This is a genomic window from Rhizobium sp. Leaf321, assembly GCF_001423215.1.
In the GTDB taxonomy this organism is placed as follows: domain Bacteria; phylum Pseudomonadota; class Alphaproteobacteria; order Rhizobiales; family Rhizobiaceae; genus Neorhizobium; species Neorhizobium soli.
This window is the reverse complement of sequence record NZ_LMOF01000006.1, coordinates 964,862-1,020,888: the sequence shown is the minus strand read 5'-3', so window position 1 is coordinate 1,020,888 and position 56,027 is coordinate 964,862. Positions and strand designations below refer to the sequence as shown.

Annotated in this window: 58 protein-coding genes and 1 pseudogene (1 of these 59 cut by a window edge); 10 read left to right on the top strand and 49 right to left on the bottom strand. The window is 63.0% G+C overall.

Going from position 1 to position 56,027, the window contains the following annotated elements:
• Positions 1-66: 66 nt before the first annotated feature.
• Positions 67-264, top strand: a complete 198-nt coding sequence (locus tag ASF70_RS11255; protein ID WP_062579729.1) for a hypothetical protein — start codon at positions 67-69, stop codon at positions 262-264.
• Positions 265-291: 27 nt separating this feature from the next.
• On the opposite strand, the gene ASF70_RS11250 is transcribed toward ASF70_RS11255, so the two are convergent.
• The 21 genes from ASF70_RS11250 to ASF70_RS11145 all read right to left on the bottom strand — a co-directional run bounded on the left by ASF70_RS11250 (position 292) and on the right by ASF70_RS11145 (position 24,097).
• Positions 292-3,252: a bifunctional [glutamine synthetase] adenylyltransferase/[glutamine synthetase]-adenylyl-L-tyrosine phosphorylase gene (locus ASF70_RS11250; RefSeq protein WP_062579726.1), complete on the bottom strand. Its 2,961-nt coding sequence runs from the start codon at positions 3,250-3,252 to the stop codon at positions 292-294.
• 25 nt (positions 3,253-3,277) lie between these two features.
• Complete coding sequence (locus ASF70_RS11245; protein WP_062580222.1) at positions 3,278-4,669, bottom strand: ATP-binding protein; 1,392 nt, start codon at positions 4,667-4,669, stop codon at positions 3,278-3,280.
• Between the two features lie 39 nt (positions 4,670-4,708).
• A complete protein-coding gene (locus tag ASF70_RS11240) occupies positions 4,709-5,467 on the bottom strand; it encodes a response regulator transcription factor (RefSeq protein WP_274604797.1) in 759 nt (252 codons plus the stop codon).
• 100 nt (positions 5,468-5,567) lie between these two features.
• On the bottom strand, positions 5,568-7,181 hold the full coding sequence (locus tag ASF70_RS11235) for a Do family serine endopeptidase (protein WP_062579724.1): 1,614 nt from the start codon (positions 7,179-7,181) through the stop codon (positions 5,568-5,570).
• A gap of 157 nt (positions 7,182-7,338) precedes the next feature.
• A complete protein-coding gene (locus tag ASF70_RS11230; protein WP_062579720.1) occupies positions 7,339-7,791 on the bottom strand; it encodes a cytochrome c-type biogenesis protein in 453 nt (150 codons plus the stop codon).
• Positions 7,792-7,961: 170 nt separating this feature from the next.
• Positions 7,962-9,959 (bottom strand): heme lyase CcmF/NrfE family subunit, encoded by a 1,998-nt coding sequence (locus ASF70_RS11225; protein WP_062579718.1) that lies wholly within the window; start codon positions 9,957-9,959, stop codon positions 7,962-7,964.
• The gene (gene ccmE / locus ASF70_RS11220; RefSeq protein ID WP_062579716.1) at positions 9,956-10,507 is read right to left on the bottom strand and encodes a cytochrome c maturation protein CcmE; all 552 of its coding nucleotides are present in this window, start codon (positions 10,505-10,507) and stop codon (positions 9,956-9,958) included. The genes ASF70_RS11225 and ccmE overlap by 4 nt, the downstream gene beginning before the upstream one ends.
• Positions 10,504-11,700, bottom strand: a complete 1,197-nt coding sequence (gene ccmI, locus ASF70_RS11215) for a c-type cytochrome biogenesis protein CcmI (protein ID WP_062580220.1) — start codon at positions 11,698-11,700, stop codon at positions 10,504-10,506. The genes ccmE and ccmI overlap by 4 nt, the downstream gene beginning before the upstream one ends.
• 179 nt (positions 11,701-11,879) lie before the next feature.
• Entirely contained in the window at positions 11,880-12,311 is a 432-nt protein-coding gene (locus tag ASF70_RS11210; RefSeq protein ID WP_062580218.1) for a hypothetical protein, read from the bottom strand.
• A gap of 281 nt (positions 12,312-12,592) precedes the next feature.
• Positions 12,593-14,017 (bottom strand): HAMP domain-containing sensor histidine kinase, encoded by a 1,425-nt coding sequence (locus ASF70_RS11205; RefSeq protein WP_062453437.1) that lies wholly within the window; start codon positions 14,015-14,017, stop codon positions 12,593-12,595.
• The gene (locus ASF70_RS11200; protein WP_062453438.1) at positions 14,007-14,678 is read right to left on the bottom strand and encodes a response regulator transcription factor; all 672 of its coding nucleotides are present in this window, start codon (positions 14,676-14,678) and stop codon (positions 14,007-14,009) included. The genes ASF70_RS11205 and ASF70_RS11200 overlap by 11 nt, the downstream gene beginning before the upstream one ends.
• Positions 14,679-14,750: 72 nt before the next feature.
• Positions 14,751-15,014 (bottom strand): hypothetical protein, encoded by a 264-nt coding sequence (locus ASF70_RS11195; RefSeq protein ID WP_062579714.1) that lies wholly within the window; start codon positions 15,012-15,014, stop codon positions 14,751-14,753.
• A 160-nt stretch (positions 15,015-15,174) separates the two neighbouring features.
• Positions 15,175-15,396: a hypothetical protein gene (locus ASF70_RS11190; protein WP_062453440.1), complete on the bottom strand. Its 222-nt coding sequence runs from the start codon at positions 15,394-15,396 to the stop codon at positions 15,175-15,177.
• A 64-nt stretch (positions 15,397-15,460) separates the two neighbouring features.
• Complete coding sequence (locus ASF70_RS11185) at positions 15,461-19,258, bottom strand: glycoside hydrolase/phage tail family protein (RefSeq protein WP_062579711.1); 3,798 nt, start codon at positions 19,256-19,258, stop codon at positions 15,461-15,463.
• A gap of 1,301 nt (positions 19,259-20,559) precedes the next feature.
• Positions 20,560-21,003, bottom strand: a complete 444-nt coding sequence (locus tag ASF70_RS11175) for an NlpC/P60 family protein (protein ID WP_062579706.1) — start codon at positions 21,001-21,003, stop codon at positions 20,560-20,562.
• Positions 21,000-21,875: a DUF2163 domain-containing protein gene (locus tag ASF70_RS11170; RefSeq protein WP_062579704.1), complete on the bottom strand. Its 876-nt coding sequence runs from the start codon at positions 21,873-21,875 to the stop codon at positions 21,000-21,002. The genes ASF70_RS11175 and ASF70_RS11170 overlap by 4 nt, the downstream gene beginning before the upstream one ends.
• On the bottom strand, positions 21,872-22,510 hold the full coding sequence (locus ASF70_RS11165; RefSeq protein ID WP_062579703.1) for a DUF2460 domain-containing protein: 639 nt from the start codon (positions 22,508-22,510) through the stop codon (positions 21,872-21,874). The genes ASF70_RS11170 and ASF70_RS11165 overlap by 4 nt, the downstream gene beginning before the upstream one ends.
• A gap of 9 nt (positions 22,511-22,519) precedes the next feature.
• Positions 22,520-23,056: a phage tail tape measure protein gene (locus tag ASF70_RS11160; RefSeq protein WP_062579701.1), complete on the bottom strand. Its 537-nt coding sequence runs from the start codon at positions 23,054-23,056 to the stop codon at positions 22,520-22,522.
• 44 nt (positions 23,057-23,100) lie between these two features.
• Positions 23,101-23,319 carry a rcc01693 family protein gene (locus tag ASF70_RS11155; protein ID WP_062579700.1) on the bottom strand — a complete coding sequence of 73 codons (219 nt, stop codon included), beginning with the start codon at positions 23,317-23,319 and terminating at the stop codon, positions 23,101-23,103.
• Positions 23,319-23,663 (bottom strand): gene transfer agent family protein, encoded by a 345-nt coding sequence (locus ASF70_RS11150; protein WP_082471889.1) that lies wholly within the window; start codon positions 23,661-23,663, stop codon positions 23,319-23,321. The genes ASF70_RS11155 and ASF70_RS11150 overlap by 1 nt, the downstream gene beginning before the upstream one ends.
• Positions 23,664-23,689: 26 nt before the next feature.
• Complete coding sequence (locus ASF70_RS11145) at positions 23,690-24,097, bottom strand: phage major tail protein, TP901-1 family (protein WP_062453448.1); 408 nt, start codon at positions 24,095-24,097, stop codon at positions 23,690-23,692.
• Between the two features lie 83 nt (positions 24,098-24,180).
• Between ASF70_RS11145 and ASF70_RS11140 the strand changes: the two genes are divergently transcribed.
• Positions 24,181-25,434 (top strand): MFS transporter, encoded by a 1,254-nt coding sequence (locus tag ASF70_RS11140; protein WP_244474010.1) that lies wholly within the window; start codon positions 24,181-24,183, stop codon positions 25,432-25,434.
• Here the strand turns inward: ASF70_RS11140 and ASF70_RS11135 are convergent.
• From ASF70_RS11135 to ASF70_RS11090, 10 genes are all read right to left on the bottom strand, one after another.
• Positions 25,413-25,814, bottom strand: a complete 402-nt coding sequence (locus ASF70_RS11135) for a DUF3168 domain-containing protein (protein ID WP_082471866.1) — start codon at positions 25,812-25,814, stop codon at positions 25,413-25,415. The genes ASF70_RS11140 and ASF70_RS11135 overlap by 22 nt on opposite strands.
• The gene (locus tag ASF70_RS11130) at positions 25,811-26,146 is read right to left on the bottom strand and encodes a phage head closure protein (RefSeq protein ID WP_062453451.1); all 336 of its coding nucleotides are present in this window, start codon (positions 26,144-26,146) and stop codon (positions 25,811-25,813) included. The genes ASF70_RS11135 and ASF70_RS11130 overlap by 4 nt, the downstream gene beginning before the upstream one ends.
• Complete coding sequence (locus ASF70_RS11125) at positions 26,143-26,712, bottom strand: head-tail connector protein (protein ID WP_062579691.1); 570 nt, start codon at positions 26,710-26,712, stop codon at positions 26,143-26,145. The genes ASF70_RS11130 and ASF70_RS11125 overlap by 4 nt, the downstream gene beginning before the upstream one ends.
• 119 nt (positions 26,713-26,831) lie before the next feature.
• Positions 26,832-28,115, bottom strand: coding sequence for a phage major capsid protein (locus ASF70_RS11120; protein ID WP_162237974.1), 1,284 nt, complete (start codon positions 28,113-28,115; stop codon positions 26,832-26,834).
• Between the two features lie 16 nt (positions 28,116-28,131).
• Positions 28,132-28,725 (bottom strand): HK97 family phage prohead protease, encoded by a 594-nt coding sequence (locus tag ASF70_RS11115; RefSeq protein WP_062579689.1) that lies wholly within the window; start codon positions 28,723-28,725, stop codon positions 28,132-28,134.
• A 93-nt stretch (positions 28,726-28,818) separates the two neighbouring features.
• On the bottom strand, positions 28,819-29,145 hold the full coding sequence (locus tag ASF70_RS11110) for a DUF6107 family protein (RefSeq protein ID WP_062579687.1): 327 nt from the start codon (positions 29,143-29,145) through the stop codon (positions 28,819-28,821).
• 318 nt (positions 29,146-29,463) lie between these two features.
• A complete protein-coding gene (locus ASF70_RS11105) occupies positions 29,464-29,661 on the bottom strand; it encodes a type II toxin-antitoxin system RelE/ParE family toxin (RefSeq protein WP_062579686.1) in 198 nt (65 codons plus the stop codon).
• Complete coding sequence (locus ASF70_RS11100) at positions 29,661-29,948, bottom strand: ribbon-helix-helix protein, CopG family (protein ID WP_062580215.1); 288 nt, start codon at positions 29,946-29,948, stop codon at positions 29,661-29,663. Before ASF70_RS11100 ends, ASF70_RS11105 begins: the two co-directional genes overlap by 1 nt.
• Positions 29,949-30,008: 60 nt before the next feature.
• Complete coding sequence (locus tag ASF70_RS11095) at positions 30,009-31,178, bottom strand: phage portal protein (protein WP_062580213.1); 1,170 nt, start codon at positions 31,176-31,178, stop codon at positions 30,009-30,011.
• 46 nt (positions 31,179-31,224) lie between these two features.
• Positions 31,225-31,860, bottom strand: a complete 636-nt coding sequence (locus tag ASF70_RS11090; RefSeq protein ID WP_062579684.1) for a hypothetical protein — start codon at positions 31,858-31,860, stop codon at positions 31,225-31,227.
• Positions 31,861-31,953: 93 nt separating this feature from the next.
• Between ASF70_RS11090 and ASF70_RS11085 the strand changes: the two genes are divergently transcribed.
• Positions 31,954-32,154 (top strand): hypothetical protein, encoded by a 201-nt coding sequence (locus tag ASF70_RS11085; protein ID WP_062453459.1) that lies wholly within the window; start codon positions 31,954-31,956, stop codon positions 32,152-32,154.
• Between the two features lie 109 nt (positions 32,155-32,263).
• On the opposite strand, the gene ASF70_RS11080 is transcribed toward ASF70_RS11085, so the two are convergent.
• The 4 genes from ASF70_RS11080 to ASF70_RS11065 form a co-directional block, all read right to left on the bottom strand.
• Complete coding sequence (locus tag ASF70_RS11080; RefSeq protein ID WP_156461812.1) at positions 32,264-33,601, bottom strand: terminase family protein; 1,338 nt, start codon at positions 33,599-33,601, stop codon at positions 32,264-32,266.
• An 88-nt stretch (positions 33,602-33,689) separates the two neighbouring features.
• Positions 33,690-34,328 (bottom strand): hypothetical protein, encoded by a 639-nt coding sequence (locus ASF70_RS11075; RefSeq protein WP_062579682.1) that lies wholly within the window; start codon positions 34,326-34,328, stop codon positions 33,690-33,692.
• A gap of 248 nt (positions 34,329-34,576) precedes the next feature.
• Positions 34,577-36,037, bottom strand: a complete 1,461-nt coding sequence (locus ASF70_RS11070; protein WP_062579679.1) for a protein adenylyltransferase SelO — start codon at positions 36,035-36,037, stop codon at positions 34,577-34,579.
• Between the two features lie 107 nt (positions 36,038-36,144).
• On the bottom strand, positions 36,145-37,542 hold the full coding sequence (locus ASF70_RS11065) for an MFS transporter (RefSeq protein ID WP_156461811.1): 1,398 nt from the start codon (positions 37,540-37,542) through the stop codon (positions 36,145-36,147).
• A 181-nt stretch (positions 37,543-37,723) separates the two neighbouring features.
• Here ASF70_RS11065 and ASF70_RS11060 point away from each other — a divergent pair, with 181 nt between their 5' ends.
• Positions 37,724-38,353: an outer membrane protein gene (locus tag ASF70_RS11060; RefSeq protein WP_062453463.1), complete on the top strand. Its 630-nt coding sequence runs from the start codon at positions 37,724-37,726 to the stop codon at positions 38,351-38,353.
• A gap of 271 nt (positions 38,354-38,624) precedes the next feature.
• Entirely contained in the window at positions 38,625-40,544 is a 1,920-nt protein-coding gene (locus ASF70_RS11055) for a diguanylate cyclase (protein ID WP_082471864.1), read from the top strand.
• 24 nt (positions 40,545-40,568) lie between these two features.
• On the opposite strand, the gene ASF70_RS11050 is transcribed toward ASF70_RS11055, so the two are convergent.
• The 10 genes from ASF70_RS11050 to ASF70_RS11005 all read right to left on the bottom strand — a co-directional run bounded on the left by ASF70_RS11050 (position 40,569) and on the right by ASF70_RS11005 (position 48,201).
• Positions 40,569-41,795, bottom strand: a complete 1,227-nt coding sequence (locus tag ASF70_RS11050; protein WP_062579674.1) for a nickel/cobalt efflux transporter — start codon at positions 41,793-41,795, stop codon at positions 40,569-40,571.
• 26 nt (positions 41,796-41,821) lie between these two features.
• A complete protein-coding gene (locus tag ASF70_RS11045) occupies positions 41,822-42,103 on the bottom strand; it encodes a metal-sensing transcriptional repressor (RefSeq protein ID WP_062453466.1) in 282 nt (93 codons plus the stop codon).
• 113 nt (positions 42,104-42,216) lie between these two features.
• A complete protein-coding gene (locus tag ASF70_RS11040) occupies positions 42,217-42,417 on the bottom strand; it encodes a hypothetical protein (RefSeq protein WP_062453467.1) in 201 nt (66 codons plus the stop codon).
• Between the two features lie 402 nt (positions 42,418-42,819).
• Positions 42,820-43,155 carry a hypothetical protein gene (locus ASF70_RS11035; RefSeq protein ID WP_062453468.1) on the bottom strand — a complete coding sequence of 112 codons (336 nt, stop codon included), beginning with the start codon at positions 43,153-43,155 and terminating at the stop codon, positions 42,820-42,822.
• 88 nt (positions 43,156-43,243) lie between these two features.
• The gene (locus ASF70_RS11030; protein ID WP_062453469.1) at positions 43,244-43,441 is read right to left on the bottom strand and encodes a hypothetical protein; all 198 of its coding nucleotides are present in this window, start codon (positions 43,439-43,441) and stop codon (positions 43,244-43,246) included.
• Between the two features lie 84 nt (positions 43,442-43,525).
• The gene (locus ASF70_RS11025; protein WP_062579672.1) at positions 43,526-44,491 is read right to left on the bottom strand and encodes a magnesium and cobalt transport protein CorA; all 966 of its coding nucleotides are present in this window, start codon (positions 44,489-44,491) and stop codon (positions 43,526-43,528) included.
• A 44-nt stretch (positions 44,492-44,535) separates the two neighbouring features.
• Positions 44,536-44,736, bottom strand: coding sequence for a heavy-metal-associated domain-containing protein (locus ASF70_RS11020; protein WP_062453471.1), 201 nt, complete (start codon positions 44,734-44,736; stop codon positions 44,536-44,538).
• A 15-nt stretch (positions 44,737-44,751) separates the two neighbouring features.
• The gene (gene cueR / locus ASF70_RS11015; RefSeq protein WP_062453472.1) at positions 44,752-45,162 is read right to left on the bottom strand and encodes a Cu(I)-responsive transcriptional regulator; all 411 of its coding nucleotides are present in this window, start codon (positions 45,160-45,162) and stop codon (positions 44,752-44,754) included.
• Complete coding sequence (locus ASF70_RS11010; RefSeq protein WP_062579670.1) at positions 45,159-47,633, bottom strand: heavy metal translocating P-type ATPase; 2,475 nt, start codon at positions 47,631-47,633, stop codon at positions 45,159-45,161. Before ASF70_RS11010 ends, cueR begins: the two co-directional genes overlap by 4 nt.
• 100 nt (positions 47,634-47,733) lie before the next feature.
• Entirely contained in the window at positions 47,734-48,201 is a 468-nt protein-coding gene (locus tag ASF70_RS11005; protein WP_062454773.1) for a YcgN family cysteine cluster protein, read from the bottom strand.
• 189 nt (positions 48,202-48,390) lie between these two features.
• On the opposite strand from ASF70_RS11005, the pseudogene ASF70_RS11000 reads away from it, so the two are divergent.
• Positions 48,391-50,541, top strand: a pseudogene (locus tag ASF70_RS11000) (transglycosylase domain-containing protein); the annotation flags it as partial.
• A gap of 228 nt (positions 50,542-50,769) precedes the next feature.
• On the opposite strand, the gene ASF70_RS10995 reads toward ASF70_RS11000, so the two are convergent.
• Positions 50,770-51,090: a HigA family addiction module antitoxin gene (locus ASF70_RS10995; RefSeq protein WP_062579668.1), complete on the bottom strand. Its 321-nt coding sequence runs from the start codon at positions 51,088-51,090 to the stop codon at positions 50,770-50,772.
• 196 nt (positions 51,091-51,286) lie between these two features.
• Between ASF70_RS10995 and ASF70_RS10990 the strand changes: the two genes are divergently transcribed.
• On the top strand, positions 51,287-51,871 hold the full coding sequence (locus tag ASF70_RS10990) for a DUF1214 domain-containing protein (protein WP_062579666.1): 585 nt from the start codon (positions 51,287-51,289) through the stop codon (positions 51,869-51,871).
• Positions 51,868-52,449 (top strand): DUF1254 domain-containing protein, encoded by a 582-nt coding sequence (locus ASF70_RS10985; RefSeq protein WP_062580208.1) that lies wholly within the window; start codon positions 51,868-51,870, stop codon positions 52,447-52,449. Before ASF70_RS10990 ends, ASF70_RS10985 begins: the two co-directional genes overlap by 4 nt.
• A gap of 17 nt (positions 52,450-52,466) precedes the next feature.
• Here ASF70_RS10985 and ASF70_RS23960 read toward each other — a convergent pair whose 3' ends face one another.
• Positions 52,467-52,640: a hypothetical protein gene (locus tag ASF70_RS23960; protein ID WP_156461810.1), complete on the bottom strand. Its 174-nt coding sequence runs from the start codon at positions 52,638-52,640 to the stop codon at positions 52,467-52,469.
• A gap of 655 nt (positions 52,641-53,295) precedes the next feature.
• Here ASF70_RS23960 and ASF70_RS10980 point away from each other — a divergent pair.
• Complete coding sequence (locus ASF70_RS10980) at positions 53,296-54,387, top strand: DUF2336 domain-containing protein (RefSeq protein WP_200943537.1); 1,092 nt, start codon at positions 53,296-53,298, stop codon at positions 54,385-54,387.
• A gap of 3 nt (positions 54,388-54,390) precedes the next feature.
• On the opposite strand, the gene ASF70_RS10975 is transcribed toward ASF70_RS10980, so the two are convergent.
• Positions 54,391-54,741 (bottom strand): DUF1491 family protein, encoded by a 351-nt coding sequence (locus tag ASF70_RS10975; RefSeq protein WP_062579664.1) that lies wholly within the window; start codon positions 54,739-54,741, stop codon positions 54,391-54,393.
• Positions 54,742-54,887: 146 nt separating this feature from the next.
• On the opposite strand from ASF70_RS10975, the gene ASF70_RS24330 reads away from it, so the two are divergent.
• Positions 54,888-55,049, top strand: a complete 162-nt coding sequence (locus ASF70_RS24330) for a Thivi_2564 family membrane protein (protein ID WP_092662461.1) — start codon at positions 54,888-54,890, stop codon at positions 55,047-55,049.
• A 31-nt stretch (positions 55,050-55,080) separates the two neighbouring features.
• Here ASF70_RS24330 and ASF70_RS10970 read toward each other — a convergent pair whose 3' ends face one another.
• A protein-coding gene (locus ASF70_RS10970) for a peptidoglycan-binding protein (RefSeq protein WP_062579662.1) crosses the window boundary here: on the bottom strand, positions 55,081-56,027 show its 3' portion. Its footprint extends 235 nt past the window's final position; only the last 947 of its 1,182 coding nucleotides appear in the window; its start codon lies off the right edge, out of view — the gene reads right to left on this strand; the stop codon is at positions 55,081-55,083.

Sequence of the window (56,027 nt, the reverse complement as noted above, 5' to 3'; positions counted from 1 at the left end):
CTCAGATTGCATTTGACTCGCCCTCACACATTTTCGACCGTCTTCATCTGTTGAAGGAGATCACCTGTGAGCAGCGCTGCAGACGCCCCTATCTCCACGCTCGAAGAGATTGCTGACGACACGCGGGCGGCGCTTGCGATGATCAACGTCAAGCTGGATTCGAAGCCGGATCAGGGTTGGATCATCGATCTCGTCTGTGTGATCTTCGGGCTGGTACTGGCAGCAATCGCTGCTACCGCCGGGATATTCACTCTGATCAGATGATCATCGGTCAAAACCGGCAGACGGGGCTCAGGCTCTCACCACCTTCTCGAAAACCTTCCGCACCGCCTTGGATAGCCGCTTTACCTCGCCCTCGAGCGTTGCGAGGTCCGGGCAGTCTCCAGCCCGGCAGATGCGCTCCACGAGACCGGATGGCGCATCCTTCGGCTCGAATGGGCCGTCAACGCAGAGCCTGATGATCTGCGACAGTTCACTGAACAATCTGATTGCATCGAGGCAGGTATCGAGGTCGCCGGGCGTAATCATTTCCTCGCCAAGGCGTTTCAGCAACTCGCCGGTTGTCGAACCGTAGGTCGGGACGACAATGCCCTTCGCCGGTGCGATTAGCCGCAGGTATTGGGCCAAGAACTCTAGATCGATCAGTCCCCCTGGAATCAGCTTGAAATCCCAGATATCGCGGGGCGGCTTTTCCTTTCCAATCAGGACCCGCATCTCGGAGACTTCCCTGGCGATCTTGGCGATATCGGGCCGTGCCGCCAGGACGTCGTCGATCACGTCCCTGACCTCGTCCTGAAGGCTTGCGTCACCGCAGACGAGACGTGCACGCGTCAGCGCCATATGCTCCCAGGTCCAGGCCTCCTCGCGCTGATATTTTCCGAAGGCACCGATGCGGGTGGCGACCGGGCCCTTGTTGCCGGAGGGCCGCAGCCGCAAATCCACCTCGAAGATCACGCCTTCCGCCATCGGCGCCGAAAGTGCTGCCACCAGCCGCTGCGTCAGGCGCGTGAAATAGCGTTGCGCATCGAGCGGCCGTGGGCCGTCGCTTTCCGCGACCGCGCTGTCATAATCGTAGAGAAGGATGAGATCGACATCAGAGCCGGCGGTCAGCTCGAACGAACCGAGCTTGCCCATGCCGAGGACGGCCAGCCGACCGCCCGGATAGGCACCATGCGACGCCTCGATTTCGGCTGTCACCGCAATCAGCGCTGCCTCGATCAGAAGATCGGCGAGATGGGTGAAGGCGCGACCCGCCTCCTCTCCGGAAATCGACCCGGTCAGCAGCCGGATCCCGATCAGGAAACGGTGCTCGGCGGCAAAGATCCGCAGCCGGTCCAGCCGATCCTCGTAGTGCCGCGAGCTTGCCAGAAACGCCGTCAGCCGCGAGGCGAGAAAGTCGCGGGTGGGGATCTCCGCCATCAGCCCGGGATCCAGCATGCCGTCGAACACATGCGGTTTGGAGGCGACGATATCGGCCAGCCGCGGCGCGGAGGCCATGATCGTCACGATCAGCGAGAGAAGAAGCGGGTTGTTGCCGATCAGCGAGAACAGCTGGATGCCGGCCGGCAGACCTTTGAGGAAACTGTCGAACCGCAGCAGGGCCTCGTCGGCGCGGCGGCTTTCGCCGATCGCCTTCAAGAGCGCCGGCATCATCTCCGTCAGCCGCTCGCGGGCTTCCGATGACTGCGTGGCCCGGTAGCGACCGGAATGCCATGTCCGGATCACCCGGCTCATGTCTGCCGGACGCTCGAACCCGAGCCGGCCAAGCGTCTCCAATGTATCGGGATCGTCCTTTTGGCCGGTGAAGACGAGATTGCCTTCGTAATTTCCGCCCTGCGAAGAAAGCTTCTCCTCCTGCTCGAACAGCCGCGAATAGCGCTTTTCGACGGTCCTCAGAATGGCTTCGAGCCTGGTCGAAAAGGCCGCAACGGTGTCGAAACCGAGCATGAAGGCAATGCGCTTCAGCTCCGCCTCGGTGGTCGGCAGCCGGTGCGTCTGCTCGTCATGCACCATCTGGATGCGGTGTTCCACATCGCGCAGGAACCAGTAGGCATCCGCCAACGCGGCCGCGATCTCGGGCCTGATCCATTTCGCCTCGGCCAGCGCCTTCAGCGCCGCTTCGGTCTCGCGCGTGCGCAAGGCCGGCATGCGGCCGCCGGCGATCAGCTGCTGGGTCTGCGCAAAGAACTCGATCTCGCGAATGCCGCCGCGGCCAAGCTTGATGTCGTGGCCTTTGACGGCAATCGCACCATGGCCCTTGTGCACATGGATCTGCCGCTTGATCGAGTGGATATCGGCAATCGCCGCATAGTCGAGATATTTGCGAAACACGAAGGGCGTCAGCAGCTTCAGAAAGCCCTCGCCCGCCACGATATCGCCCGCCACCGGTCGCGCCTTGATGAAGGCTGCCCGTTCCCAGTTCTGGCCCCTGCCTTCGTAATAGATCAGTGCCGCATCCATTGAGACGGCAAGCGGCGTCGAACCGGGATCGGGCCTCAGCCGCAGATCGGTGCGGAACACATAGCCGTCTGCCGTGCGCTCCTGCAGAATGCGGATCAACCGCCGCATCATCCGCCCATAGGTTTCCGAGGCATCGAGCGGGTCGGCAAGAATGCCGGCGTCGGGATCATAGAAGACGACGATGTCGATATCGGAAGAGTAGTTCAGCTCGCGGCCACCGAGCTTGCCCATCCCGAGCACGATCAGGCCCGATCCGCGGCTCGGCTCCGCTGGATCGACGAGCCGGAGCTTGCCACTCTCATGGGCTGCCAGAAGCAGATGATCGATCGCCGCCGCCGTAGAAGCCTGCGCAAACTCGCTCAGCCAGCGCGTCGTATCCCGTGCCGAGAAGATGCGGGCAAGATCTGCGAGCGCCAGCAGAAAGCCGAACGCGCGTTTGGCACTGCGCAGCGCCGTCATCACCTCGTTCTCGGACGGGATCCTTGCATCCACCGGTCGCCAGGCGTCTCGCGCTGCGTCAACCAGCGCGGCCAGCGCATCCTCGACCTGCCCGTCGATCGCACCGGCCAGAAGCTTAGGCCTGATCGAAGCCACATCGCGGAGAAACGGTGACAGCGAGAACGCTGCGACAAAAAAGGCCTTGAGCCGCCCATCGGCCTTGACGAGTTCAGCCACGGAAGGCTCGGTCTTGCCGATCTCCTTCAACAGGGAAAGCGCAAGCTTGGCCTCCGCCTGGTTCAGCGGCCGGATCACACCAGCCGCTACGTCGTCGAGCCGGTTTCCGGTCTCCATTCTTTTCCTCCCGCGCTCCGCCAGCCTAGCCCTTGACCACCGGAAACACCATGGTCACCGTCAAGCCGGGAGCCTCAGTGCTCGCCTCGTCGGTCGCGGAGAGCTCCAGCCTTCCGCCATGCAGCCCCATCACTGCCTCGACCAGAGACAGGCCGAGACCCGTTCCGGGCTTGGAACGACTGGCATCCAGCCGGAAGAACCGCTTCGTCACCTCTTCGCGCTTGTCCGCTGGCACGCCCGGACCGTTGTCGCACACGGAAAGCCGGATCAGCCCCGCCGCCGACGAGAGCTTCACCCGGATCTCGGGAACACCGCCGGCTTCGGCGGCATATTTGATCGCATTGTCCAGCAGGTTGAAGATCGCCTGGCCGATCAGTTCGCGGTTGCCGTTCACGGAAAGGCCGGGCTCGATCTCCGTCACCAGCGCCAGTCCCACCTCGTCTGCCACCGGTTCGTAAAGCTCGGCACAGTCGGCAGAGGCGGCAGAAAGATCGACCTCAGACATTTCCGCTGCCATCGAGCCCGCCTCGACACGCGAGATCATCAAAAGCGCGTTGAAGGTGCGGATCAGTTGGTCGCTTTCGCCGATGATCCCCTCCAGCGCATGACGACGCACGTCCTCGCGGTCTTCGGAAAGCGCATCGGCCGCCTTGTTGCGCAGCCGTGTCAGCGGCGTCTTCAGATCGTGGGCGATGTTATCGGAAACCTGCCGCAGTCCCTCGTTGAGTTTCTCGATGCGGCCGAGCATGGCGTTGAGCGATTCCGACAGCCTGTCGAACTCGTCGCCGGAGCGGCCAACCGGCAGCCGCTGCGACAGGTCGCCCGCCATGATCTTCTGGCTTGCGGCCGACATCCGGTCGATGCGTTTCAGCGCATTGCGGCCGATGCCGAACCAGATCACGAGAGCACCGAGCCCCATGATCGCCAGCGCCACCATCAGCGCCTGGCGCACGATATAGCGGAAACGGCTGGGATCTCCGAGATCGCGGCCGATCATGATCCGAAGACCGTTGTCGAAGCGCAGCACGTTGGCGATCGCAAGATGCCGCCGCGCGCCCTGGTTCTCGGAGTATGGGGTGTAGCCGAACGGCATGTCCGTCCAGCCTTCCTTGTCGAGAACGCCCGGCTGCACGGAGGCGACATTGCCGGCCAGAATATCGCCGCTCGGGCCCGCAATCACATAGAGATTGGCGCCCGGCTGGCGGGCGCGACGCTCCATGATGCGCAGCAGAAGGTTGATACCGCCGCGATCATAGGCGCGCTGAATGTCCTGGATTTCCTCCTGAATCGTCTGGCGCGTCTGCTGCACCAGCGTCTTTTCGGAAAGCGCTGTAACGTAGAACACCAGAAACGCGGCGCAGAGTGCAAACAGCAGGATGTAGAGTGCCGAAAGCCTGACCGCCGTGGAGCGGAACATCAGCCTGGCGCGGTTGACGATACGGGCAAACACGAAGGCTTACCCCTCGTCCTTGATCATGTAGCCGGCACCGCGAATAGTCTTCAACAACGGCTTGTCGAAATCCTTCTCGATCTTCGAGCGCAGCCGCGACACATGCACGTCGATCACATTGGTCTGCGGGTCGAAGTGGTAGTCCCAGACGTTTTCGAGAAGCATCGTACGGGTCACCACCTGGCCGGCATTCTTCATCAGATATTCCAGAAGACGGAATTCGCGCGGCTGCAACAGGATCTCCTTGCCGGCGCGCTTCACCTCATGCGAGAGCCGGTCGAGTTCCAGATCACCGACACGGTAGGCCATGTCCTGTTCCGGCGTGCCCTTGCGCCGGCCGAGGACCTCGACACGCGCCAGAAGCTCGGAAAAGGCATAGGGTTTTGGCAGATAGTCGTCGCCGCCGGCGCGCAACCCGGTCACCCGGTCGTCCACCTGGCCGAGCGCCGAAAGGATCAGCACCGGCGCATTGACGCCGCGCTTGCGCAGTTCCGAGATCACCGACAAACCGTCGCGCCGCGGCAGCATGCGGTCGATCACCATCACATCGTAGGAATTCTCGGTGCCCATAAACAAGCCGCTTTCGCCGTCGCTTGCATGGTCGGCAACAATCCCTGCCTCGCGAAAGGCCTTCGTCATATAGGCCGCAGCCTCGAGATCGTCTTCAATCACCAGAATCTTCATGTGCGGGACAATAGCGTCGCTTGCGATTTTTGCACCAGCGGAATCATCGGCACTGCCGGAATGTGGGATTATCGTCTGCATCTTGAAACTCCATGAACGGTGAAGGGCGCCGACCGTTGCCGGTGGCGCCATTCGTGAGGTCGTCTGGGAGGAACAACCTATTGGGAACCGGTCGCCGAGATCAGCCTTCGTCGATCGGCAGTGCCACGAAGCGGCTGGTGCCACCGGCTTCGACCTGGAACAGCGCACGGGTGCGGCCGTCCTTGCGGGCCTGCTCGATCACCTTGCCGATGTCATCGGCGGTCGCGACCTTGCGGTTGTTCACTGACAGGATCTTTTCGCCGTTCTTCAGGCCGCGGGCCGCGGCTTCGCTGTCCGGGTCCACTTCGGTCACGGCAAGGCCGGAACCGTCTTCTGCCGGCGCAACGGTGATGCCGAGCGAGGCGAGCGCCTTGCTGGTCGAGGGAACCGGCGCATCCGGCTGCTTCGGTTCGGCCGAAGCCGCCTCGTCGCTTGCCATGTTGCCGAGCGTCACGGTGACGTTCTGCGACTTTCCTTCGCGCCACAGATCGATCTTCACCTTGGCGTCAGGGCCAAAGCCTGCGATGCGGCGCGACAGTTCGCGGGCATCCTTGATGGCCTGGCCGTTGACGGCGGTGATGATGTCACCTTCCTTGATGCCGGCCTTCTGGCCTGGCGATCCTTCCTGCGGAGCAACGACAAGCGCGCCGGCTGCTTCCTTGAGGCCGAGCGAGTCGGCGATATCCTGCGTCACCGGCTGGATCTGCACACCGAGCCAACCGCGGGCAACCTTGCCGTCCTTCATCAGGTCGTTGATCACGTCCTTGGCGGTGGAGGCCGGGATCGCGAAGGCGATGCCGACATTGCCGCCCGACGGCGAGAAGATCGCAGTGTTGATGCCGACAACCTGGCCGGAAAGGTCAAAGGTCGGGCCGCCGGAATTGCCGCGGTTCACGGCCGCATCCACCTGGATGTAGTCGTCGTAAGGACCGGAGCCAATGTCGCGGCCACGGGCCGAAACGATGCCGGCAGTCACGGTGCCGCCAAGGCCGAACGGGTTGCCGACAGCCACGACCCAGTCGCCGACGCGGGTCTTGGTGTCGTCGGCAAAGGACACGTAGGTGAACTTGCGGCTGGTGGCGTCGACCTTCAGCAGCGCCAGATCGGTGCGGCTGTCGCGGCCGACCAGCTTGGCTTCAAGCTCGGTGCCGTCATTGAGGACGACCGTATAGGCCTGACCGTCGGATACGACGTGGTTGTTGGTGACGACATAGCCGTCTTCGGAGATGAAGAAGCCGGAGCCCTGTGCGGTCGGACGCAGGTGATGCGGACGGTTCGCGCCCGGGCCACCACGATCGGCACGGTCACGCGGACCGGCACCGGGGCCGCCATTCGGACCACCGGGAGCACCTGGGCCACCCGGAGCGCCTGGACCGCCCTGGCCGCCGAATTCCTTGAAGAAGCGCTTCAACGGATGGTCGTCGGGAAGCTGGTCGAAACCGCGACCGCCAAAATTGAAGTTGAAGTTGTTGCCACCTTCGTCGGCGGTTTCCTGCGGCTCGTCCGACTGGACGCGAACGGACACGACGGCGGGCGACACGGCGGAAACCACATCGGCAAAGCTCGGTGCCTGAGGCGCGGTCACGCTGACAGGGGCCGCAAAGGATGCCGTCACCTGGGCCGGAATGCCGGTCGACAGCATGACGGCCGCAAGGCCGGCTACGGTGGAAGTCTTGAGAACCGTCTTCAGGGAGGGACGTTTAATGGTGCGCATCTGAGCTACCTTCTTCTTCTCATTCGTCTTGGTGTTGCCGGAGGTCCGGCGGCGGTGGTTGAGAAGAGATATAGGAGCCCGCACCTTAACTGCAGGTGTCGGCGGCATGAAATGTTGGTAATGTTTGAAATTCCCGCAGGCCGCGAAATGGCTTGCTTTAGGGCTTCAGCAACTCGTCGATGCGCTTCTTCTCGGCGTCGGTGAGCGCCGCAATGGATCGCGTGCTCGGCCGGGTGCGGATGAAGACGAGAAGCGCCACGATCCCGATCACCAGTGCTCCGATCGGCAGCGCCCAGAGAACGATCGTCCTTGCGCTCATACGCGGATTGAGCAGAACGAACTCGCCGTAGCGGGAGACGACATAGTCGATCACCTGCCCGTCCGTATCCCCATCCGTCAGCCGCTCGCGCACCAGAACGCGAAGATCACGGGCCAGCTCCGCATTGCTGTCGTCGATCGACTGGTTCTGGCAGACCATGCAGCGCAACTGCGTGGAAATCTGCCGCGCCCGCTGTTCCAGCGCGGGATCCTTGAGGATCTCGTCCGGATTGACGGCGAAGGCGGGAAGCGGTGCCAACAGGAGGAACAGCGCAAGCAGGAATCGACCCACTAGACCAGAAACGCTTTCTTCCCTCATTCCTTTGCTCGTCACAGGAATCCAGCCACGGCGCGTCCGCGCCGTGAAAGAACCTGCTGTTTTCAATAGATCTTCCGCGCCCAAAGACTTGGGCGCACTGGATTCCTGTGACAAGCACAGGAATGAAGGAAGCCGTGAATGTTTCATTCCGCCGGCTCCAGCCCACCCTTGGGCGCCACCACCACCTTCGGCCGCTTGGCCGGCGCGCCGACCCGCAGTCTGCGATCGGACAGCGAAACGAACCCGCCCACCATCATGATCAGGCATCCGCCCCAGATGCACAGGATGAACGGCTTCCACCAGATCCGCACGACAATCCCGCCGCTATCCATTGGGTCGCCGAGCGACACATAGAGCTGGCTGAGACCGAAGGTGAGAATACCGGCCTCAGTCGTCGGCATGCGCCGCGCCGTGTAGAGCCGTTTCGAGGACCAGACGTCGGCGACAGCAGCGCCGCCCTTGCGGGCCGTGAAATGCCCGCGGCTTTCGGTGAAGTTCGGGCCGACAGCATCGCGGAACCCGTCGAAGGTGAGCGAATAGCCACCGGCCTCCACCGTCTGCCCCTGCTTCATCTCGACAACCGTCTCGGTGCCGAACGTCGTTGCCGCAAAGATTCCGAGCACGGTTACGCCGAGACCGAAATGCGCGAGTGCCGTTCCGAACGCCGAACGCGGCAGGCCCCGGACGCGCCGAATGCCTGTCGCGAAGCCGACCTTGCCGAAATTGCCGCGATACCAGAGATCAGCGATCGCCCCGAACATGCCCCAGAAACCGAGCGCCAGCCCGAAAATCGACAGGACCGGTCCACCACCCTGAAAATACGCGAAGGCGAGACCGGCCGCGAGCGACAGTCCGGCAAACACGTAGAGACGCTGCAGCGCCCCCAGCAGATCGCCGCGCTTCCACGCGAGAACAGGGCCGAACGGTACCGCGATCAGAAGCGGCAGCATCAGCAACCCGAAGGTCATGTTGAAGAACGGTGCGCCGACGGAAATCTTTTCGCCGGTCAGCGTTTCCAGCACCAGGGGATAGAGCGTGCCGGTCAGAACAGTGGCAGTTGCCACCGTCAGGATCAGGTTGTTCAGCACCAGCGCGCCCTCGCGCGAGATCGGCGCAAACAGTCCGCCCGCCTTCAGGCTCGGCGCCCGCCAGGCAAACAGCGAAAACGCGCCGCCGATAAAGACGGCGAGGATGCAGAGGATAAAGATGCCGCGGGTCGGGTCGGACGCAAACGAATGCACCGAGGTCAGCACGCCCGACCGCACCAGGAAGGTTCCAAGCAGCGACAGCGAGAAGGTCATGATCGCCAGAAGCACGGTCCAGATCTTCAGGGCCTCGCGCTTTTCCATCACCAGGGCCGAATGCAGCATGGCGGTGCCCGCAAGCCAGGGCATGAACGAGGCGTTCTCGACCGGATCCCAGAACCACCAGCCGCCCCAGCCGAGTTCGTAATAGGCCCAGTAGGAGCCCATCGCGATGCCGGCCGTGAGGAATGTCCAGGCCGCCAGCGTCCACGGTCGCACCCAGCGCGCCCAGGCGGCATCGATGCGCCCCTCGATCAGCGCCGCAACGGCAAACGAAAAGCACACGGAAAAGCCGACATAGCCGAGGTAAAGCAGCGGCGGATGGATGGCGAGGCCGAGATCCTGCAGCACCGGGTTCAGGTCCTGCCCTTCCGCCGGCGCCGGGTCGAGCCGCAGGAACGGGTTGGACGAGAGCAGGATGAACAGCAGGAAGGCCGAGGAGATCCAGGCCTGCACCGCCAGAACATTGGCTTTCAGCGTATCGGGCAGATTGCCGCCGAACACCGCCACCAGCGCCGAGAACAAGGCGAGGATCAGCAGCCACAGAAGCATGGACCCTTCGTGATTGCCCCAGACGCCGGAGAATTTGTAGAGCATCGGCATCATCGAATGGGAGTTCTCCCAGACGTTTTTGACCGAGAAGTCGGACACCATATAGGCCCAGGTCAGTGCCGCAAACGAGATCACCACCAGAGCGAACAGCGTCAGCGATCCGGTCGTTGCCAGCGCCATCATCGCGGGGTCGCGACGCCTGGCGCCGATCATCGGCAGGGTGGACACGATCAGCGCGGTGGCAAGCGCCAGAACCAGCGCGTAATGGCCGATCTCGACGATCATTGTCTGGTCACTCCCTCGGCGGACGTCCCCGGCATCTGCAGCATCACCTGCGGCTTGCCGTCGGTCTTGTTTTCCGGCTGCGCCGCATCCTTTTTCGGCGCCATGCCCTTGCCGGTCCCGTCTTCCCAGACACCGTCCTTCTTCAGACGGTCGGCCACTTCCTTCGGCATGTAATTCTCGTCATGCTTGGCCAGCACGCTGTCGGCCGTAAACCGGGTGCCGCCGTCGAACACGCCTTCTGTCACCACACCCTGCCCCTCGCGAAACAGGTCGGGCAGAATGCCGGTATAGCTGACATCGACCTTGCCGGTACCATCGGTCACGGTAAAGCTCACCGTCGATCCCTGGCCGCGCTTGACCGATCCCTCTTCCACCAGCCCGCCGAGCCTAATGCGTGTTCCCGGCTGGATATCGGTCTTGGCCAGATCGCCCGGCATGAAGAAATACGCCACCGACTGCGAGAAGGCGAACATGACCAGCAGCACCGCGATCGTGACGAAGCTCATGCCGCCGAGGATCACCGCCATGCGTTTTTGCTTGCGTGTCATGGTCTTGCTCCTCCCGGCGCCGGCGATGCGTCCGCATCGAGCCCGATATCCTTGCCAAGCGCCAGCAGACGCTTGCCATCATTGCCGTCAGGCGGAAACTGCGCCAGTCCGGTCGAAAGTGCGTCGCGGGCCTTTGCCTCGTCGCCCAGCACCGCATAGGAGCGCACCAGCCGCAGCCAGCCCTCGATATTGTCGGGCTCGTCCTTGAGCTTTGCGGCGAGACTGTCGACCATGCCGGCAATCATCGCCTTGCGATCACCCTGCGACAAGTCCTGCGCTGCCGCAACATCTTCCTGTGTCGGCCCTCCGAGCGAAGGGGCCACCGGCTTTGCCGCAACAGGCACCCCGCCATTCTTGACGATATGTTCGTCGAGCAGACCCTTCCATGGCGCATCCGCGGGCGTTGCGCTTGCAAGCTCCTCGAAGGCTGCGCGTGCCTCGTCCTTCCTGCCGCCCTGCTCAAGCCCGAGCGCCGCATAAAAGCGCGAGCGCGGATCATTCGGATCGAGCTTCACCGCCTGCTCGAACGCCTGACGCGCCGCTTCCGTGACGATCCCGTCATTGGCGACAACAAGCGTCTCGCCGAGGCCCGAATAGCGGGCATTGCTCGGCCCGATGAAACGGATCGCATTGCGATAGGCAAGTTCGGCGTCACCAGCGCGGTCCAGCCGCAGATAGATCGGCGCCAGAATATCCCAGCCCGCGCCATCAGTCGGATTTTCGGCCAGATGCCGCTCCACCTTGGTGACGAGCAGCGCGATATTGTTGCCGGGGTTTTCAAGACGCGCCTGTAGCGGCTGGTCCGGGATGCCGGGATTTCCGAGGCTCAAGTAAAGACAGAGCCCCAATGCCGGCGGAACGATCGTGACGAGTGCCGTCGCGATCCGGTGCTTGTTTGTAGCAGCACCGCCGGTTTTGTCCTGATCGTTTTCGGCCGCAGCGGCAATCAGCCGGCGTCCAACCTCGGCGCGGGCGTTCTCCGCCTCCTCAGTGCTGATCAACCCGCCTTCGCGGTCGCGGTCGATTTCCCGCAGCTGGTCGCGATAGACTTCGACCTCTCCGGCCCTCGTGGAATTGCTCCGACGAGCATTCGATACGCCGGAGGCAGCCGCCGAAGCGCTGCGCGCAAACGGCAGGAGAAGGGCGGCTGCGACGGCAGCCGTCAGCAGCGCGAGAACGATCCACAAATACATCATCGCCCATTACCGCAATCGGTGACGCTTTCCAATGGCCGGCCAGTGGTCTAGCGCGCGTTGACGCGAATTTGACGGGTATTGCCGCAGCCGGCAAGCGTTCCCCTAGCAGCAAAGATGGAGACCGCTCCCGACAGCATCGGCAACGGTTTTTTATTTTCCGCGTCTGATCGGGATTGTCAGGTCAACGGCGTCCATGTGCCGCTGGCGTTGCGGCAGGCTGCCCCCCGCGACATCAGTTCCTTGCCGGCGACCGTGACGGTGTGGCGATACTGGCGGCAGTTCTGCGAACCGACCTGGAACGGCGCATTGGCAATCACCTCGCCGCTCGCATCGTCACCCTTCCACTTGATCGTCTGCCCCACAGCGCTGCCTTCAAGCGCGCGGTATTCTGCCTCAAGCGCCCGCGTCCGGTCGCTGCTGGAGAGCTCGGCGCCGGTCCGCCCGACGATCCCGCCCTGCAGCGCCGTGATATAGGCAGCCGAACTTGACGGCCGTTGCGACAGCAAGCCTTTCGGTGCACCCGCCACGGTGGAACTGGTGTTGCACCCTGCCAGCAGGCCGGCAATCGTCATGAATGTTGCTGCAGTGAGGAGATGTGACAACCGCATCGTGTCGGGAACCGCGCTCGTTTCGTTTTCAGGATCGGAACCGGCATCATTCGGTTTCCGGCTTGGCGCCATTATGACGCTATTGGGTCGGAACTGAAATGCTGCGATTGTCGCCTCTCCTATTTGTGCGCAGTTCTTGTTGTCGCCGTGTCGTCACGGCATGATGTTGCATTGGCTGTAGACAAGATATAGCAGGCGATCCGTCCGTCCAGAACCGTCGGAAGCAAGTGCGGCGTCGTTGCCCATCGGCCACAGTTTTCTTCCCTCAACCGGCCTTGTGCTCAGCCGGCGACTTCCTTGATCATGCCCGGCAGCAGCAACTGGGTCCGAAGGCCACCGCGCACCCCGCGCGTCATCTCCAGCTCGCCCTGATATTCGCTGACGATCTCGCTTACAATCGACAGTCCCAGCCCGGCCCCCGGCTTGCTCTCGTCCAGCCGCCTGCCGCGCTTGACCGCTTCGGTGATCTGGTCGGGATTGAGACCCGGCCCGTCGTCTTCGACGGCCATCTCGATCCAGGGACGCTTGGCCGCCTCTCCTTCTGCCTTTTCCGGTGGCGCTGTTGCAAGCGCTGCCGTCACCCAGACGCCGGTGCGACAGAACCGTGCGGAGTTTTCCAACAGGTTTCCGATCGTCTCCTCGACATCCTGCTGCTCCAGCGCAAGCGCTGCGCCCGGCGGATAGACGGAAAGGTGGAATTCCTTGTCGGGGTTGAGGCGGCGCATCACGCGCACCAGCCGCTCCAGCACCGGCTCGATATCCGTGCGCGCCAGAAGCGAGTTGCGCTGTGCCGCGATCCGGGCGCGATTCAGATAGGATTGCACCTGCGCCTGCATCGTCTCGGCCTGCGAGCGGACGAGATCGGACTGGACCTTGTCGAGCATGCGCGATTCGTTGAGCAGAACCGCGATCGGTGTCTTCAGCGAATGCGCGAGATTGCCGACCTGCATGCGGGCCCGCTCGACGATGCGGCGGTTGCTTTCGATCAAAGCATTGATGTCGTTTGCCAAAGGCATGATTTCACGCGGAAATTCTCCCTCCAGATGCTCCGCCTCACTGCGCCTCACCCGCTCCAGCGAGCGGCGCGCCGCATCAAGCGGCTGCAATCCGTAGAGGATGGCGAGGCCATTGACGATCAGGCTGCCGATCCCGAACACGCCGAGCGCGATATAGAGGCTGCGCGAAAAGCTGCGGATATCGTCTTCCACGGCATCGAGATTGCCCGAGACGCGAAACCGCGCCGCGCGTCCCTCGCCATCCAGAACCACTTCGGTTTCCGCGACCAGGACGTGGTTCCCGAAAGCGTCGCGGGTCGGATAGAAACGCTCGTAGCGATTGTTGAACGGCGCCTGCAGGATCGACGGCACCGTGATGTTGGAGGTCCCGAGCGACGAGGACGAGATCGCCGTCGCGGCAAACGTGCCGAGCGGTTCGATGATCCAGTACCATCCGGTCTCCGGCTGCGAGAAACGCAGGTCGCCCAGTTGGGGGTTGCCGATCAGCTTGTTGTCCTCGCCGATCGTCACGGAATTGATGACGTTATAGAGCTGCGCCCGCAAAAGGTCGGTAAACGAGCGTTCGGCGGACTGGCGGTAGAGCTGCGAAATGACGATCGAGATCACCACCAGCGCCACGGCAGACCAGGTGGTCGCGAGAAGCAGAACGCGAGCGGTGAGCGAGCGGGGCCCTATCCGCTTAATGCGCATCGTTGGGCGCTTGCATGCGGTAGCCGAGGCCCCGCACGGTTTCGATCAGGTCGACGCCGATCTTCTTGCGCAGGCGCCCGACAAACACTTCGATCGTGTTGGAATCGCGGTCGAAATCCTGGTCGTACATGTGCTCCACAAGCTCGGTGCGCGACACGACCTGGCCCATGTGATGCATCAGGTAGGAGAGAAGCCGGAACTCGTGCGAGGTCAGCTTCAACTGTATCCCATCGACGCTGGCCTTCGATGCCTTGGTATCGAGACGAACCGGACCGCAGATGATCTCGGACGACGAATGCCCCGCAGCACGCCGGATAAGCGCACGCACGCGCGCAAGCACTTCTTCCACATGGAAGGGTTTGGCAACGTAATCGTCGGCGCCGGCATCGATGCCCGACACCTTGTCGCTCCAGCGGTCACGCGCCGTCAGCATCAGCACGGGCATGCCCTTGCCGGCCTCGCGCCACTTCTCGACAACGGTGATGCCGTCCATCTGCGGCAGTCCGATGTCGAGGATCACGGCGTCGTAGGGCTCGGTCTCGCCGAGATAGTGCCCTTCTTCGCCGTCGAAGGCCTGATCGACCACATAGCCGGATTCCTTCAAGGCGTCGGAAAGCTGGCGGTTGAGGTTGACGTCGTCTTCGACCACGAGAATACGCATGAAACTGTCCTGAAAATCACTGCGGGGCCCGCCGCGGTATGAAGCTTACAAGCCGGTTTACAGGCAACCGGCCTACATGGGAACCCGGACCGTCACCTTGCGCGGACGTTCGCCATTGCCCTGCACCAGCACGGTGACGATGCAGGTCTGTCCGTCCGAGGATGGCTGGGCGGACAAAAGCTGACCTCCCGTGTCGCGCAAGACCTTGTTTGCCGCCGTGCCGCAGTCGCCTGCAACCAGGATCAAATAGTCGCGCGCCGGCGCGTTTGCCGGCACAAAGGCCGCCAATCCCGCTATTGTCGCGGCGATGATCGCAATGATCGGCAGTCGCGCCATGGCTTTCGGTTTCCACTCATAAGACGACAGGTGTCACGCCCCGGGATCACGGTCTTGAATCACGTCCCCGAAATCATGTCCAAAGCATTCGATGGAGTATGTATCCAATACCAACTGAATGGCAAATGAATGGTCTGTAATGCTGACCCTCGTGGCGCCGTCATCCCTTGCCCGTCGGATGGATCGGCGCGCTCGCGACGATCCGCCCGTAGAGCGCCAGCAACCCGCCGAAAGCACCGGCAAAGGTGACCAGAATGTCGGCAAGCTCCCCTTGCGCATCAGCGTTAATCTCCACTCCCGCCACATGCGCAAGCGGGGCGGCAACGGCAATCAGCGCGCCCCAGATCGTCTTCGATTGATACCAGGCTTTTGTCCCGTCCATAGCTGTCTCCCATCACGATATTGTCAGAAATCGGCACACAAAAATTGGCACTCAAACTCGGCTGTCAGAACGCGATCGTCGCAAGCGCCGCAATGCCGAGCGGCACGGCTTGCCCGATCTGGCGGATGCTCAGGGTGAGGCTCGGCTGCTGAGAGCCGAAATCGGCAAGCTCGTCGCTCGCCGGATAAAGGAACAGCGGAGCCTCGACCTCCACCCGCCGCACCACGACGCCACTGGTCCCGAGGATCTCGACGCGGTAGCCTTCGTCCGGCTCGTCTCGCGGAATATCGCGCCCGTCCCAGCCGTCGGCATCGACGCGCCCGCGCCGGATCCAGCGGAACTGGGCAGCGCCATCGGCCAACCGGACACCGCGGATATGCACCGGCGAAAGCGGCGTCTGCGCCCTTTCTCCACCGGCAAACACATGCGGTCCGGATCGGCCTCCGACGGCGCCCAGGCTTTCGGCCAGGAAATTCAGCCTCCGTCCCTGCTCGTCACCGGTCAGCCCGAGCGGCTTCACGGCATCGTCCAGCACCACGCAGGCCGCACCGACAGCGCTCCCGGCCGCCATCGCATCCTCGGTTCCCGCCAGTCCCCGCAGCAATCCGGACAGCCGCCATCGCCCCGCCGCGATCTCCTGCGCCTCGGCAAACCCGACGATCTCCCAGATGCCGTTTGACGCGCGGATGGCTAGCCGGTTGTCGCCGCTCAACACCGCCAGCGTCTGCGCCGACGAGAGACCGCCGAAATAAAGGTCGAGATCGAGCACTTTTGAGCGGTCGAACCGTCCCGTTACACCGGGATCGAGCGCCGAAACCAGCAAGCCGAGCCTTGCTGGGCGATCGACCATCACCCGCCTGCGATATCCATCGGTCGTTGCCGAAGACGAAACCGCGATCCGCCGCCAGGGCCTGCAATAGGCTGCCACCGCCGCAAACCCTGCCTCATCGGACGAGGTCAGCCGCGGCAGGTCGAGAAAATGGAGGACCGGCGCAAAGGCGTCGCTCGCCGAACGACCGCTCTCACGCCGCGTCGTCACTGCGTCATAGCGACCAGGCGGAAGCGGCGCATGGTTCTGTGCCTCGATCCGCCGCACCGTCCCGTCCTCGACCCGCTGGACGACGAAGATACCGTCGGGACCATCTGCCAGGTGCACCGCATCGCCGGGCTCGAGCGCCAGATCCTGCGGCGGCAGCGTGAAGGAGATCGAGCGCCGTGCCACGCGCTGCGCTCGCAGCACCGATTCCACCGCCCCGAGCGCCGCCTCCTCGCCAAGCGTCGCCGGCAGGTCGTAGCTTGCCACACGCTCGCTTTCGGCCGTAGCGCGGCGCGACCGTGCGCTCGCCTGCTCGTAGTCCAGAACCGGATTGTAGAAGCCCAACACCGCTTGCGCCGGGAAGTCGCTGTCGTGGCCCCGGCTTTCCGACCAGAGGGGTTCGCCTTCGACCTCCGCCACGATCCCGATCTCGCGCGCGGCAAGGCTCGCACCCTGCCTCGAGCGGAATCGCAACAGCCCGGCATCCTCGCTGACGTCGATCTGGAACACACTCAACAGAGGCTCCAGCAGCGAGCGCGCCGAGGTAACATCAGCCTGCACATAGCCGGTCAGATCGCCGCTCACGCCGGACACGTCGAAATCGTCAAAACCGTGATCGGTGAGGATGGCCGCGATCGCGTCGGCAAGCGTCGTTCCGCCCAGCCTGCCGTTCAGCCAATGCCCCGTGCGCCAGTTCTCGCCGTCGCTCCAGATCGTCAGGTCGTCGGGAAAGGCCGGAGACGGCCGCGCATCCCATGTCCAGACGAACACATGATCCGGATCGACCATGCCCACGGGTGCCGCCTCGCCCTGCCACCAGCCATGATGCGCGTCAAGAAACCGTCGCTGCTGGCTGTCGGAGCGCCCGCCGGACGAGAAATACGGCAGGCTGCTTTCCACCGATTTCGGATCGACAAACACATTCGGCTGGTTGGCGCCCTTGTCGACAGCCGGGCAACCCAGTTCGGTAAACCAGATCGGCTTCATCCCGGGCAACCAAGCCGTCGCTTCCGCACTCTCCACGCCGCCCACCCGGTTATAGTGGCGGTTGTCCCACCACCCTTGGAGATCCTTGGCGCGAAACACCCAGGGCTTGCCCGCCAGCCCGTCGGTGATCGGCGAGCGCAGCCGGTTCGCCCGGTCGGCCTCGCTTGCGTAATACCAGTCGAACCCCTCGCCCGCCGCAATCTGCGCCGCCATCGCCGCCCGGTCGTCGCAGGACCGGAACCCATCCGGATTTGCCGCTGCCAGATCCTCGTCGCGCCAGTCGGCGAGCGGCATGTAATTGTCGATCCCGACCGCATCTATATGAGGCGACGCCCAGAGCGGATCGAGATGGAACAACACATCGCCGGAACCGTCCTGCGGATGGTAGCCGAAATATTCGCTCCAGTCGGCGCCATAGGTCAACGCCGTCGCCGGTCCGACAAGCGCCCGCACATCCGATGCCAAGGTCACCAGCGCCTCGACGAACGGAAACCCACCGGTCTGATCGCGGATCTGCGTCAGCCCCCGCAGTTCCGATCCGATCACCAGCCCCTCGACGCCACCGGCCGTATTGGCGAGACCCGCATAATGCAGCACCATCCGCCGATAGCCGTCCGCCCCGCCGGCAAAGGCCTCGACCTGCGTGCGCGCAACCGCCGTCCTGTCAGCACTCCCCGCCAGTCCCGCTGCCGGATGACAGGTAATCCGCCCGCGCCACGGGTAGCTTGCCTGTTCCGCCTGACCATAGGGATCGGCCAGACCATTGCCCGGCGCGATGTCCATCATCACGAACGGATAGAGAAACACCTTCAGCCCGCGCGCCTTGAGATCCGCGATCGCCGCGAGCACGCTCGCGTCTCCAGGCGTGCCGCCATAGGCCGGGCCGTCTCCCGACGAACTGACGCGATGCGCATTGCTTCTGACCACCCCGGCAACCGACCATACGGTGCTCTCGTCGCGCCGTGTCTCCACCTCGACACCCGGCAGAATGCGGCATTGCCCCGCGCGCAGATCCGTCCCGAACCAGGCAACGACCACCGCCACACTCTCGAGATTGGGGCAGATCGACTGCAATTCGTCGAGCGACGCCTGCCAGTCCGTCTCAGCCACCATCGTGTTGCGGTTGAGAATGCGGGCGCTGCCCTCCGCCGTCTTCTCGGTCACCTGAACCGTGTGATAGCCATGCTCGGTCGCGCCGGGAATAATCGTCACCGCCCGGATCTGCCGCTCCAGTGTCCCGACCGGCCGCACCACCTCGAACTGCAGCAGCGGAATGCGGTTGCCGAACGCTTCCAGCGGCAACCGGTCGAGCACGACATAGGCAAGCCCGCGATAGGCCGGCGCCTTTCCTTCCCCCTGCTTCGCCTCGATCAGCGGATCCGGCAACTGCGTCTCGTCGCCCACATGCACCCGCATCTCGATCGCCGTCAGGTCCACTTCCTGGCCATCGGCCCAGACGCGCCGCACGCAGGCGATCGGTCCCTCGCATAGCCCGACGGCAAAGTTGGCGAAATACTGAAACGTTTCCGTCTGAGACCTGCCCGTCGCCTTGGCGCCGTTCCGCTCCCGCGTCGCCTCCTCCTCGAACCGCGTCGCCCAGATCAGCGTGCCCCCGATCCTCGCGGTCCCATAAACCCGGCTGACCGGCGCCCCTTCGTCCGCCCCCGGAATACGCGCCGTCGCGAGCCTCGCACCCGAGACGGTCGAGGAAACGCCGAGCAACGCCCGATCAACAACGCTCCCCGCCAACGCCCCCGCCGCCCGCCCAAGGATCGCCCCGACAGGACCGAACACCCCACCAAGTGCCGCACCCGCCGCCTGAAACAGGATCGTCGCCATGGAATCCCCTCACGCCGACCCAGTCGTGAACTGGATGCGCGCTAAAATAGTGAAACTATCGGATTGTCGGATGGAGGTGGCTGCCCTCACTACTCCTAGGTGGCTGCCCCTCACTTGCTCGTTGGAGGCTGCCCCTCACCCTAACCCCGCCTGCGGGGAGAGAGGACGTGCCTCGATTGGGGCAGGAGCAAGCTGCTACCCTTCATAAGGCGGCGTCGAGAGTTTTCCCGGCCCGTGGATAAGCTAGGAGCCAGCGATGTTTTGATCGCACTAAGCTCAATCGTCTCGGCCGCGATGCGATCAATGTCATCACGCCGGTGAACGAATGATCCCCACTTTAAGACGACCGAGAAAATTGACCTGGAACGTATAAAAGAAAAAAAATAAACGTATAAATCGCCAAGAACACCATTATACCATCCAATGCAGTTCCTTTTTCGACTACCAACATCCCGGGGCGGATGCCTGTAGCGTATATAAACAGAGATATTATTACTGCCTCACTGATTATACCTGCTGCAATCGCATTGCAGGCCCCTCGTATGTCGTCGAGAAACCGAGGAATAAAAGCTAGCGAAACAACAATAGCGCCTAAACTAGTGCCCAGAGGAAAAAGATGGGTTTTAAAAAGATCCTCACTGAGGAAAAACAACAGAAAGAGAGAGAACAGCATCGTGGATGCATTCGTGGCGAATATTCCAATATAATTTATCTTCGAACGCTGATTTTCGATCATTAAATCCTATCCGTCCCAACTATTCCGCTTTGGGTATGATCATCAGGTGTCAGGCGCAAATAGCGACGGCGACCCAGCTTTCCCGATCCTCGTTTTATGGAGTTCACGACCTAGTAAGCAATCGAACGAGGACATCGGAAGGTGCAAAGTCGTACCCCGTCGCATCTCGTCGTGACCAGTTCAGTCCGCATGTCACTCCGTCTGCAGTGAGGCTTGGCAACCAGCGCTTAATAACCTCTACCAACGGAATTGGCACTGGCTTGAAGCCTCGGTACGCCGAGACCCTCTCGACGACTGCTCGGGCCCTGGTTTCAGCTGACTAAAATGGCATAGCGGTTTCGCCATACGCGTTAGTCGAGTTTGGGTAAACGCTGGCGCCCCGTATAGACAACCATGGAGGTGATGTCATGAGGCTTTGGCCAATTGGCATGACGCTTATCTTGAGGGTGACCCGGACGGGCTGGTCATTGTCCGACCGGATCTCATCCGTAATATAAGCATACCGATGGATGGGGTTCCAGCCCCATCCATTCCTCCATGACTATACGCCGGTCCTTGCCAACTTTCAACTATCCCTTGCCGGCGGAAACCGGTGCACGGCAGCGATTTTGCGGCGCCAGGAGGGCACGAGAACCGAGCGCGTCACCGCCACCTGCTCGTAGGCATGAATGAAATGAGACGGCCCGGCCAGAATGCCCGCATGCTTCACCATCGTGTCCGGTCGCCAACGAAACAGCAGCAGATCGCCCGGCTGCATCTGCCCGACGCCAAGTGCTGGTCCGAACAACCGGATGCCAGCCACCAGCAGCCTGTCCTCGCCGCCCCGTTCCGCCCAGTCGGGCGCATAGGGCGCCACCGGTTCCGGCTCTTCGCCATAAAGCTCCCGCCAGATGCCGCGGATCAGGCCGATGCAATCGCAGCCGATGCCGCGCGTTGCCCCCTGATGCCGATAGGGCGTGCCGATCCAGGTCTCAGCCACCGCGACGATCCGCTCTCCGGCGGCACTCATTCGAACAGCGCTCCGCCATCATGCAGCCGCTCGCCATCCACATAGGAATAGGCAAAATCGGAGCCCGGCACATGCGGAAAGCCGCGGAAATTGAGAAGGTTCGCAAACCTCCCCCGGCACGTCGAAACCGTCTTGTCGCAACCGGCCGTCAGCGTCACCGCCTGCCCGGGAACGACCGCCTGCTCCAGCGGCAACCAGAATGTCAGCCCCGCCTTGCCGTCGGCGCGTCGCTCGTGAACCTCGATATCCACCTGCGCCCCGCCCGCAAATTGTGCGACGCCACGGCCGAAAAATCCTTCCGCAAAACCGGACAGACCCGACACGACGATGCGGCTTTTATCGATCACCGCATCCACCACGCCATTCCCGCGCCAGGCCGAGAGGTCGACCCGGCAGCTGTTATCACCAAGGCTCGCGTCGCAGCGCCTGCCATAGACACGGCCCTGCGGCTGGCCCAGCCGATGCGCAAGGCTGCGCAGCTCTGCCTTGAAGGCGCCGCCCGATCTGGAAACTTCGCCGATCTCGCGGATATTCAGCAGCATATGCTGAGCGGCATCCGCCCAGTTGACCACGAACAGTTCAACCCGCGCGCCGTCATAGCGCCCGCTTGCGAGATCCGCCTCGTCGATCGCAGCGCTGGAGAGGCCGCCTTCCACCTCTTCCGCGCTGGCGGCCATGCCCAGCGCCTGTTCCGCCTCGCTCGCCGCAAAACCGGTCGCCGCCAGAAACGTCGTGCCGTCGAAGACCAGATCGCAGTCATGTTCGGTGAACCCAAGCACCACCGCGTCACGTCGCGTCACCCGCCAGCAATAGCAGATCGTCGTCGCCTCGCCTGCAAGATGGCCCGCCAAACCTGGCGGTATCGCCCTCATGCCAAAACCTCCGTCAATGGAATGGCCGGGATCCGCCCGGCATCGAAATGCGCCAGATTGATCTCGATCCGGTCGGTATCGAAGCGCACGGCCACGTCGAATTCAAACCCGGCCCGGACGATCTGGCCGACTGCCGGCACATGCCCCGCCGCAAACGTCACGGTGCCGGTCGTCGTATCGACAGTGATCGAGCTCGCTGGCTTCGCAACGCCGCCGACCGACACGACCACCGTTCCCGCCACCGGCTTGCTGATCCGTCGCTCCCAGCCGCCGGCCGCATCCGCATAGGTCTTCGTCAGCGAGAACGCAGAGGTCGCCCCATCGCCGACCCCGATCTGCTGGTCGCTTGCCGAGATCGCCTGTCCAGGGCCGCAGGATTTCCAGTCGACGGGATCGCGAAACCTGAAGCCGTAGAGCTGGCCGCCGCGCGCCTCGAAGAATTCCAGAACCGCATAGAGATCGGCAACCGATTTCACCCCGGATCCGGCCTCATAGCTTCGCCGCGAATCCCGCCAGCGCTGGTTGCGGCTTTCGCGGCCATTGGACAGGTTGACGATATCGGTCCGGCGCACAGGCCCGCCGGAGGCGCCAAGCGCCACCCGCAGGGGAAAGCGCACTTCATGAAATCCGCTCATCGCTGCTCCTCACAATCCTCTGTTTCCGCGCGAAACGCTGCGTGCCAGCATGGCCGAAATCTGGCCCTCGCTTTTGCGGAAGCTTGCCGCATCGGTCGCCGTCACGTTGAACACCACCTGCGCTCCCCCGCCGCCGCCAGCCGAGGCCACGCCGAGCGCCCCGTCCGCGCCGCGCCGAAGCGGCAGGATCGCCTCGGCACCCGCCTCGCCCATCAGGCCGGTGCCGCCGTCCATCGAAAAGAAGGTCGGCGCACGCACGACACCGCCATCGGCAAACGGCGTCACCGAACCGATCAGCCCGCTCACCGCATTGCCCAGCAGGCTTTCCAGCGGCTTCAGCCCTGCCGATAGCGAAATATCCGCCAGCCGGTTGCCGAGCCCCTTCAACACATCGTCCAGCCCCTTGCCCCCGGTCGTCGCCGTGCTCAGTGCACTGGTCAAAGCCCGGCCGAACCGGTCCGAACGCGCCTCAAGGTCCGCCATCACGCCAGACAAGGCTTCGGCCCCCGCCACCGCCGCGCCAAACGTCTCGTCATCTGGATCCATCGCATCCGCTCCCGTTCACATCGAAGATCAACCGGCTCGCAAAATCACGCTCCATCCGGAAAAGCCCGCATCAGCGTCTGCAGCCCGGCACGCTCGATCGACGTTGCGCGTTTCACCAGACCACCGGTTGCGGCAAACAGTTCTCTTGGCGTCAGCGCCCAGAATTGCGGTACGGAAAGCCGCAGCAGGCAGAGACCGGCATGCATCGCCGCATCCCATGGAAAAGGCTCAAACACCTGCGCCTTCCCGCCCGCTGCGGCCATCAGGGGTTTGCCGGTGACGGTCCTTCATCGGTGCCGAAGGCAGCACTCAGCAACTCGCCGACGATCCGCGCGCAGGAGAGGATCCCGCCATCGACGCTCATCGCCGCCGCCTCGTCGTCGGTGATCAGGTTGCCGCCGCCGCGAAGGCCGGCCCCGATGATGCGGATCATGTCGGCTGCCTTCATCCGCCCGGAGGAAAACCGCCCGGCGAGCTCCGTCAGATCGCTCGCCGCAAACGCCGTTTCCAGTTCTGCCAGTGCGCCGAGCGTCAGACACAGGATCCGCCGCTCGCCGTCCATTTCAGCCTCCACCTCGCCGCGCCGGCGGTTGGCCCGTCCATGCATGCCCATGAAATCCCCCTTTCATGCTCCTACAATGCTGTAAAACTCACGACGCCGGCGGATTCGAGCGCAATCTCGAACCGGATTTCACCATTGTGCTCGCCGGAATATTCGAGCGCCGTCACCTGGAACGCCCCGGCCAGTGTCGCGAAACTGGGAATGATGATCTGCCAGGAGAGGATCGTGCCGGCAAAGAACGTGCTGCGCACCAGCGCGTCGCTTGTGCCGTCCTTGAAGATCCCCGAACCGCTCAGCGATGCCCGCTGCACCCCCGCCCCGCCCAGAAGTTCGCGCCAGCGCCCGCTGCTTTCGGCATCGGTAATGTCGACCGTTTCCGCGTTGAAGGCGATCCGCCTGGAGCGCAGTCCCGCCACGGTCAGAAAAGTCCCGCTATTGTCCACCTTCAGGAGAAGGTCCTTGCCCTTCTGTGCCACCATGTCCCGATCCTTTTCCAACCGCTTTCAAGTATTGATGCTTTCGGCTTTCGCGCCGACCTGCTACAGCCGCGGGACACATCCCCTTGCCCGCTTCCCATCGCGATATCGCATTGACCAACTCCCCCCTCCGGTCCGCCCGGACCATTGGCGTTCTCGCCATCACGCAACTCATCGGCTGGGGCACCACGTTCGAAAGCCTCGGCGTTCTCGGTCGCTCCATCGCGCCCGATCTCGGCCTCGCCAACGAAATGGTGTTTGCCGGACTGTCGGTGATGATGCTCGCCAGCGCCTTTTGCGGCCCGCTTGTGGGCCGGCTGCTCGGCCGCCACGGGGCGGCCAAGGTTCTGGCTGCCGGTTCCGTATTCTTCTGCGTCGGGTTGCTCGTGCTGTCCTTCTCGAACGGCCTGCCGCTCTATGCGGTCGCGTGGATCCTGCTCGGTGCCGGTGGCGCCTTCTGTCTGTCAGCGCCGGCCTATGCCGCGGTGGTCGAGCGTGAAGGCACGAAGGGTCGTCGCAGCATCACCATCCTGATGCTGTTTACGGGCCTCTCCGCCACCATCTTTTGGCCGCTGCTCAGTCTCGGCAACGATCTCATCGGCTGGCGCACCACGATGATGGTCTGCGCTTTCCTGCATCTGTTCGTCTGCGTGCCTCTTTACCTCTTTGCGCTGCCGAAGCCGATCGGCTGGGACACAGCAGAGGCCGGCGTCGATGCGCCCCCGGTTGCCTTTACCGCCCGGCAAGGCAAGCTCGCCTTCCTTCTGGTCGCCACCGCCACCACCATTGCCTCCTTCGCATCCTACGGCGTGTCGCCATCGCTTCTGGAACTGTTGCGGCAATCCGGTGCGACACCGGAATTTGCCCTGCAGCTTGCCGCTGCCCGTGGCGTCATCGGCATTTCGGCGCGTGCCTTCGATATGCTGCTCGGCAAGCGCGGCAATCCGTTCATTACGGCCGTGACCGGCAATAGCTTCATGATGCTCGGCTTTCTCAGCCTCATCCTCCTGCCGTCGTCGACTGCAACGCTGTGGATCTTCATCGGCCTTTACGGCATCGGCTCGGCGGTCCTGCAGGTCGCAAAGGCGCTGCTGCCGCTCGCCCTGTTTTCACCGCGCGACTATGGCCGCCAGGCCGCACGGCTGTCCATGCCGCAGAACCTTGCCAATGCGCTCGCCCCCGTCGTGTTCACAGCACTGCTCGATCGTTCGGGCGCTCTCACGGTTCTCGTCGTCACCGTCCTTCTGGCAGGCTCGGCGCTTACCGGCATCCTCTTCCTCATGCATCTCGTGCGGCAGAGTAACCGGCTTGCTGCCTCTCACTCGGTCACCGCACGATAGCGCAGCTCGACCTGAAGATACCGCGTGTTCGGCTCGCGTCTGGTGCGCGATCCCGTCCGCAACAGGCTTACCAGCACAAACCCTTCCAGCGTCAGCGCCGCATCGTGCAGCAGCGTGTCCACCCGGCTTGCGATCTCCTGCGCCTGCCGACGCCCTTCGGCCTGCGACCAGACGGTGATCGTCAGGCTATGCGCCTCGCCCGGTTCCGTGCCGGTCGAATAGTCGCGCGTCTCCCACTCCCCGAAGGCGATCGCCGGCAGCTTCGGCTTCGGCAGCAGTCGGTCATGAACGCCGCCTTGACCGACCAGCGCCGTCAGTGCCGCGTCGCCGGTCAGCAGCGCATGGACCGCCTTCATCAGCGCATTGTTAGCGGATGTCATGGGGCCTGCTCCTCGCATTGGCAGACCAGATAGCGACCGGTCTCGTCAGGGTCGCGCACCAGTTTCAGCAGGAAGATCCGCGCGCCCTTGGTCAGCCTCTGGCCGGCTGCGACATCGCTTCGAAACCGGATCCAGATCCGGTGACTGACCGTGCCGACTTCCGCGCTTGCCGCTTCCGTCACCACGAACGAGACCGGCTCGATCTTCGCCCAAACGGCCGCCACCGATTGCCAGGTCACACTCGCACCACCCTGACCGTCGGATACGGTAACCGGCGCTTCCAGCTCCAGCCGGGCAGTCATCTGGCCCGGATCGAGAAACACCACCATCACAGCCTCCGCATGCGAAAGGGCGCGATCAGCCGCTCGTAGCCATCGGGAATCCCGGCGGGCTGCTGGTCGGGCGACAGCACGCTGCGGAAGGCGAACATATGGCCGATATGGATCAGCATCGCCCGCTTCAGCGTATCCGGCACATCGGTCCCGGCCTCGCCATAGCCGGCGGAAAAATCAATCTCGATCCCGTTCAACGCTTGGCCGGGATCGATCGTCGAGCGCAGCCAAAGCCGCGCCGGTCGCCCCTTGCCGTCGAGCAGATGGTCTTCAAGCGACACATCAACCGCAGTGCCTGCAGCATCGTAAACCGTAACAGTCTGAATCGCTTGCACGGGAGACTTGAGGATGCGGATCACGCCGTCGCAGGGCCAGCGGTCGAGATAGAGCCGCCAGGACTGCGCCATCAGGCATAGGCCCGTCTCACGCTCCAGATGCTCGCGGGCAGTCGCAATCAGCGATCCGATCAGCGCATCCTCATCAGCGCCGTCAAGACGCAGATGCGCCTTTGCCTCGGCAAGCGTCAGCGGTTCCGCCAGGGGCGGATTGGTCTGGGCATAGGTCATGGGGATCCTCGTCGAAGATGATATCCGGCCCTGCCCCACCCTCTCCCCGCCGCTGCGGGAAGAAGGTGGCGATGGCCGGATGACGGGCAGTTCCGGCAAGCGTCGGTACGCTTGGCCGATCAGCTCACGGCGAACCGCACCAGCTTGATCGCCTCGAAGTTCTGCACCCCGCCGCCGACCCGCTTGGTGGTGTAGAACAGCACATAGGGCTTGGCGGAATACGGATCGCGCAGGATGCGCACGCCGGCCCGATCGACCACGAGATAGCCCGAGCGGAAGTCTCCGAAGGCAAGCGACGTCGAGCTTGCGGCAATGTCAGGCATTTCCTCGGCTTCTGCGATCGGAAAGCCCATCAGCGAGGCGGCCTGGCCCGCACTTGCCGGCGGCCGCCACAGGTAGTTGCCGTCGACATCCTTGAACTTGCGGATATCGGCCTGCACCTTGCGGTTCATCATGAACGTGCCGTTCTGACGATGACCGGCCTTGAGCGCGTAGATCACCTCGATCAGCGTGTCGGAGGGATTGGTCGCCTTCCAGCCGCCGGCAACGCCGGTTGCGATATAGCCGAGACTGCCCCAGGCCCAGCTCGAATCGGCAACAGCCGTATAGGCAAGAAAGCCCTTCGGCTTGTTTACCCCGTCACCGCGCACGAAGGCATCGCCCTCCTGCTCGGCAAACACGATGTCCACCTCGCCGGCGATCCACGCCTCCATGTCCACAGCCGCATCGTCGAGCAGCGCCTGGGTCGCGGCCGGCATGGCGTAGAGTTCCATCGTCGGGAAGGCGAGTTCGGCCAGAAGCGGCGTATTGGTCTGCGGCCGCGCCGCCGTTTCCGCCACCCAGCCGGTGGTTAGCCCCGTCGTCGAGAACGGTTTCTTCAGGACCGAGGTCGAGACGGTGCGCACGGTCGAAAGCGCCCGCATCGGCGACACGACAGACACGCGGCGGCCGATTTCCGTGTCGGTCTCCGGCGGCACGAGATAGCCGCCATCGGCGCCGACCCCGACGGAAAACGCCTTCGCCTCCAGCTCGCGCAGTCCATTGTCCTCGCCGCGACGGATATAGGCGTCGAACCCCGCCTTGTGCTCCATCGCCTCAGGCGAAAGATCGGCACTCTGGCCATACCCACCCCGGCCACCGAGCGGCAGCCGCGCCTTCTTCAGCGCCAGCTGGTCCAGCACCCGTTTCTGGTCGTCCATCGCCCGGTTGATGCGGTCCACCTTGTCTCGGGTCACCACGTCGGCGGTCAGCTTCTGCTCGATCTCGCCGAGCCTTCGGTCGTTGACGTCCTTGAACGCCTCGAACGCCTCCATGAATTCGTCGAGCGCCGCCGTCACCGTTTCCGGCACGGCTTTCACTTCCGGCGCCACGGCGCCACTTCCCTGCACATGTCCCGTCATCATGTCCTGTCCTTCTCCATTAAACCTTGTTCTGCCTGAACGACGATCTCCACATCATCTTCGCCGCCCGCCGCATCTGGCGAACGAGCTCCGTCTCGCGGTCTCGGAAAAACCGCTGATGCTTGACGTCGGACACCCGTGCCGATGGCAGCATCGGAAAGGTCACGACGGAGATTTCCCAAAGATCCGCCTCGAGAATGCGCCGCACCCCCGTCTTGGCGTCGGTGCGGGCCCGCACCGTTCGAAACCCGATCGAGAGCCCGTCGAGCGCACCGGATTTCATCAGCGCCAGCACCTCCCGCGATCGCGCCACGCCCGGCGAAAGCACGCCCTCGACGAACAGGCCGCGACCATCCTCGCGGATCGTCTTCCAGGCGCCGATCGGCTCGTTCGGGTCGTGTTGGTAAAGCATGCGCACCCCGGTTGCGCCGCGTTCGATCAGCGAGGAGAGAAACGCCCCCCGTTCGATCCGGTCGCGACCGAGATCGACCTCGCCGAACACGCTGGCATAACCGGAAAACGTGCCGTCACCGGCAATGCCGGCCAGTTCCAGATTGGCGAATTTGCGCACATTCGGGCGCATGGGTGGGCATTGCCCGCGGTCAGCGTGCATCGGGATCTCCTGCAATGTCATTGGAATTGCTGCACCCCATCCGCTCGCGGCGACTGCCGCTTGCAGCAGAGGAGGTTCGTCGTCGGGAGCGCCTTACTCCCTGCGGCGCCCGTATCGCTCGGCTAAGCGCGACAGCGCGCCCAGCACCCACCAGGCCGAAAGGCTGGCGGCAGCCGATCCCGCCAGCAAGGTCTCCGGCTCGGGAAGCTCACCGCTGATCCCCAGCCGTGCCATCAGCCAAAGCCCGGCCGGACCGCCGAAGATCATCCCGCAGGCCACCCCGGTCAGAAACCGGCTCGCCGCCTCGTGCCCGCTTTTCGGCAGGAGATAGACCAGCGAAACGCCCGCACCCGCCACCGCACCTGCGGTCCGCGCAGCCCACACGCCAAGCGTTCCCGGATCATGCCCAAGGTCAGCCATCGTTAAACTTTCTGGGTTATGTTGAGATTGTCAGCCGGAAAGCGGATCTCCATCCGCAACCGCCAAGGCCGCGCGCATCTTCACGCGCCACATGAGGCCTTCAGGTTTTCATCAATCCCCTGAATCGCTTGAGAGACCGCGTTGACGAGTTGAGTCAGGGGTCTGAGAAGTTGAGTCGAGCAGGCTCAAGCGCCGACAACTCGGAAAAGCTCAGTCGAAACCGTCATCGTCATCATGGTCAAGGGCCGACGAGGCTTGCCTGGCATGCATGATCGAGACGACCAGGACCCGGTCGGACTGGATGACATAGTCCACATGTTAGGGCGTTGCGACGAACCGCCTGATGCCCTCGACCGGAGCAACCATCGTTCCGACACGCGGCTGCTCGGAAATGAGCCGGATCGTTCGCTTGATCTGATCCGAAAACGCGACGGCTGTCCGCCGCCCGAACTGGGCCAAGTAGGCCCGTTCCCTCTGGACGTAGCGTATCGCCTCTTCCGAGAGGGTGACCTTCATCAGGCAGCATCCTCGCGGTTGAGACGGTCGAGCTCTTCGAAGAACTCCTCCGCATCCACGGTCCGCCCCGCCTCGATATCCGCCAGTCCACGGCGGATGCTGAGTATTTCATTCCCCTCCGCCATCAGATAATATTTCAGCGCCCGAACGATCACCCAGCTTCTGCTGCGATCGGATGTCTCGGCGATCTTCTCGATGTCGTCGAGAATGTCCTGCGGCACGCGCAAGGTGATCGGGTCCGAGAGAGCGGGCTTTTCGGCCTTCTTGTCAGAGTTGGCATCTGCCATGACGATCTCCATCTGTAATACACCGTATTACAAAATACACCCTGCGCCGCGATCGCGCAATCATGCCGAATAGCCGACCGCCTCTCGCTTTTCGTCCTCGGTCAGGAAGCCTGCAGCGCCGATCCGCGCCCACAGCGCCTCACGCTCGGCCGAGAGACCTGCCACCCGGTCGAGATCCGGTTCCAGCCGCAATCCCTCCCCGAGCGTATCCGAAAGCCAGGCGGAAAAGCTTGCGGCCGTTCGGGCAATCAACGGCAGCACCGTGAGCCGGTAAAGGGCGCGGTTGGCCTCCTGGTAGTTGGCATAGGTATTGTCACCGGGAATGCCGATCAGCATTGGCGGCACGCCGAGCGCCAGCGCAATGTCGCGGGCAGCACCGTTCTTCGCCTCGATGAAATCCATGTCCTTCGGCGAAAGCCCCATCGCCTTCCAGTCCAGCCCGCCTTCCAGAAGCAGCGGCCGGCCGGCATTTACCGCCCCCGAATAGCCCGCCTCCAGTTCGTCCTTCAGCCGCTGATACTGATCCGCGGAAAGATTGCCGCCGTCCTTCGGCTGGTAGACCAGCGCGCCGGACGGTCTTGCGGAATTGTCGAGCAGCGCCTTGTTCCAGCCCGCCGCCGCATTGGAAAGGTCGAGCGCTGCGCCAGCCGCCACCAGCGGCGACAGGCCACAATGGTCGTCGAGCGGGTGAAACAGCTTCAGGTGCAGCAGCCCCGGCCCGTCACGATCGACGGCAAGCCGCCGTGTCACCTGCCCGGCGCGATAATCATAGGCCGCAATCCAGCCGTCGCGCCCCTCGACGACGCTCACCCGGTCCGGCCGCAGCAAATGCAGTTCCCGCAGGTCGCCGCCAAGCGCCAGCGGCTCCACATAGGCATTGCCGGACAAAAGCAGATGCCCGTACAGCGCCTCGAAGAAATCCGGCCCGCTCTGGCGGCCGTTCGGACGTGCCAGAAGCGCCAGCGCCGGATGATCGGCTGCCTCGCTCGTCCCCCGATAGGCAAGCCACGGCACGGCGGCGGCAGCTTCGGCCACCATCCGCATGGCCCGATAGGCGATCGGGTTCTTCATGAACCCGGCCTTTGCCAGAGCCGCATAGGACCGCCCGGACCAGTGCGCCGCGCCATCGCCCGAAACAATCGCAAAGCCCGACGATAGCCCCGACGCTGCCTTGGTTTCCTGAGGCGGCGCGCTGCGGGAAAGCCCACGAAGCCGGAATGGAAATCTCATCGTCTCATCCTTCACTCGATCCGGGATCAATTCGCTCTGAAGACGTTCAGGCCGCCATCGCCGCATCGTCCCGCAGCGCTGCCGCGAACGCTTTCGCGTACCCCGCCACCCGCGCCGCTCGGTCATTGCCATTGATGATTTTTCGCGCCCCGACCCAGTCCGATTTCCCAGGGCCGAAATAATCGCCGAGCTTGCGGCCGGTGAAACTGCCGGCCCGCATGCCCTCGATCAGGATTTTTACTGCCACATCCATCTCCATGGCGCGATGAGGTGCCGTGATGAGATCGATGCCGGTCAGCGCCGACATTTTCTGGTAGTTGCGCCTGTGGGTCAGCTGCACGAGCCCCCGCCCCAGCCAGGTGCGGCCATCGGCATCGTAACGCCAGTACGGCGTCTTCACCGTGCGCAGCCGGCCGGCGCGATAAGCGCTTTCCAGCCGCGCCACCGCAATCTGGTCGGTCTTGGCCAGCGTTTCGCGCACCGGCTGCATCGTTGATGCCGTCTCATGAAACGCTGTCGCCAGAACATAGGCGAGCGCTGCGGGGCCCTCCACCGGCTCGCGGGCCTCCCAGGCGTCTAAAACAGCAGCCAGCCCGGCCACCTGACCACTTCGAAGCCGACCGCTGAAAGGGTTCTGCCGCACGCCGCCATAGAAAAATCCACGCTCGTATCCCATGTTAATCTTGACCCCTTTACCGCGTTCGAAGGTTTCAATCGGATTAGAAAAAAACTAAATCGTTTTAGTCTGTTAGTGACGATTTACTTCGGAGTAAGGATGTGGAACCAATCCAACCATGCGACGTTCATAGGGGCGCACCACCATGATGGTGCAGCGCACAATCCGGAGATCATGATGATGCAGCAGACCGCCCAGACAGCAGCCACGAAATCGGTGCCGCAGCACGTCCTCGAGCGCATGGAATCGGAATGGAAGCAGATGCGCGACAGCGCTCCGGCTGTGCCGGCTAAAAGCTGAATTGCAACTATTGGCAGTAGCCAACTGTCAGATATAGAACGCTTGAGCGGCCCTGTCCGGGCCGCTTTTCGTTGCGCGGTTCACCAGAAGCGCCACACCGGGCCTAGGCTCAAATCCCCCTGACGCGCGGCTCGCCCTGGCCGTCCAAAACAAGCGCCGTCAGCGCCCAGACCAGCGCATCCAGCCGGTCCGGCGAGCGTCCCGATGACAGTCCGTTGGGACCGAAATCGCACATCTGGTCCTCCAGCTCCGCAAACCGTCCTGCATGCACCACCCGTCCCTGCTCGTAGAGGGCTGCGACCGGTTCTGCGCGGGCAAACTTTCCGCGGGATGCATGCACCACCGTTACCGGCAGGTTGGCGTCGATGCTTTTCAGCATCGCCGGCACCATGTCGCCGCCCTGGTTGCCCTCGGCCACGACGCGGTCGGCCGAAAACCGCGCATAGGCCTTCACCACGGCCTTCGCCCAGCCGCCCGGCGTATGGCCGGTCACCGAACAGTCGGCCAGCACCACCGCCCTACCAGGCGAACCTTCGCTTGCCTCGACACCCGCCACAACGATGCCGCAGCAGGAGTTCTCGCCGGATCCCGAGGGCGGATCCACCGCCACCACGATGCGCCGCAGAACCCCGGTAAAGCGCGTCACGCAGGCCTCGAGGTCGGTGCGCTTCCACAGCGCGTCGTCGCGATCCTCGATCAGCTCGCCGCCAAGTTCCTGACGACCAAGTCTCGTCCCGCCATAGCGTCGCTCCAGCGCCGCGATAAAGCCCGGTGCCAGATTGCCGGCGTTACCGGCTGTGGAGATCTTGATCAGCCGCGTGCCGGGGTCGGCAATCAGTTGCTTCAGCACCGGCACCGGTCGCGGCGTGGTCGTCACCAGTTGGCGCGGATCGAGTCCCAGCCGCAGGCCGAACTGCAGCATGTCGAACGTTTCCTGCGCATGCTTCCATTTGCCGATCTCGTCGCACCACGCGTAATGAAACTGCGGCCCTCGCAGGGCTTCCGGATCCTCGGAGGAAAAGATCTGCGCCACCGTGCCGTTCGGCCAGACCAGCCGTTTGCGTGAAATCTCGAATTCGGGCCAGTGCCGTGCCGCAATCCGGCAGATGCCGGACACACCGCCCACCATCACCTCGCGGGCATCGCCCAGCGTTTCCGCCACGAGCGCGATGCGAAGATCGGACCGCTCTCCAGCCGCACACGCCAGCGCATGCACCCATTCGGCGCCCGCCCGCGTCTTGCCGGATCCGCGCCCGCCCATGATCAGCCACGTCCGCCAGTCGCCCTCTGGCGGCCTCTGTCCGGGAAGCGCCGTAAACGCCCAATCCCGGTCGAGACCGGCCACAAACCCGTCAAACGCGCTCTCTCCCGGACCAGGCTCGTCACAGCTCTCCGCCGGCACCGAGTCCGGAGCGCGGGGCACGCCCATCGCACCGGCCAAAACCATTCCGGCCTCCAGATCCCGTGCACTCTTCTCCCTGACATCAGCGATGCCAGACATGCCCGCCCTGAATGACCCGGATGCCTTTACCGCCTCACCCGTGATCTTCTCTGCGGCCCGCCGCATCTTGCGCTGGCTGGGTTCCTCTCGCTGGAAGCCTTTGCGCCACCCATCCCGGTGGGCCATCGCGTTTCCAGGCTTCGAAATACCCAAAGGCTGTTTCATTGGCGCGATCCTCGATCATCCGGACGAAGCGGGCCTTCGCCTCTTCGTATCCGCCGGCATCGGCCAGCCTGTCGGCCTCCACCTGCCGGTCGCGGGAAAGCTGACGCTGCAGCGCATCGACCTTTTCCAGCGTGCGCACGATCAGGCTCATCGCATCGGTCGCCGCCTTCACATCGGCCCGCGCCAGTTTCTGCGCCGCGTCACTGCCGTCAGCTGACACCGTGTCTCCGGCCTCGCCGGACAGCAGCCCGGAGGCTGCTTCGCGCATCATCCGAAACGTGCCGAACTGCTGGCGCATCTCCGCCGTCATCTCGTTCAAAAGCTGCCGCAGTTCATCTGCGGGCTTCAGCTCGGTTTCCGCAGACTTGAGCTCCAGCAGAACGTTTCGAACCGTCTCTTCCAGTTCGGCATCCTGCGTCACGTCGTCATCCGCGTCGTAAAGCGGTTCGTCCGTCCACAGGCCGAACAGGTCTGGATCAAAACCGGCGAGAGCATCGGAACGGTTCATGGCAGATCTCCACAGCCGAAAACCCGCCGCGCCGGCTTGCCGTCGCACGTTCGGTTTCGATATCGATGTCCTGGAAAAAAAAAGGGCCCGGAGGTCAATCCGAGCCCTGACTGGAAGCCTTGCGGCGGTCGGGGCGTGAAGCCTCTCCCGACGCAACTCTTCGACTATGCCTAAACACTACCCGACAACCGTCACGCCGTCAAGGATTAAATTCCTATCTCGAAAATTTTACCGGAGCCGCTTCTTTCTCACGTCCCGCAGAAGGTGCGCGCAACCTTCTGTTCCGCCGTCGGCGCAATCGCGTAGTCGGCAAATTCCGGCCGCTCTTCGAACGGTTTTTCGAGCGCCTCCACCAGCTTTTCAAAGAAGCTGAAATCACCGTAATTGGCAGCCGCGATTGCTTCCTCGATCCGGTGGTTGCGGGCGATCAGCCACGGATTGACGCCGCGCATCTCTGTTGCCACGTCCGCCGGGCTGCGGCCTTCCTCGGCCAGGCGCTCGTTCCATTTCGGCAACCATTCCCGCAGCTTGGATGGATCCGCGAAACAGGCGAGCAGGTCGTCGTCGTGTCCTTCCGCGGCGTTGCAGAGCGCTCGGAACGTCCGCGTGAAATCCGCTTCGTTTTCCTCCATCGCAGAAAGCAGTCCCTGCACGAGATCGCCATCACCGTCGCGCGCGGTGACCAGACCGAGCTTTGCGCGGAACACCTCGATCCAGTGCGCCTGGAACGTGTCGCCGAATGCCTTCAGGACAGAATTGGCGGCTCCCACCGCCTTTTCTTCGTCGGCATCGATCAGCGGCACCAGCGCCTCGGCAAGCCTTGCGATGTTCCACTGGCCGATGCCCGGCTGGTTGCGATAGGCGTAGCGTCCCTGCCGATCAATCGAGGAAAACACCTTCATCGGGTTGTATTCGTCGAGAAAGGCGCAAGGACCGAAATCGATCGTCTCGCCTGAAATCGTCATGTTGTCGGTGTTCATCACACCATGGATGAAACCGACGCCGAGCCAGCGGGCAATCAGCTCCGCCTGCCGGTCCGCCACGGCCTGCAACAGCGCCAGATACGGGTTCTGCGCGCCCATCAGGTCAGGGTAATGCCGCTCGATCACGTAGTTCGCCAGCGTCCGCACGCCCTCGGTATCGCCGCGGGCGGCAAAGAACTGGAACGTGCCCACTCGCACATGGCTTGCCGCGACCCGCACGAACACTGCGCCCTGCTGCTCCTGCTCGCGCTGAACGAGCTCACCGGTCGAAACCGCCGCCAGGGCCCGCGTCGCCGGTATGCCCAGCGCATGCATGGCCTCGGACACGACATATTCGCGGATGACCGGCCCAAGCGCTGCCCGCCCGTCACCACGGCGCGAAAACGGCGTCGGCCCCGCGCCCTTCCACTGGATGTCGCGGCGCTGTCCGGCACGGTCCATGACCTCGCCGATCAGGATCGCCCGCCCATCGCCGAGCTGCGGTACAAAATTGCCGAACTGGTGCCCAGCATAGGCCATGGCGAGAGGCGATGCCCCCTGCGGCACGACATTGCCGGAAAGCACGGATGCCAGACGATCAGGATCCGAAAGATCCGCCTCGACGCCCAGTTCCGCTGCCAGCTTCTGGTTGAACCTCAGAAGCTTCGGCCCCTCCACCGGCTCCGGGTAGACGGAAGCGAAGAACCGATCCGGCAGGCGGGCATAGGAATTGTCGAACTGGAACACGGGATCTCTCCTTCGGCCCTTTCAGGGGCTTGGTCTCGGGTATGTGCTTGAGTCTGGTCTGTGGCGTATCCCCAATATGGGGTCTCGCGCCTGCGGAACAAGCAAGATCAGCCCTTATTGCCCGCCTCCAACCGCACCCCGAACCCGAGCAGAAACGTCACCAGCGCCGCGGCTGCGGACGTCCCGTAAAGCCAGTAGGCGACCTGCCCGGGATCGCCTTGCGACAACTGCCGTGTCAGCCCGGTCGCTGCCGCGATCATGCCGGCCAGCGCCGAACCGACGGCGTAGCCGGCCGTCGACATGGTCGGCAAAAGCGCGCTCGCCCGGTCGCGCTCCTCGTCGCCGGCGGCCTCCATCGAGGCCTGGTTGATCGCCGCCCAGGACAGGCCGAAACCGGTACCGATCGCCATCTGGCTCAGGATCACGAGCAGGATCTCCCTGACGTCGATCGATATCGCGATCATCAGGAAGCCGGCGAGCTGGAACAGCGGCCCGGCCCGCATCGCAAAATGGCGTCCTTTCAGAGACTTGATCCGGCTGGAGGCCATCGCGACCGCGCTCCAGGTCAGTGCCATCGCCACCACGATATAGCCGACCGCCGCCGGTCCGATGCCCCACACGTCGCGGATGATCAGAGCAAGATAGGTGGCACCAGACGCATGGCCCGCCGACATCAGGAACAGCATCCAGAACCCGTGGCCGAGCACCGATCCCAGCCTGAAAGCGCCAGCCGGAAACAACCGCGGCCCGAGCTTTCCGTCTGTCGTCACGGTCAGCGCCAGCGCCAGTGATCCCAGCACCAGACAGGCGACCTGCCAGCCGATCACCCCCGTTGCGGACGACAGTGCGAAAATGAAGGACGCAGTCACACAGAGCGCCACGGCCAGAGGCGCAAACGCGGCCTTTGCCGCGCTGCCGGTCTCGGGCGTCGTCAACAGCGTGAAAAGACCAAGCAGGATGAGAAACGGCGTCACCGCTAGAAACGCGGCATGCCACGAAAACGCCTCTGCGAGCAGCCCCCCGATCAGCGGCCCGAGCAGAGCCGCGACCGCCCAGACGGTCGCCTCCACCGCAAATACCTTCGCCGTCACCGCGGACGAGAAATTGGCCGGGATGAGGCTGTAGCAGATTGCCACGATCAGACCGTCGGCAATCCCCTGCAACAGTCTGCCCGCAACGATGAAGAAAAAGCTCGGTGCCAGAACCGCCATCAGACCGCCCAGCGAAAACAGCGCCATGGACCAGAACAGGCTGGATTTCACACCCAACCGATCGCGGAGATAGGCAGCACTGGTGCCGCCGGCGATCGAACCGATGAAATAGAGGCTGTAGACCCAGCTGAACCAGTCGCGCCCGCCAAGTTCGGCGGCGGCCAGCGGCATGGCGGCAACAATCGCGAACTGGTTGAAGGCATGCAACCCGATCCCGGCGGAGATCAGCCCCAGCATCAGGCCGTTCCGGCCGGACAAAAGCGTTTTCCATCCGGTGTCTGTTCTTGTCAGCACGGCATGCTCCCCGGTTCATCCGCAAGGCTTTCCCGCCCGCAGCAGTGGCGGCGCAAAGTCCCCCGGTCAACGGTCAAGGATCGATTTTGGCGCGCGTGACATTTTAGCTACAGCTTTCCAAGCCGAACGCACTACATTGATCCTCATAACAAGCAGTCGTTGAAAACACGGAGAAATCATCATGAGGAACACACTCGTTCTCGCCGCAGCTCTTGCAGCCGGCCTCTCGTCCGCAGCTCTCGCCGCCGATGCGGTTGAGACCATTCCGAGCGCGCCAGTCGCCTACGAAACAGCTCCGGCATTTTCCTGGTCCGGTCCTTACCTCGGTATCCACGGCGGATACGGCTGGGGCGATGCTGATATCGAAGGCGCTGGTTCCCAGAACTTCGACGGCGCCCGCATGGGTGGCTTCGTCGGCTACAACTGGCAGTTCTCCAACGGTTTCGTTGCCGGTGTTGAAGGCGATGTCAACTACGACTGGAACAACGACGATGTCGCTGCTGGCGTCGATGCCGAAAGCGGCTTCTCCGGTTCGGCCCGTGCACGTCTCGGTTACGCCATGGACCGCACCCTGATCTACGCAGCAGGCGGCTGGACAGCCACCAATGTTGAAGTCGACACGCCGGTTGGCGACGACGACGACACGCTGCACGGCTGGACCATCGGCGCTGGCGTCGATCACGCCTTCACCGACAACCTGTTCGGCCGCGTCGAGTATCGCTACAACGACTACGGCAACGGCAACCTCGCCGGCGCTGATGTCGACTTCAACCAGCACGTCGTGCAGGTTGGCCTCGGCGTGAAGTTCTGATCGCGTCAAGCATCTGATTGTATGAGGAGAAGGCTGCCGCTCGCGCGGTGGCCTTTTTCTTTGGAACTTGTTCTTCAGGGATTTCGACCACTGTCCCGGCCATCATCATCACGGCAGGATCAGGCTCCCGTTGCGAGAGGTTCGCTTAACTTTCCTGTATTAGACGGGACTTGTCGGCTCTTTGCCCGTCGTCCTGCCGATGACGTCGTGCGCGACGTAAATCAGCCGGGTTGCAGTTTCGTGTTTTGACTATTTTCGGAAGTTTCTGCGCATGCCGTTTTCCCCATCGTCTCGCGGGGCAGACCCCGGGAACCGCAAAGGGCCAGGCCGCCGCACCAGACACGGCCTTGGCCCCGCTCTGGCGACGCCTGCGGCGGTATTGGGCTTCGGTGCGTTTCTGGCGCTTTTCGGCTGGGCGGAATATTCCAACTGGAAGACACAGGTCGCACGGGTCGAAGCGGCACTGGAACAGACGGCCGAAGCTATTACCCAGCATGCCGACGACGTGGTGGAAATGTCGCGGCTGCCGCTCGCAAGCCTGATCTCCAAGATCGAGGAGAAGGACGGCGAGGCCGATCTCGCCCAGGCGATCGACGCGCTGATGAAGCGCCAGCTCAGTGCGTCGCCCACACTCGATACGCTCTCCTATCTCAATGCCGATGGCCAGATGGTTGCGACCTCGTCGGCAACACGCCCCGCCGGGGTCTCCTATCAGGACCGCGACTATTTCAAATTCCACAAGGCCAGCCCCTTCCCGCTCCCGGTCCTCGGAAAGCCCATCCTCAGCCGGCTGACCCAGACCTGGGTCCTGCCGATCTCGCAGAAGGTGATTTTACCGGACGGCACGTTCGGCGGGGTTGTGGTCTCCACCATCAAGGTCAACCATTTCGTCAATTTCTTCAGCCGCTACGATATCGGGTCCGATGCCTCTTTCCTGCTCGTTCGCGGAGATGGCGTGGTTCTCGCCCGCGCGCCGATGGCCGACAGCATTCTCGGTCAGGACATGTCCAAGAGCGATCTGTTTGCCCATGTCCGCCAGACCCGCGTCGGCGCCTTTCATTACCAGTCACCGATCGACCAGACGGCGCGGGCGGGTGGCTTTCACCAGAGCCAGCTGACCGGCTTGGTGGCGCTCGCGGCCGCATCGGAATGGCAGGTGCTGATCTCCTGGGCGTCGACCGCGAGGACGCGCTGGATCTATGCGGCGATCCTTCTCATCGCGGCCGGGTTCGCCACGGTCTACTGGCGCCGCCAGATGCAATTGCGCCAAGAGCGCGAAGCGCTAGTGGCCGCGCGCGAGGCGGAGTTCCGCCTGCTCGCTGAATCCTCCAGCGACCTCATCACCCGGTTCGATGAACACGGCATCCGCGAATATGTCTCGCCCTCCTCGATCGGCATCCTCGGGCTCGAGCCAGAGGACCTGATCGGCCGCAGCATCTTTGCCGGCATGGCCGAAGATACCGAATTCCTGGTGCGCCAGGCAACGGAGCGGCTCGGCAGTGGGCCTGGTCATGAGAAATTCCTGATCCGCCACGTCAAACCCGACGGCGAGGAAGTATGGCTGGAAACGGCGATGAGCCGTCTGCCGGCCTCGCATCCGGCCCAGGCGCCGCGGGTGGTTGCGATCACCCGCGATGTCAGCCGCCACAAGCGGGCGCAGGACGAGCTCGATCTTCTTGCCAATACCGACGACCTGACAAAGCTTGCCAACCGGCGTTTCTTCAACGCCCGGTTCGAGGCGATGGTGACGGCTGCGAACCGTTCGATGACGCCGCTGTCGCTGCTGATGATCGACGCCGACCGTTTCAAGCTTTTCAACGACACCTATGGCCACGCGGCCGGCGACGAATGCCTGCGCGCGATCGCACAGGTGGTACGGTCAACCGTCATCCGCCCCGGCGATGTCTGCGCCCGCTATGGCGGCGAGGAAGTGGCGGTGCTGCTCGCCGCAACCGACGCGAAGGCCGCGCATGCCATCGCCGAAAGCATCCGCGTGGGCGTCGAAGAGATCGGTCTGGAACACGGCAGAAACCCACCCTCCAACCGCGCCACGATCAGCGTCGGCCTCGCCACGCTCACCCCCGGCCAGGACCTCGTGACGACCTCGCAAGCCCTCTTCAAGCGCGCCGACGAAGCCCTCTACAACGCCAAGGCCGCAGGCCGAAACCGGGTGGAGACGGCGGGGAGCTAAGCTCCGCCCAATCCGCGACGCCCCTTACGCCGGCAGTCCCTGCCAGCCGTGGATGCCGACATAGAGGCCGACGGCGATGATGAGGAGGCTGGAGACGTAGGGAGCGCGACGGGCAACCGTCGAAAACCAGCTCCAGCGCGACGTGGCGTGGCGTACGCTGAGCGCAGCGATCGCCCCGACGGTCACCAGCGTGATTGCAAGGCCGATGGAAAAGCACATAACCAGCACGAAGCCGAGCGTGAACTCCTTGAGCTGCAGGCAGAGAAGCAGAACCGTGATGGCGGCCGGGCACGGGATGAGACCTCCGGTCAGACCGAACAGAACGATCTGCCATGTGGTCACCTTGCGGTCGGCGAACCGGCGACGAATGTCGTTGGCATGCGCCATTTCATGGGCATCCTGATACCCGTCCGTCGCCACGTCTAGCCCCTGCATCTCGGCGTGGTCATGGTCGTGGCCTTCCGTGAAGGACAGGTCGTAATCATGGGTATGGTTGCCGTGGCCAAGGCTCAGGCTTGCGACGAACGCGTGCGGCTCGGGAATGTCTGTGGTCGACTGCAGATATCCGCCCTGATCGGCAAAGACGAAGGCCTGCCGCGATCCATCCGGGCGCTGCGTCGTGACGACGACATCGGACGCCGTCCAGCCGTGGCCGCGCTCGGTGCGAAAACGCCAGACAGGCGCAACGCCGTCTTCGAAGATTTCGAGCGTGACGATGCCGTGCCCGGTATCGACCCGCCTGATGTCACCGTGACCTGCGGCATGCCCCTGTGCTGAACCGTGGTCATGGGCGCCGTGATGGGCGCCGTGATGGCCGTCGTGGCCATGGCCACCGTGGTGGCCGTGATGACCGTCATGCCCATGCGAGCCATCATGCCCGTGGGCGGCAGCGGCCTTTCCCATCTGCTGATCCTGCCATGTTCGCCACAGCATCCAGAGTGCGATCGAAATGATGACCGCGGCGGAAACAAGCTGGAAATAGGGCTCGGAAGCCTCGGCATCCATGCCCTGCCAGAGATACATGCCCGCAAAGGCGATGCCCCAGACGATGATCGTGTGCGAGATCGTCGCGGCAAGACCCAGCAGCACCGCCTGGGTGACCGTGCCCCTCACCGCGACGATGAAGGCTGCCATCATCGTCTTCGAATGGCTCGGCTCCAAGCCGTGCAAGGCCCCAAGCAGGATGGCGCTTGGAACAAACAGCCAGGCATGGGCAGATCCCTGCTGCAGGAGGTCGGCAAAATCAGGCATGGAAATATCTCACGGGTATTTAGGTCTCAAAGGTATTTGGTGATCGACTTGAACTCGTCGATGGAGTGGCGCTTCTCCCGATCGAGCGCGCCGATCGTGTCTTCGAGACAGTGGTCCAGATGGTCCTGGATCAGGGTGCGCTTGGCATTGGTGATCGCCTTTTCCACCGCATGCAGCTGCTGGGCGATGTCGAGACACGGCCTGCCGCCCTCGATCATGGCGATCACACTTTTGAGATGTCCCTCAGCCCGTTTCAGCCGCTTGACGATTTCGGGATGACTTTCGTGGACGTGATCGTGTTCTGTCATGCGATAATCCTATCCCCCTGGAGGGGATAAGGCAAGTATCTTCAGAACTGCTTTCATACGAGTTCCTCCAGCTCTCTGGGTGGAGGCTGCGAGCGTTGTGCCGTTAGCCTGGCTTACGACCGCCGGGCTTCCAGACGTCTTTTGTCACGCTGGATATATTCGAAACCCATCTCTGTCAGTCGGAACTGGCGTTTCTGGAACTCGCCGCGGATGGTGATGAAGCCCTGCTCTTCGGCTTCGCTCAGCGTCTTCAGGCTGGTGCCCTTGGGCGGAGACTGCCATTCGAGGCCGTTGGCGCTGTGAAGCAATACCATGATCTTGATGATTGTCGTGTCTCCCGGCCAATGCGTTCAGGCCAGACGAATAGCTTTTCGCACGATCCCCTGCAATGACCGATGTTCATGCAGGAATGTCGGGCCCGTGTTGCCAAATTTGCAATGGACTTGACGGCTGCGGTCTGCCAAAAGCGCGAAAGGACGCGACTGCCGTTATCTTTAGAACGGGGTCGGGTGGCCGATTGACGTCACGTCGCTGCCGCGAGATCACGCTGGCCGTCCTTTTGATTTCCCAGTTTTCCCAGCATTCAATCTACGACCTTGGTTGTGACTGCGAACCTTTTGTCATGAAAAAAGGTCCTGCGGCTTTCACCGAGGACCTCTGATCAGGCTCGATCAGACGGGGGTAAGACCCGTCCAACCGCTACCGTCATTGTTTAATCAGCAACCGGTACCCTGGGCAGTTTCGCCCGTCAGGTTCGGCAGGTTGCCGGAGTTTGCAGCATCGCCTGGCTCACCGCCCGGTGCGCAGCCTGCGCGGCTACCGTAGGCGCCGGTCGAACCGACTGCCGAGCCCGGGGTAACGCTGCCTGTCGAATAGGGGTCTACAGTACCCGATGCGGCTGGCTTCGGCGGGATGTTGCCGCCGGCACCGCTCATGTTCTGCTGGACGTCCGCGCGGTTGGCCGAACCGTTCATATCATAGCTCGTCTGCGCAAATGCTGCAGAGGATAGGCCAAACGAAAGTGCGGCAACAACTGTCAATGTCTTGATCATTTTTGAATTCCTTTTCGTATCCCTACCGGGTGTTAACCGGCCGGGCACAAATTGGTTTCATCTCAAATTCCCGTGAGGAACCGCGCTTTTATGGAACCCGTTTGTCGATGAGCGACTGCGCATTGCGCGCTTCGCGTCGCAGCCAGCGACGGTTGGCGACCTCGGGCAGATCGTGCGCTTTGGGGATGCGCTTGGTCTTCCAGCGGCGCAGGATCAAAAATCCGAGCGTGCCAATACCGGCAAGCAAGACAACGGCCAGCAGGATCATCGGGGTCTGGTCGACCATGGCGGGGTTCTCCGTAGCAAGGGTTTCATCTTTCTGACCGAACCAACTCGACGCCGGCTCGAGAGTTCCCTTGCTTGGTTGCAACTACAACCAGCCGGACTTCCGGAACCGGTAGAAAAGGATGCTGCAGAGAAGGACGATCGCAATCAGCACAGCGGGATAGCCGTATTCGGTCTTCAGTTCCGGCATGTTCTCGAAATTCATGCCGTAGATACCGGCGATGGCCGTCGGTACCGCAAGAATGGCGGCCCAGGCGGCCAGCTGCCTGGTGATGACGCCCTGGCGCTGCTGTTCCAGAAGGTTCGAGGCTTCAAAGACCGAGGTGATGACTTCGCGAAGTCCGCCCACCATACCTTCGACCCTTCGGATATGATCGAGCACGTCGCGGAAGAACGGCTTGGCGTCCCGGTCGAGGCAGGGAAGGTCGAGATTGACGAGCTTGCCCGCCACTTCCGACATCGGGCCCAGGATACGCCCGAACAGGATCAGCTGACGGCGCAGGCGGAAGAGACGGCGGATCTGCTCGCGTTCGAGAAAGTTCGCGAGCATCTTCTGCTCCATTTCCAGCACCTTGTCCTCGATCGTTTGCACCAGCGGCAGATAGCCGTCGGCGATGAAATCGATGATCCCGTGCAGGACGTAGTCAGGCCCCTTGGAGAGCAGCTGCGGCGAGGCTTCGAGCTGTGCCCGGATGGCGGCATGGTTGCGGGCCGAGCCGTGCCGGACGGTGATGATGTGGCGCCTTCCGACGAAAATCGCCGTCTCGCCATACTTGAATTTCTCGCCTTCCAGATGGGCGGTCTTTGCCACCACGAACAGCTGTTCGCCATAGGCTTCCACCTTGGGCACCTGATGGGCGTTGATGGCGTCTTCGACCGCGAGAGGGTGCAGCTCATAGGTTTCGGCCAGCGCATGCAGCTCGTCCGGTGACGGCTCGTGCAGGCCGATCCAGACGAAATCCTGACCGGACAGTCTCGGCGCCGGCCCATCGACAGGCACCGCCTCGGCACGTTTTCCGTTGCGGTACACATAGGAAGCGACAACTGTCATGGTATGCTCTGCGATGGAGTATGGTCTGCGATGCCGATAACGTACTAGGCCTTGGCCCGTTCCGGCGAATAACCCGCGTCACGGATCGCTTGCGCGGCCTTTGCCTCGTCGCCACCCACCATCACCGTATGCGTGACAAGATCGATCGACACGGGTGCATCCGGCAGCGCTTCGGCGAGAGCGTTTCGCAGGGTCTTTTCGCAGTGGCCGCAGGTCATGTCCGGCACGGTGAAGATCACGGTCATCTCAGGTCTCCTTCTTCAATCTGTATGCGCCGGTGACGCGGAACCGGCAAGGTCGTCAAGGATCGGGCAGTCGGGACGGTCGTTTCCGCCGCAGCAATGGGCAAGGTGCTTCAATGTCTTGACCATGCCCTGCATCTCCGCGATGCGCCGCTCCAGATCGTCGATATGAGTGGTGGCGATGTCCTTGACGGCGGCGCTCTCGCGGCTGCGGTCCTGCCACAGTTTCAAGAGCGCCTGCGTTTCCTCGAGCGAAAACCCCAGCGAGCGGGCGCGCTTGATGAAGCGCAGCACATGCACCTGATCGCCGCCATAGGTCCGGTAATTGTTGCCGGTGCGGGCGGCCGGCGTAATCAGGCCGATCTCCTCGTAATAGCGGATCATCTTGGCCGAAACGCCGGATGCCTGTGCGGCCTCGCCGATATTCACGCTCTCTCTCCCAGTGCGACGGTTTTCAATCGCAGCGCATTGCCAAGCACGAACGTGCTCGACAGCGCCATGGCGGCAGCGCCCAGCATCGGCGAAAGCGTCAATCCGAGCAAGGGATAGAACAGACCGGCGGCGAGCGGGATCAGCGCCACGTTATAGCCGAACGCCCAGAACAGGTTCTGCCTGATATTGCGCATCGTTTCCCGGCTGATGGCAATCGCCGACACCACGCCGGTCAGATCGCCGCCGACCAGCACCACATCGGCGCTCTCGATCGCCACATCCGTACCGGTGCCGATGGCAATGCCGACATCCGCATGCGCCAGCGCCGGCGCATCGTTGATGCCGTCGCCGACAAAGGCGATCCGGCGTGCCCGGGGTGAAGTCGCCTGTGGCGAGGACACGGCGGCGGAACCGCTCCCCTTCCGCAGGTCATCCAGCGCCTTCACCTTGCCCTCGGGCAGAACCTCGGCAACGACCGTATCGATCCCCACCTGGGCTGCAATCGCTTGTGCGGTGCGACGGTTGTCGCCGGTCACCATGGCAACCTCGATGCCCATCGCCCGCAGCGTCTTGATGGCCTGAACGCTCGACGGCTTCAGCGGATCGGCAACGGCAATCACCGCCGCCAGACGACCGTCTATCGCGGTATAGAGCGGCGACTTGCCCTCGCCGGCCAACCGGGCGGCCGTCTGTTCCAGTGGTGCGACCGAAATGGCGAGCTTGTCCATGAACCTGTCGGCGCCGACCGAAATGTCCCGGCCATCGACGCGGGCACTGATGCCGTAGCCGGTGACGGAGCGGAAATCCTCGGTCTCGGCCAAGACCAGACCCTTCGCCTCCGCCGCCTTGACGATCGCATCCGCAATCGGGTGTTCGGAGCGACGCTCGACGGCGGCGGTGAGGCGCAGAACCTCGTCTTCCGATAACCCGTCCACGACATCCAGATCCGTCAGCTGCGGCCGTCCCATCGTGACCGTGCCGGTCTTGTCGAACACGACGAGATCCACATCCGACAGCGCCTGCAGCGCATCGCCCTTGCGGAAGAGCACGCCGATGCCCGCCGCCCTGCCCGCCCCGACGACGATCGAGACCGGGACGGCGAGACCCATGGCGCAGGGGCAGGCAATGATCAGCACCGCCACCGCCGCCACCAGCGCATGCGACAGCCGCGGCTCCGGTCCCACCAGGAACCAGACGACGAATGTAACGACCGCCAGAAGCATCACGGCCGGCACGAACCACGCAGTCACCTTGTCCACCAGCGTCTGAATCGGCAGCTTGGCGCCCTGCGCCTGTTCCACCAGCCGGATGATGCCGGCAAGCGCCGTATCGCGGCCGACCTTTTCGGCGCGGAAACGGAAGGAGCCGGTGCGGTTGACCGTTCCGGCGGTGACAAATGCACCCGCCATCTTCTCGACCGGCAGCGGCTCACCTGTGATCATCGATTCATCAACATTCGATTGCCCGTCGATCACGGTGCCATCAACCGGCAGACGTTCGCCGGGACGGATCACGACGATATCGCCGACCACGACCTCGGACGAGGGAATATCGACGACCGCCCCGCTCCGTTCAACCCGCGCGGTTTTCGCCTGCAGACCGGCCAGTTTCTCGATTGCCTCGCCGGTGCGGCCTGTGGCACGCGCCTCCAGCAGGCGGCCGAACAGGATCAGCGTCACGATGACGGCGGCCGCTTCATAATAGACAAAACGCGCGCTTTCCGGCAGCAGTCCCGGCGCGAATGTCGCAAATACCGAATAGCCATAGGCGGCCAGAACGCCCACTGCGACCAGCGAATTCATCTCCGGATGGCCCCGCAACAGGGCCGGCAGACCAAGCTTCAGGAACCGCAGACCCGGTCCGAAAATCACCACCGTTGCCAGCACGAAGTAGAGGTAGTTCAGGTTCTGCGTGTCGATGACTCCCATCAGCCAGTGATGGAACGGCGCGTAGACGTGGCCCGTCATCTCCAGCACGAACAGCGGCAACGTCAGCATTGCCGCAATGGCGAGATCACGCTTCAGGACACCGGCTTCACCGCCATGCATGTGGGCGTGGTCGTGGGCGGCGTTTTCATGCGTTGGATGCGGATCCTCGGCTTGAGAATGGGCGGCTCCAGTATGATCAGCATGGGTATGACCAGCCTGCGCGCTCGTCTCCGCATGCTTCAACGCCGGGTGATGATCAGAGCCCGCGTCAAAACCCGCTTCCCGCAGCGCAAGATCCATCGCGCCGTCGGGGATCTCGTAGCCCATCTTGCGGACAGCCGCCTCCAGCGTCTCCGGATCAAACCCCGCGCCCGTCTCGACCGTGAGCTTCTTCGTTGCAAAGTTGACAGCGCTTTTCTCGACGCCCGCCACTTTTGCAGCCGCGGTTTCCACCCGGCGCACGCAGGAGGCACAGGTCATGCCCTCGACGGGCACGGTGATCGGTTCGTGGCGATGGATGGGGGGCACAGTCTGGTTCATGGGTCGCGATCCTCTTCGCAACCGCATGTAGGGCTTCCCATCATGGGAAGGTCAAGGGCCGGGCTGTTTTTTCACGAGGGTTGTTCTTCGCGTCATCTACCTAGCCCCGCCGTGCGTCGCCGACATGCAGTGGCCAGTCGATCAGATAGTCCTCGAAATCCTCGACATCGACCTCTTCTTCGCTGATCGTGCGGCCGCGGGCCGAGATGCCGGCCTGGTGGACCGTTTCCGGATCGCCTGAGAGCAGCGGGTGCCACCAGTAGAGATCGTGGCCGTCGCGCACCAGGCGGTAGCCGCAGGTCGGCGGCAGCCAGGGGATTTCGTCCACTTGGGCCGGCGTCAGCTGGATGCATTCCGGAACGGTCGCCTGGCGGTTGGGATAGTCCTTGCACTGGCAGCTCGTGCCGTCGAGAAGCCGGCAGGCAACCGAGGTGAAAGCCACCTCGCCCGTGTCGTAATCCTCGAGCTTGTTGAGACAGCAGAGCCCGCAGCCATCGCACAGGCTTTCCCACTCCTGCTGGGACAGATCCTCAAGCGTCTTGGTTTTCCAGAATGCGTCTTCCATCATCATATCTGTCGCGGATGGGGACCAATTTTCCCCTGCCGCCTTTACCCTGTTGCGGATTCTCTATCGCGCATAAACCTTTTGTCAGCTAATGCTGAATAACGGTGAGACGCTCATGCCTTTGATCCCTCCGGGGGGTCGGCGTCAAGCGTTTCTCATCGGGCGATGGGGGAAATGGGGCAGGAACTTCCAGTGCAGGACCATCCGAAATCACCGGTTAAGCAAGAGCGCTCCGGCTCCTCGCGCAAGAAGCGCCACATCCTCCTGCGGATCGACAGCTGGATCGATTCCACTGTCTGGAACCTCGGTTTCCGGGCCGGCGAAGTCTGGGAAGAGATCACCATCTTCTTCCGGCGGTTCCGCGTTACAGGCTTGAAAAAGCTTGGTTTCGAGCTTGCCGGCGAGGCTATGACGCTCGGCACGGTCGGTTGCGTTGCGCTTCTGGCGCTTGCCCAGCCAGCCTTTGAAGAAACCAAGGAAGACTGGCGCAACCGGGGCGATTTCGCCGTCACCTTTCTCGACCGCTACGGCAACGTCATCGGCCATCGCGGCATCATCCATGAAGGCTCGGTTCCGATCGAGCAACTGCCCGACCACCTGATCAAGGCGGTGCTGGCGACCGAGGACCGCCGCTTCTTCGATCACTACGGGATCGACTTCATCGGCCTCGGCCGCGCGCTTTCCGAAAACGCCAAGGCCGGCGGCGTCGTCCAGGGCGGATCGACTCTCACCCAGCAGCTGGCGAAGAACCTGTTCCTCACCAACGAACGGTCGATCGAGCGCAAGATCAAGGAAGCGTTTCTGGCCATGTGGCTGGAGGCGAACCTTTCGAAGAAAGAGATCCTGTCGCTCTATCTCGACCGCGCCTATATGGGCGGCGGCACGTTCGGGGCAGCCGCGGCAAGCCAGTTCTATTTCGGCAAGAACATTACCGAAGTCAGCCTTGCGGAAAGCGCGATGCTGGCCGGCCTGTTCAAGGCACCGGCGAAATATGCGCCGCATGTGAACCTGCCGGCTGCGCGCGCCCGCGCCAACGACGTTCTGTCCAACCTTGTACAGTCAGGCCTGATGTCGGAGGGCCAGGTGATCGCGGCACGCCGCACGCCGGCAACCGCGATCGACCGCGCCGAGGTCAAGTCGCCAGACTATTTCCTCGACTGGGCCTTCGACGAGGTGCAGCGGCTGGCCAAGGCCGGCAAGATCCGCGAGCATTCGATGGTGGTCAGGACCACGATCGACATGGGCCTGCAGCAGGCAGCCGATGCCGCGATGGAAACCAGCCTTCGCGAATACGGCGACAGCTTCAAGGTGAAGCAGGGCGCCATGGTGATGATCGAAAACGGCGGCGGCGTGCGCGCCATGGTCGGCGGCCGCGACTATGGCGAGAGCCAGTTCAACCGTGCCACCAAGGCGCTGAGACAACCGGGCTCGTCATTCAAGCTCTATACCTACTCCGCCGCGATGGAGCACGGATACAAGCCGGAGTCGGTGATTTCAGACGCTCCGATCACCTGGCGGGGCTGGTCGCCGCAAAATTACGGTCGCTCCTACAAGGGCAAGGTGACCCTGATGAGCGCCATGCAGCAATCGCTCAATACGGTGCCTGTCCGGCTTGCCAAGGATGTGCTCGGCACCGACGTCATCGTCAACACCGCAAAGGCTTTTGGTGTCGAGACGCCGCTCAGAAGCGACAAGACGATCCCGCTCGGAACGTCCGAGGTAACGGTACTCGACCAGGCCACCGCCTATGCGGTGATGCCGGCCGGCGGCGTGCAATCGCATCGCCACGGGATCGAGCAGGTTCTGGGCTACGGCGGCAACATTCTCTACGATTTCGGCCGCGACGAGGCGCCGGCGAAGCGGGTTCTGTCCGAACAGGCGACCTCATCGATGAACCGCATCCTGACGACGATCCCCTATCAGGGCACGGCGCGACGCGCGGCACTCGATGGCGGCATCGTCACCGGCGGCAAGACCGGCACTTCGCAGAGCTATCGCGACGCCTGGTTTATCGGCTTTACCGGCAATTACACGACGGCGGTGTGGTTCGGAAACGACGACTTCACCTCGATGAACAACATGACCGGCGGCTCGCTTCCGGCGATGACCTTCAAGGTGCTGATGGACTACGCCCATCAGGGGATCGAGCTGAAACCAATTCCCGGCATCGAAAACCCACTGCCGAACGGCGACCACAAGAGCGACAAGAAGAGCCAGGAAATTGCGAAAGCGAAGGAAGGCGAGAATGCCCTGCCGCCGCTGCAGAGACCGCGCTCGCTTTCGGCCGAAGCCACCAGAACGCTCAAGCAGATCGGCAAGGCGCTGTCCGAGGCTCCACCGCTTACAGCGGGCGGCCCCAAGGTCGCCGATGCCGGCAAGCCAGCTGTCGACGGACAGGCAACCTCTATTCAGGGTGACAAGGTCCAGGGCGCCGCTACCCAAAGCGACAAGGCGTCGGTGCCGGAAGCCGGTCCCGTGACGGGCTCGATATCGACCCGGCATCAGCCGAAACAGTCGACGGCAAAGGTGACGCCGATCAATCTGGAAGTGCGGCGCTAGGTGGGTTGAGCGTCAGGCAGCGCGCGGGGTGATCCGCTCGAGCTCATCTCCGAGTTCGCGGCGGCGGCGAAGAAGCTCGTAATCAGCCTGCAGGCCGAGAAAGACGCCTTCCGACATGCCGAAATAGCGTGCCAGACGGAGATCCGTATCGGCTGTGATCGAGCGCTTGCCAAGCACGATCTCGTTGATGCGCCGGGGTGGAACACCGACGGCACGGGCAAGCCCGTTCTGGCTAAGCTGCATCGGCTTTAAGAAATCCTCCAGAAGAATCTCGCCGGGATGCGGGTTCGGCAGCCATTCAGCATCAGCCTTGGTAATTGACGATTTCAACATGCTCAGGCCTCCATCAGTTCAGACGAAATCTATTCACTATTTCCGTTCGATGGGGATCGTTACTTCCATCTCGACACTGCAGGCCGGGCCGGATCGATCGGCATAGATTTCAATATGCCGCGCGAGGCCCTTTCCCCTTCCCGCCAAACAATGCTAACCCTTCGCGAACGCTCCAAAAAGACACAAAGCCAATCCCGTGTTCCGTATCCCCTTCCTCATCGCCGTTGCACTTGCCATCGCATTCGGCGGCGGGATCTGGTCGACCCGGCTGGCGCTTGATGCGACGACCGGGTTCGGGGCGCTCCGGATCGGGCCTTGGGAGGCGTTTCCGCAGGCGCAGACGGCCGATGCAGACCCTTATGCCAAATCGCACCGGGCCAATGCCGGAAAGCTTCTCTATGCCAGCGCCGAAGGCCTGACCTTTACCGCGACGACCGACATGACAGGCGAGCGGCTTGTGGCAAGCTGCTCCTACAGGATCCGGGGTCATACGCCGCAGGCACGGTTCTGGACGCTGTTTGCGCAGGCGCCCGGGGCTGCTTCACCCTCGCTGTCGTCGGATTTGCCGCAGGCGCTCAATTCGCGCATCACGCTGCGCCAGCCGAATGGCGAGTTCGAAATCACCGCATCGCCGACGGCCAAGTCCGGCAACTGGCTGGCTCTCACACAAAGCGGGGACTTCAGGCTCGTCCTCACCCTGTTCGACACGCCGACTGCGGGCAGTTCCGGACTGATCGACCTTGCCATGCCGCTCATTGAAAAGATCGGATGCGGCCCATGATCCGGCGGTTTTTCACAGGTCTGGCGTTTGCTGTCGCGTCAGGACTGGTCGGGGCAGCACTGCTGCATTTGATCATCGTGCTGGCACTGCCGCATTTTTCGGAAAACGATGCCTATACGCGGGTGCTGAAGGAAGGCGAAACGCAACGGTTCTACCGACTGACCGAAACGGCGGACCGGGCCGGTCTTTCCAAGGACGATCCCTTCGTGGAGACCGCGGTCTGCGGTTTTGACGTATCGGAAGGCCCGGTCAGGCTGACGGCTGAAAATACCGGCCTGCCGTTCTGGTCGCTCGGGATCTATGACGGGGCGTCCAACGAGGTGTTCAGCATCAACGACCGAACGTCGCCGGGCGGCATGCTGGATGTGGTGATCGCGACACCGACGCAGATGACGATGCTGCGCAAAAGCCTGCCCACCGGCATCAGCCAGTCGATCCTTGTCGAGAGCCAGTCGGGCGAAGGCTATGCAGTGCTGCGGGCGCTGACGCCGCAGGCGAGTTTTTCTGAGGCAGCCACACAGTTCCTGAAGGACGCGGATTGTGGCGCGTTCCAGTGGCGCGGCAGAAGCCGCTTCTAGGTCCGTTTCGTACCGGCCTACTCGGCGCGGACGGCGTGGTTTTCGGCCTTGCGGTCCATCCGGTCGTCGAAACGCTCGTAGCGCACGCCGGTAAACAGCACCACTTCGCCGGGATCGGCCTCGCCGATGCGGATCTGCGGCTTGCGGCCATGCTGGTCACGCCATTTGTTCAGTATCACGATCTCTGCCATGCTCGTCTCCGTGACTTTACGAATTCGAGACGGATGAAGACGAAGATATCTCACCCTGCCCTTTCGGGGCTGACGCGACCTGCCTGATACGGCAGGAACATCCGCGTCCTTCTCGTCAGAGCGCCCAATCGCGGCGCAGCGACATTACCTTAGAAAAGCGACCTCACGGTCGTTATGCGAGCCTTCGGGCCATCTACCCCGTTTAACGGGCTTTCAGGGTGCCCCGTCGCTTATCAAACCGGATGCTACGCAGCGGTTACAGACCAATACAGCCAGACGTGGATTAACAGTGAGTTAATTCTAATATGGCAGTTGATATCGACGTATGCTGGTATCAGGCTGATGAACGCCAAAACGGCATCTTTGTTCACCGCGTCATTCAAACTTCACAGTCTTCGAACGGCACGATTTTGTCGTTTTCGAACGGTCATCGGTGCGCCAAAACGAGCCGCTTTCACTGACCGTTAACCCTCAAAGCGTTAGCATCTGGTAAACCAAGGCGAAACCGACGGGTGCGGCGCGAGAGACAGCTGCATCCGGCGGAATATGCTCCGGGGAGTTCCCCAGGCACAGGTAGATGAGATGCACCGGGGCGCGTGTTTACCCCGGCGGCATCACGCGTTTCGGACATGTATTGCGTAGATGAGAGTTGCCCGTGACCAACGAGTTTCGAGACCTTGAGAGGCCACAAGCCATGCGAAAAAAGGATGTGGTGTTGATGGCCACCGTCACGAGCTTCGAAAGCCTGTCGCGTCCTTCCCGCTCCGAACTGAGACAGTTCGCCGAGCTGTTCGCACCGCTGTTTGCCGCCTCTTCGGAAGAAGCCCGCCGCGATGCGGTGGCAGCCCTTTCGCAATCACCCGCCATTCCGCCGGCCGTCGCCTTTTTTATCGGAAGCCAGCCGATCGCGGTCGCCGCACCCTTCCTGATTGCCTCGCCCTGCCTTTCCAACGATGCGCTGATCACCATCGCCCGCAGCCAGGGCGTCAACCACGCCCGCGCGATCGCCAAGCGCGAAAGCCTGTCGCCGATCGTCATCGATGCGCTGGTCGGCATGCGCTATGATACGATCGCAAGGCCGATCACCGAACGGCGCGAGCTTCCCGCTGCCGCGATCGAGGCCATGTCGACCGTGGTCGAACCCCCGGCAGACACGCCGGTCGAAACCCCAAAGGCCGAAGACGACTTTCTGCTGCCCGAGGAAGCCCGGGCTGCGCGCGAAGAGGAGCTGCGCCGCCGCATCAAGCTTCTGGCCGGCCATATGGAACGCCAGAGCGACGACCGGCAGGGTCTGCGGCAGCTCAGCGAAACGCATGCCGCCCTTCTGGTCCGATTTGCCCGTGCCCGCGAGGCGACGCTGTTTGCCGGCGTTCTGGCAGACGCGCTGTCGGCCAGCCGCTGGCTCGCACAACGGATCATGCTCGATATCTCCGGCCAGCAGCTGGCGACGACGCTCAAGGGTCTGTTCATGGACGAAGCGGAAGCCGTCTTCGTGCTGGAAAGGTTCTACGGTCACCTCGCACACGAACAGCTTGACGGTGCAAGCCGGGCGACGGCCATGTGGCTGGTTCTCGATATCGACGAATGCGGACGAAGGCTCGAAGCCTGGCGCCGGGCCGACGGCTATACTTATGCGGAGCGACCGGTTGCGCAACCCGTCGAGGCCCCTGCCCCCCACGCGACCGAAGAGGCCGAGCGGCCATTCCGTACATCGGCCAGCATGAGACGCGCCGGCCGCGGCCGGTAAGGCCTATCGAGCATCGGCGCTGACGACCTCGATCAGGTCGCCGATCTCGTCCACCTCGATCTCGACCACCCAGAGATCCGGGTCGAAGCGCTTTTCGCGAACGATCGTCTCGCGCACCGTATCGGGCTCTGCCCGCACCAGACGCCGTTCGAACTTGCGCCCGCCATCGTCCTCGTCGTCAAAGAAGTTTTGCGGTGCCGGCGCATAAAGCGTTTCGGTGCCATCGCGAAAGCGTTGGCGGATGAAGATGGCACCAGCCTCCTCGGCACCCTTTTTCTCAACCGCTGCGTAGTCGCCCATGGCAAAGACGCGGCGGGTCAGGGCGGAGACAAATATGTGGGTTTTAAGGCGCATTGCAGCGTCATAGCGGCTGCGGACGGCATCGTTAAGCGAAAATAATCAAAAGAAAGTGAGGGTAAAGGCTTGGCAACCCTTTCCTTTTGGCATCGCTGTCATATTTCCCACCCCACTACCGCATTTTTGCCAAAAAGGAGTGGGCCTTGAGCGTTCTTATCAGCATTCTGATCACCTTCCTCGTGATCGTCCTCGTACTTTATCTTGTCGCGCGCCTGCCGCTCGAAGCACGGATCAAGCAGATCATCCAGGTTATCGTGCTGATCATCGGCATCATCGCGCTGCTGAAGTATCTGGCCGTATTCTAACAACCGACCCGGCGCGCTTGCGGCTTCAGGCTTAGAGCGCGCCGATCGCCTTCAGTTTCTTCAAGACCGCTTCGCTTGGTTCACCGGTCTCCGGCAAGCGGTAATGCTTTTCGAAACGGCGTATCGCCGCCTTCGTCTGTGCACCGGCAACCCCATCCACTTCGACATCCGAATAGGCAATGTTCTGCAGCCCACGCTGGATCTGCAGCACGAGCTTCGGCGCCGGGATATCCGCCGTCATGACGGCGTTCGACTTCGCGACCGCAGGCGACGGACGCAATCCGCCAGTCGGAATATCCGCGGGCGGGATGCGGATCTGGCCCGACCGCGAACCTGCGGTTTCGGACGAGCGGATCGCCGCCGCCACCGGGTCTTCACTCTTCAGACTGATATTTTCGGCTGGCCGGTTCGCAGGCACGGTCTTCGGCTGCGCCATCGGCTTTGGCTGCACGCGGGCCGTCTCGTCAGCCGCGGGTTTTGCAACGACTGATGGCTGGGGTACGGGGACATGCACGGCAGCGCTCGAGGGCGAGCCGGTCGAGGGCTTGCGTTCCGCCTTCAGCGCCGCCAGCAGATCGCTGCCGGCCTCGCCGGATTGCGGCAGCCCCATGCGCTGCTGATACAGCACGATGGCCGACTGGGTGCGCGGACCGGTAACGCCGTCATCGGCCCCGTCATAGAGACCGCGCTTCGTCAGCTCACGCTGGATTTCGGCAACCAGCTCACGATCCTCGTCGGAACCGGGGACCGGCGGTGCTGCGGTGATGAGCGTCGTGATCGGATCGACAGCGGGAGCCTGCATGGGTGCCGGCATTGGAGCCGGTTGGACAGTGGTCTGCTCGGCAGGCTGTTCGACCGGTTCGATGACGGGCTTGGCATCGCCGGACCGTTCGATGCGGAACGTGGTGACGTCTTCTGCCGGCATGCGCTTGTAGGGCCGGTAGCCGGCGATGGCGTTCGGGTCTTTCGGATCGCGTG

Bases quoted from the DNA above. Each gene is read 5' to 3' on its own strand.
- ASF70_RS11205 (WP_062453437.1), bottom strand. From the start codon at position 14,017: ATGCGCATTAAGCGGATAGGGCCCCGCTCGCTCACCGCTCGCGTTCTG.
- ASF70_RS11120 (WP_162237974.1), bottom strand. From the start codon at position 28,115: ATGATGACGGGACATGTGCAGGGAAGTGGCGCCGTGGCGCCGGAAGTG.
- ASF70_RS11105 (WP_062579686.1), bottom strand. From the start codon at position 29,661: ATGAAGGTCACCCTCTCGGAAGAGGCGATACGCTACGTCCAGAGGGAA.
- ASF70_RS11110 (WP_062579687.1), bottom strand. From the start codon at position 29,145: ATGGCTGACCTTGGGCATGATCCGGGAACGCTTGGCGTGTGGGCTGCG.
- ASF70_RS23960 (WP_156461810.1), bottom strand. From the start codon at position 52,640: ATGGCAGAGATCGTGATACTGAACAAATGGCGTGACCAGCATGGCCGC.
- ASF70_RS11080 (WP_156461812.1), bottom strand. From the start codon at position 33,601: ATGGTTTTGGCCGGTGCGATGGGCGTGCCCCGCGCTCCGGACTCGGTG.
- ASF70_RS11240 (WP_274604797.1), bottom strand. From the start codon at position 5,467: ATGCAGACGATAATCCCACATTCCGGCAGTGCCGATGATTCCGCTGGT.
- ASF70_RS11245 (WP_062580222.1), bottom strand. From the start codon at position 4,669: ATGTTCCGCTCCACGGCGGTCAGGCTTTCGGCACTCTACATCCTGCTG.
- ASF70_RS11145 (WP_062453448.1), bottom strand. From the start codon at position 24,097: ATGGTGGCACAGAAGGGCAAGGACCTTCTCCTGAAGGTGGACAATAGC.
- ASF70_RS11235 (WP_062579724.1), bottom strand. From the start codon at position 7,181: ATGCGCACCATTAAACGTCCCTCCCTGAAGACGGTTCTCAAGACTTCC.
- ccmI (WP_062580220.1), bottom strand. From the start codon at position 11,700: ATGTATTTGTGGATCGTTCTCGCGCTGCTGACGGCTGCCGTCGCAGCC.
- ASF70_RS11150 (WP_082471889.1), bottom strand. From the start codon at position 23,663: ATGCATGGACGGGCCAACCGCCGGCGCGGCGAGGTGGAGGCTGAAATG.
- ASF70_RS10995 (WP_062579668.1), bottom strand. From the start codon at position 51,090: ATGTTGAAATCGTCAATTACCAAGGCTGATGCTGAATGGCTGCCGAAC.
- ASF70_RS11075 (WP_062579682.1), bottom strand. From the start codon at position 34,328: ATGAACCGTTCCGATGCTCTCGCCGGTTTTGATCCAGACCTGTTCGGC.
- ASF70_RS11160 (WP_062579701.1), bottom strand. From the start codon at position 23,056: ATGGATCCAGATGACGAGACGTTTGGCGCGGCGGTGGCGGGGGCCGAA.
- ASF70_RS11095 (WP_062580213.1), bottom strand. From the start codon at position 31,178: ATGAGATTTCCATTCCGGCTTCGTGGGCTTTCCCGCAGCGCGCCGCCT.
- ASF70_RS11225 (WP_062579718.1), bottom strand. From the start codon at position 9,959: ATGATCGTCGAGATCGGCCATTACGCGCTGGTTCTGGCGCTTGCCACC.
- ASF70_RS11040 (WP_062453467.1), bottom strand. From the start codon at position 42,417: ATGGTATTGCTTCACAGCGCCAACGGCCTCGAATGGCAGTCTCCGCCC.
- ASF70_RS11030 (WP_062453469.1), bottom strand. From the start codon at position 43,441: ATGGTCGACCAGACCCCGATGATCCTGCTGGCCGTTGTCTTGCTTGCC.
- ASF70_RS11135 (WP_082471866.1), bottom strand. From the start codon at position 25,814: ATGACATCCGCTAACAATGCGCTGATGAAGGCGGTCCATGCGCTGCTG.
- ASF70_RS10985 (WP_062580208.1), top strand. From the start codon at position 51,868: ATGATCCGGCGGTTTTTCACAGGTCTGGCGTTTGCTGTCGCGTCAGGA.
- ASF70_RS11210 (WP_062580218.1), bottom strand. From the start codon at position 12,311: ATGCGGTTGTCACATCTCCTCACTGCAGCAACATTCATGACGATTGCC.
- ASF70_RS11060 (WP_062453463.1), top strand. From the start codon at position 37,724: ATGAGGAACACACTCGTTCTCGCCGCAGCTCTTGCAGCCGGCCTCTCG.
- ASF70_RS11055 (WP_082471864.1), top strand. From the start codon at position 38,625: ATGCCGTTTTCCCCATCGTCTCGCGGGGCAGACCCCGGGAACCGCAAA.
- ASF70_RS11125 (WP_062579691.1), bottom strand. From the start codon at position 26,712: ATGACCTATGCCCAGACCAATCCGCCCCTGGCGGAACCGCTGACGCTT.
- ASF70_RS11005 (WP_062454773.1), bottom strand. From the start codon at position 48,201: ATGATGGAAGACGCATTCTGGAAAACCAAGACGCTTGAGGATCTGTCC.
- ccmE (WP_062579716.1), bottom strand. From the start codon at position 10,507: ATGACACGCAAGCAAAAACGCATGGCGGTGATCCTCGGCGGCATGAGC.
- ASF70_RS11020 (WP_062453471.1), bottom strand. From the start codon at position 44,736: ATGACCGTGATCTTCACCGTGCCGGACATGACCTGCGGCCACTGCGAA.
- ASF70_RS11250 (WP_062579726.1), bottom strand. From the start codon at position 3,252: ATGGAGACCGGAAACCGGCTCGACGACGTAGCGGCTGGTGTGATCCGG.
- ASF70_RS11190 (WP_062453440.1), bottom strand. From the start codon at position 15,396: ATGGACGGGACAAAAGCCTGGTATCAATCGAAGACGATCTGGGGCGCG.
- ASF70_RS11010 (WP_062579670.1), bottom strand. From the start codon at position 47,633: ATGAACCAGACTGTGCCCCCCATCCATCGCCACGAACCGATCACCGTG.
- ASF70_RS11085 (WP_062453459.1), top strand. From the start codon at position 31,954: ATGTGGAACCAATCCAACCATGCGACGTTCATAGGGGCGCACCACCAT.
- ASF70_RS10975 (WP_062579664.1), bottom strand. From the start codon at position 54,741: ATGCGCCTTAAAACCCACATATTTGTCTCCGCCCTGACCCGCCGCGTC.
- ASF70_RS11155 (WP_062579700.1), bottom strand. From the start codon at position 23,319: ATGGCCGCAGCGGGCGGGAAGGCGCAGGTGTTTGAGCCTTTTCCATGG.
- ASF70_RS11195 (WP_062579714.1), bottom strand. From the start codon at position 15,014: ATGGCGCGACTGCCGATCATTGCGATCATCGCCGCGACAATAGCGGGA.
- ASF70_RS11165 (WP_062579703.1), bottom strand. From the start codon at position 22,510: ATGAGCGGATTTCATGAAGTGCGCTTTCCCCTGCGGGTGGCGCTTGGC.
- ASF70_RS11200 (WP_062453438.1), bottom strand. From the start codon at position 14,678: ATGCGTATTCTCGTGGTCGAAGACGACGTCAACCTCAACCGCCAGCTT.
- ASF70_RS11025 (WP_062579672.1), bottom strand. From the start codon at position 44,491: ATGACAGTTGTCGCTTCCTATGTGTACCGCAACGGAAAACGTGCCGAG.
- ASF70_RS11115 (WP_062579689.1), bottom strand. From the start codon at position 28,725: ATGCACGCTGACCGCGGGCAATGCCCACCCATGCGCCCGAATGTGCGC.
- ASF70_RS11185 (WP_062579711.1), bottom strand. From the start codon at position 19,258: ATGGCGACGATCCTGTTTCAGGCGGCGGGTGCGGCACTTGGTGGGGTG.
- ASF70_RS11045 (WP_062453466.1), bottom strand. From the start codon at position 42,103: ATGACAGAACACGATCACGTCCACGAAAGTCATCCCGAAATCGTCAAG.
- ASF70_RS11175 (WP_062579706.1), bottom strand. From the start codon at position 21,003: ATGAGTGCCGCCGGAGAGCGGATCGTCGCGGTGGCTGAGACCTGGATC.
- ASF70_RS11050 (WP_062579674.1), bottom strand. From the start codon at position 41,795: ATGCCTGATTTTGCCGACCTCCTGCAGCAGGGATCTGCCCATGCCTGG.
- ASF70_RS11035 (WP_062453468.1), bottom strand. From the start codon at position 43,155: ATGATCAAGACATTGACAGTTGTTGCCGCACTTTCGTTTGGCCTATCC.
- ASF70_RS11170 (WP_062579704.1), bottom strand. From the start codon at position 21,875: ATGAGGGCGATACCGCCAGGTTTGGCGGGCCATCTTGCAGGCGAGGCG.
- ASF70_RS11100 (WP_062580215.1), bottom strand. From the start codon at position 29,948: ATGGCAGATGCCAACTCTGACAAGAAGGCCGAAAAGCCCGCTCTCTCG.